Source organism: Vibrio pacinii DSM 19139, from assembly GCF_000711795.1.
GTDB lineage: Bacteria > Pseudomonadota > Gammaproteobacteria > Enterobacterales > Vibrionaceae > Vibrio > Vibrio pacinii.
On the sequence record NZ_JONH01000001.1, the window covers coordinates 230,685 to 288,355 of the forward strand.

Sequence of the window (57,671 nt, forward strand, 5' to 3'; positions counted from 1 at the left end):
CCCAAGCAGTTTGAGACCACGAGGGGTCCGCAGCGCTATAGGTCAATAGAGCAACAGATAACAGTATCGACGCAAGCACCACGACAATCAGGCTACACTCTTGAAGGCGCTGTGGCCCATTAAGACGTGAAGGCTGAGTGTCTTCACCTGTTTTAATGATAGTTTCCACTTTATTTTTGGTCTCTTTGAACATAACCAACTTAATCTTTAGATGACACTAATCTATCCCGAATAGGGTCTGAATAATAAGAAAAAAAATAGCCCGAGCAGTGCTCTGCTCGGACTATCGATTTAACCATATCAAGGGCAAAAACCCAATTGCTTAAAGTCAGAATATGGAAAGCTATTGAGACTTAAAGCCTAAGTTACAAAAACTAGCGGGTTTTGATCACCAACTGGTTAGTTTGCTTCACTTCTTCCATAACAACGTAGGTTCGGGTGTCATTCACACCTGGTAAGCGTAAAAGGGTGTCCCCTAAAAGCTTACGATAGGCACTCATATCTGATACGCGAGTTTTCAAGAGATAGTCGAAGTCACCGGACACAAGATGACACTCTTGGATGTCGTCTAGTTTTTGCACAGCCGTATTGAATTGTTCAAATACATCGGGCGCACCGCGATTTAACGTAATTTCAACAAATACCAACAGCGAAGCGTCAAGATATTGAGGGTTTAGCAATGCTGTATACCCAGTAATATAACCCTGACGTTCAAGTCGACGTACACGCTCCAAACACGGCGTAGGCGAGAGCCCAACACGCTTAGAGAGCTCTACATTCGAAATACGACCATCTTTTTGCAACTCATTAAGTATGTTGCGATCGATACGGTCTAGATCCTTGGACGGCTTTTTATTGTTGTCTGCCATTTTTTATTCCACCTTATTACTTCCTTGCAAAAAAATATACTACAACTTTTTAATATTCAGTATCAAATTTTAATAAAACCTATCTATACTAGATATTAATTCGACAGAATTACCCTACAAACAGTTAAAGCAACTAATATAGTATATACAACCAATATAAAATGAGGATTCAGGATGATTATTGGCGTACCTAAGGAAATCAAAAACCACGAATACCGTGTTGGTATGATCCCAGCAAGCGTTCGCGAGCTAGTGTCTCAAGGTCACCAAGTTTTTGTTGAAACTAATGCCGGTTCAGGCATCGGTTTTTCAGACGATGATTACATCGCTGTAGGCGCATCCATTCTTCCTACTGCTGCTGACGTTTTCACGCAAGCAGATATGATTGTAAAGGTCAAAGAACCTCAAGCTGTCGAGCGCGCTATGCTTCGAGAAGGGCAAATTTTATTTACTTATTTGCACCTAGCACCAGATTTTCCACAAACTGAAGAGCTAATCAAGAGCAAAGCTGTCTGTATAGCGTATGAGACTGTAACAGATAATATGGGTCGCTTGCCACTACTTGCGCCAATGTCTGAGGTTGCAGGTCGCATGTCTATTCAAGCGGGCGCGCAAACTTTGGAGAAATCTCACGGTGGTCGCGGTTTACTTCTGGGTGGTGTACCTGGCGTTGAGCCAGCTAAAGTCGTCGTTGTTGGCGGCGGTGTGGTCGGTGCTAATGCCGCTCGCATGGCTGTTGGTCTGCGTGCTGACGTAACCATTCTGGATCGTAACGTTGATACATTGCGTCGTTTGGACGAAGAGTTCCAAGGCCGCGCAAAAGTGGTTTATTCTACGGAAGATGCTATCGAGAAGCATGTTCTAGAAGCAGACCTAGTGATCGGCGCTGTTCTTATCCCAGGTGCTGCAGCGCCTAAACTCGTCACTAAAGAGCACATCGCGAAGATGAAACCTGGTGCGGCGGTTGTTGACGTTGCAATTGACCAAGGCGGCTGTTTTGAGACTTCACATGCCACAACACATGCTGACCCAACTTACGTCGTTGATGAGGTTGTTCATTACTGTGTGGCTAACATGCCTGGCGCGGTTGCACGCACTTCTACTTTTGCCCTTAATAACGCGACACTGCCTTACATTGTTAAGCTTGCCAACAAAGGCTACCGCGAAGCACTTCTTGAAGACAAAGGTTTCCTAGAAGGCCTAAACGTGATTCATGGTAAAGTGACATGTAAAGAAGTAGCGGAGAGCTTTGAACTAGAATACGTTGCACCGGCTGATGCTATCGCTATGTTCAACTAAGGTTGAATGACTGAAAAGATAAAAAGCGCTCACTTCGGTGGGCGCTTTTTTTATCTGAATACCATCCATTGATCGAGGTGCGATATAAAAAGACACAGCGGCTGTTCTGCTAACGCTGCGTTCTTTGTTCTAGAACCAGCGCTCCAACGCACTCTTGTCTAACTGACGAAAAGCTCGATTCAATATCTGTGCAAGCTCTTTATAACGAGGTCGCGATTTCAAAGGTTCCAATGCAAAACCGCTGTCCGCGATTTTTTGGTGAATTTCGCGATACCAACCCGCAAGTGACGGAGGTAATTCAGTATTGGCACGGTTGCCTAACCACCACATACCTTGGATTGGCATACTGATCGCAAACAAGGCGATAATGACCGATTGCGGCATGGATGGGTAGTTATTGAACGCCATCTGGGTCAGCACGCTGATGGCCGCGATCGCAGGCATCACTTTTACTCCAAACCGAGTTGCTTTGATAATACGCTGCTCAGGGAACAACATAGTCAACTCTTTGCGTATTGGCCAAGTATCCATGTACTTCTGTCCATCACGTAGGCTGTGAACTAAACCGACTTTATTACTCATAGGGCTCTCTCACTTCACTTAGCAATAGGTCAAAACTAAAAATAAGTTGAAAGTTTCAACTATTGGGACAAAAAATTGATAGAAGTTAATATTCTTTCAAATTTTTTTGTTATTATTGCCTATTATCGTTATCCTTCTGCGGACCCACAATCTCATTGTTGCTGTTATTTACAATTTAAGCAACTCTTGAGGCCTTTCTGCAGCGGATGCATGAGTGATGAGAAGTATCATCACTGTCTTTTATACGGAATTCGAAGTTTTTTTGACCAAGATTAGTGCGCAACTTTAATTGCATCGTCTATTATTTTGGTTAATTTTCATCCTAACTGATTATTACAGGTAGTCACACATGTCTAAGCTAGTTTTAGTTTTAAACTGCGGTAGTTCTTCTCTCAAATTTGCTGTTGTTGATGCAGTGAGCGGCAACGAGCACCTATCAGGTCTTGCAGAATGTCTTCATCTTCCGGAAGCACGCATCAAGTGGAAGCTTGATGGTAAACACGAAGCTCAACTAGGTAATGGTGCAGCTCACGAAGAAGCGCTAGCATTCATGGTTGAAACTATTCTTGCTTCTAAACCAGAACTTAAAGCTAACCTAGGCGCAATCGGTCATCGTATCGTTCATGGTGGTGAACAGTTCACTCAATCGGCTTTAATCACTGACGACGTTCTTAAGGGTATTCAAGATGCTGCGACTTTCGCACCGCTTCACAACCCTGCTCACATTATCGGTATTGAAGCGGCGAAACACAACTTCCCTGAACTACAGAATGTTGCTGTATTTGACACGGCGTTCCACCAGACAATGCCAGAAGAGTCATACCTATACGCTCTACCTTACAAACTGTACAAAGAGCACGGCATTCGTCGTTACGGTATGCACGGTACTTCTCACTTATTTATCACTCGTGAAGTAGCTGGCCTACTTAACAAGCCAGTTGAAGAAGTTAACATCATCAACTGTCACCTAGGCAACGGCGCATCTGTATGTGCAATCAAGAACGGTAAATCTGTTGATACATCAATGGGTCTAACTCCTCTTGAAGGTCTTGTGATGGGTACTCGTTCGGGTGATCTAGACCCTGCTATCATCTTCCACCTGCATGACGCTCTTGGCTACTCGGTTGAACAAATCAACACTATGCTAACCAAAGAGTCTGGCCTTGCTGGTCTAACTGAAGTGACCTCTGATTGTCGCTTCGTTGAAGACAACTACGGTGAGAAAGAAGAAGCGACTCGCGCAATGGACGTTTTCTGTCACCGCCTAGCTAAATATGTAGCGGGTTACACAGCAACGCTAGATGGCCGTGTTGACGCTATCACTTTCACTGGCGGTATCGGCGAAAACTCTGGCCCTATCCGTGAGATGGTACTGAACCGTCTGGGTATTTTCGGTATCGAAGTAGATAGCGAAGCAAACCTTAAAGCACGTTTCGGTGGTGAAGGCACAATCACAACCGCAAACAGCCGTATCCCTGCGATGGTCATCTCGACTAACGAAGAGCTTGTGATCGCTGAAGACACTGCGCGTCTCGCTGGTCTTTAATTGACTTAACCGGTTGACGCTCTTTTTATACAAAGCAGTCAACCGGTTTTCATATTTAAGGGGCTTAACTCCTATTCCAATGCAACGGAATACGAAGTTAAGCTTTTATCTCAATAGCTAAAGGTACTCTACGAATGTCTCGTACTATTATGCTTATCCCTACAAGCGCTGGTGTTGGTCTTACTAGCGTAAGCATGGGTGTTCTTCGCGCAATGGAGCGCAAGGGCGTTAAAGTTTCTTTCTACAAGCCTATCTGTCAGCCGCGAAGCGGTGGTGATCAGCCGGATCTTACGTCTACGATCGTCGCTCACAACAGTGACATGAAGATTGGCCAACCAATGGCGATGTCTGTTGCTGAAAACCTTATCGGTAACGACAACATGGACGAACTGCTCGAGACGGTTGTAGAACGTTACAACCAAATCAATAAAGATGCAGACGTGACGCTTATCGAAGGTCTAGTCCCAACTCGTAAACACCCATTTGCTAACCAAGTGAACGCTGAAATTGCAGCCACACTGGGTGCGGAAATTGTCCTTGTTGCGACACCAGGTACTGACAACCCAACGCAACTCAAAGAGCGTATCGAAGTCGCGTGTTCAAACTTTGGTGGCACTAAAAACAAAAACATCTCTGGCGTGATCATCAACAAGCTCAATGCGCCTGTTGACGACGCTGGTCGTACTCGCCCTGATCTATCTGAAATCTTTGATGATGCCGACAGTGCGAAGCAAAACGAGATGAAAGTGATGGAGATCTTTAATACGTCTCCAATTCGTGTTCTCGGTTGTGTGCCATGGAGCATCGATCTTATCGCGACTCGCGCTATCGATATGGCAAAACACCTCAATGCTGACATCATCAACCCTGGTGATATCAACACGCGTCGCATCAAGAGCATCACTTTCTGTGCACGTTCGCTACCCAACATGATTGAGCACTTTAAACCTGGCTCTCTGCTTGTGACTTCAGCTGATCGCCCAGACGTTATTGTTGCGGCTGCACTTGCGGCAATGAACGGCGTCGATATTGGTGCCATATTACTGACGGGTGGATACGACATCCCACAAGAGATTGCCGGTCTATGTAAGCCAGCATTTGATACAGGTCTACCGATCTTCAAGGCACAAGGTAACACTTGGCAAACGTCTCTTAATCTACAGAGCTTTAGCATTGAAGTCCCTGCTGACGATAGAGAGCGTATCGAGTTCATTAACGAACACGTCGCTGGCCATATCGACGGCAACTGGATTGAGTCGATGACTGAAGGTACTCAAAAGTCACGTCGACTAAGCCCACCTGCATTCCGTTACCAACTAACGGAACTTGCACGTAAAGCTGGTAAGCGTATTGTACTTCCTGAAGGTGATGAACCACGCACTGTAAAAGCGGCCGCTATTTGTGCTGAGCGTGGTATTGCTGAGTGTGTGCTTCTAGGTAACCCAGACGAAATCCGTCGTGTTGCGGCTCAACAAGGTGTTGAGTTAGGTGCTGGCGTTCAAATCATTGATGCTGATGCGGTACGTGAGAACTACGTAGCGCGCTTGGTAGAACTTCGCGGTGCCAAAGGCATGACCGAAGTGGTTGCTCGTGAAAAGCTTCAAGATTCTGTTTTCCTCGGCACGATGATGCTTGAAAACAACGAAGTTGATGGTCTGGTTTCTGGTGCGGTTCACACCACGGCGAACACTATCGTTCCTCCGTTCCAAATCATCAAGACTGCACCTAACGCATCTATCGTTTCTTCTGTCTTCTTCATGCTTCTGCCTGATCAAGTCCTAGTATACGGTGACTGTGCAATCAACCCAGATCCAACCGCTGAACAGCTTGCTGAAATCGCTATCCAATCGGCAGACTCTGCAGCCGCATTCGGTATCGAACCGCGCGTTGCCATGATCTCTTACTCTACTGGTGAATCTGGTAAGGGTGCAGACGTTGATAAAGTCCGTGAAGCAACAAAATTAGCTCAAGAGAAACGTCCTGACCTAATCATCGACGGTCCGCTACAGTACGATGCAGCAATCATGGAAAACGTTGCCGCTTCTAAAGCACCAAACTCTCCAGTTGCAGGTAAAGCGACCGTATTTGTATTCCCAGACCTAAACACGGGTAACACAACTTACAAAGCAGTACAGCGCTCGGCAGACCTAGTGTCTATCGGTCCAATGCTGCAAGGCATGCGTAAACCAGTAAATGATTTATCTCGCGGCGCACTTGTCGACGACATCGTTTACACGATTGCCCTAACGGCGATTCAAGCAGACCAAGAAAATAACTAGTTTTCTGTTCTGAATTGAAATCAAAAAAGCCCTCGTTGATCGAGGGCTTTTTATTGGTCATTTTTTCGCGGCTTAGTTTGGTTATTACTTAGCTTAGTTAATGCTTAGCTCATTGCCATCATAACGTATCACGACCATGCGCGGATTCAAGATCAAGCTCAGGCCCTTTTGGCACTACTTGAGTCGGGTTGATTCCAGTATGGCTAAAGTAATAGTGACGTTTAATGTGATAAAAGTCTGTGGTCTCTTTGACACCCGGCACCTGATAGAGCTCTTTCATATAACCATTGAGGTTCGGATAATCGGCAATACGCTGTTTGTTGCATTTAAAATGGCCAACGTAGACAGCATCAAAACGAATCAAGGTAGTAAACAAACGCCAATCGGCTTCGGTTATCTGCTCTCCAGCCAAGTAACGATGAGTGGCTAAGTGCGCTTCCACTTTATCGAGCGCAGAAAACAGTTGATCAAACGCCTCTTGATACGCCTCTTGAGTGGTGGCAAAACCACAGCGATAAACGCCATTGTTGATATTTGGGTAAATAAACTCATTCCACTCATCAATGACATCGGCAAGCGCTTGTGGGTAATAGTCGTCATGATTACCGGTGAGTTCATTAAACTCTGAGTTAAACATACGAATAATTTCAGACGATTCATTGCTCACGATGGTGTTGTGTTTTTTATCCCACAGCACGGGAACCGTGACTCGCCCGGTGTAATTTGGTTTCGCTTGAGTATAGATTTGGTGCATACAGGTATGACCAAACAGAGGTTCCGGCAAGCCCATCTGCCACCCTTCACTCATCATATCCGGGCACACAACAGTGACATCGATGTGCGTTTCTAGTTGTTTTAATTGACGAAAGATAAGAGTTCGATGAGCCCAAGGACAGGCTAACGACACATACAGGTGGTAACGTCCTGACTCGGGTTGGAACTTAGCGTCAGGTTGATTGGTAACCCAGTCACGAAAGCCAGCATCCTCTCGAACAAACTTGCCCTTGTTCGATTTTGTGTCATACCAGACATCATGCCACACACCTTCAACTAACTTACCCATAAAAACCTCCTAAGCAATAAATTCACTTAATCAGTATATTCAAAAAGGGCCTCAGCTTGAGTAGAGAGTATTGGCTTAGTTGTTCGAATAATTTGAACTATTAATAAAAACGACAAAAAAAGCGCGACCCCAAAAGGATGTCGCGCTTAAGCCCGTCACAGGCTGAACTTAGATGCTAACGTGTAAACACGATACCGCATGCACATCGTTACCTTGAATCGTCGGTTTGGTTTGTGCGCAAGCCTCTGTCGCTTGTGGGCAACGAGTACGGAACACACAACCCGATGGCGGATTGATTGGCGAAGGCAAGTCACCTTCAAGCATCTCGATTTTCTTAGCGCGCTCAAGTTTAGGATCTGGGATTGGGACCGCAGACATCAGAGCGCGAGTATAAGGGTGTTTTGGATCAGCAAACAGTGCTTTCGCTTCCCCAAGCTCTACGGCATTACCTAAGTACATCACTAGCACGCGATCTGAAATATGTTTAACCACAGATAAATCATGTGCGATAAAGACCAAAGATAGGCCTAGCTCTTTCTGGATTTCTTGAAGCAGGTTGACTACCTGAGCCTGAATTGACACATCAAGTGCCGATACAGGTTCGTCACAGATGATCATTTTTGGCTTTAAGATAAGGGCACGAGCGATGCCGATACGCTGACACTGACCGCCTGAAAACTCATGCGGGTAACGGTTGATCACGTTCGGTAATAGACCGACTTTAGCCATCATCTCTTTAACGCGGTCTTTTACTTCTTGCTTAGACAGCTCAGGATAGAAAGTTTGTAACGGCTCAGCGATGATATCACCGACCGTCATTCGCGGGTTAAGCGATGCCAGCGGATCTTGGAAAATCATCTGTATTTCTTTGCGCGTTTCACGACGCTGAACGGCTTGCATCTTAGTCAAATCTTGACCAAGCCACATCACATCACCATCTGTGGCTTCAACCAGACCGATGATCGCACGAGCAAAAGTCGATTTACCACAACCAGACTCACCAACCACACCTAAGGTCTCACCCTCGTAAAGACGCACATTGACGCCGTCTACCGCTTTAAGAGTTGATGGTTTGCTCCAAGGCCACGCCGATTTCGCCGCGATGCTGAAATGCACTTTAAGATTTTTTACATCAAGTAGTAATGGTTTATCTATACTCATTTTTTCCATTCCTCCCACTGCGAAAAACATGCACGCTGACGACCGGTATCAAACGGCGTTAAAATTGGTGCTTCTTGCTTACAACGATCCATAACACGGTGGCAACGCTCTTGGTAAGGGCAGCCTGGTGGTAGACGCAGTAAGTTAGGTGGGTTGCCTGGGATAGTCGGCAGAATCTCGCCTTTTGTATCTAAGCGAGGAATCGCTTTCAGTAGCCCTTCCGAATATGGGTGGCTTGGATGGTAGAAAATTTCGTCAACGTTACCGTATTCCATCGTACGGCCAGCGTACATAACCAATACTTTTTCACACGAACCTGCCACTACACCCAGATCATGAGTGATCATGATGATGGCGGTATTGAACTCAGATTTTAACTCGTTCAACAGATCCATGATCTGCGCTTGAACGGTGACATCAAGTGCGGTTGTTGGCTCATCAGCAATCAGAAGTTTTGGACGACATAGCAACGCCATCGCGATCATGACACGCTGACGCATACCGCCTGAGAATTCATGTGGGTACATGGTAATACGCTTACGCGCTTCAGGGATTTTTACCGCTTCTAACATGCGCACAGACTCTTCAAAAGCTTCTGCTTTACCCATGCCTTTGTGCAGCATTAGCACTTCCATCAACTGATCACTCACCTTCATATAAGGGTTAAGCGACGTCATTGGGTCTTGGAAGATCATGGCAATCTGTTCAGCACGAACCTTATTTAGCTCTTTCTCTGGCAGGTTAAGGATCTCTTTACCCTCAAACTTTGCACTGCCTGAAATAATGCCGTTTTTGGCCAAAAGGCCCATGATTGCGAATACCGTTTGTGACTTACCTGAGCCAGATTCACCAACAATACCTAAGGTTTCACCTTGATTCAGGGAAAAGTTTAAATCGTTTACTGCGGTAACAATACCATCTTGAGTGGTAAATTCGACGCGCAGATCTTTGACATCTAATAAGCTCATCATTGCTTCCTTAATCTTATCTTTCAATTATCTGTCTTTTGGATCCAACGCATCGCGTAGACCGTCGCCAACGTAGTTGAAGCAAAATAGAGTCACAACCATGAACGCGGCTGGGAAAGCCAACTGCCAGATTGCCACTTCCATTGTCTGGGCACCTTCTTGTAACAGTGCACCCCAACTTGTCATCGGCTCTTGAACACCAAGACCAAGGAATGAAAGGAAAGATTCAGTCAAAATCATGCTTGGGATTAGAAGCGTAGAGTAAACCGCAACAATACCCAGTACGTTTGGAACGATGTGACGTGTGATGATCTTCCAGTTGCTGACACCACAAACATGCGCCGCTTCGATAAACTCTTTGCTACGTAAGCTCAGCGTTTGACCACGAACAATACGGGCCATATCGAGCCAAGCAATTGCGCCAATCGCAACGAAGATAAGAATGATGTTACGACCGAAGAATGTCACCAGTACGATCACGAGGAACATAAACGGAACTGCGTAAAGGATCTCTAGGATACGCATCATGATTCGGTCGACTTTACCGCCGATAAACCCAGAAGCCGCGCCATAGAGCGTACCAATCAATACCGCAACAAAGGCGCCCATGACACCTACCATCAATGAAATACGACCGCCAATAAGGGTCCGGACATAAATATCACGGCCAAGGCTATCAGTACCAAACCAATGCTCTGCGTTCGGTGCGACGTGCATGGCATACCAGTCCGTATCGTCATAAGCGAACGGCGCCATCATCGGTAAGACAATCACAGATAATGTGATAATAAGGAGAATAAACAAGCTGACCATCGCCGCTTTGTTACGCATAAAGCGGATACGGGCATCTTGCCAAAGACTACGACCTTCAATTTCTAAGTTCTCAGAGAACTTCTCGATCGCGTCCAGATTTTCTTTTTTCGTTAACATAACCAAACTTCCCTGTTAGTAGCGAATTTTCGGGTCGATCATTGCAAGTAGGATATCTACGATCGCGTTGAATAAGATAAATAGGAAACCAATCAAAATGGTCACTCCCATTACAAGCGAGTAGTCACGGTTAAAGGCAGCGTTAACAAACAGCTTACCAATGCCAGGAAGACCGAAAATAGTTTCGATAACAACAGAACCGGTGATGATACCTACGAACGCTGGACCCATGTAAGAAACAACAGGAAGTAGCGCTGGCTTAAGAGCATGTTTAATGACGATATAACGGTAACTTAACCCTTTGGCACGGGCGGTACGGATAAAGTTACTGTTGAGTGTTTCGATCATCGAACCACGTGTAATACGGGCAAACGTTGCAACGTAAAGCAGTGACATACCAATCACAGGCAGAACAAGATACTTCAGACCACCGTCTTGCCAACCACCAGCAGGAAAAAGGTTCCAGTGAAGAGAGAATAGATAAATCAATGCCGGTGCGAGTACGAACGATGGCATAACAACCCCGAGCATCGCCGTTGACATAATGGTGTAGTCCACCCACGTATTTTGCTTCAATGCCGCAATGGTTCCGACACTTACCCCCATAATGATGGTAAAGATGAAAGCGATAAAGCCCACTTTGGCCGAAACTGGTAGTGCACCGTAGATCAGTTCATTTACCGAGTAATCAAGGTACTTAAAGGAAGGACCAAAATCACCTTGAATAACGTTAGTAAGGTACGTCGTGTATTGTTCAAATACAGGCTTATCTAGGCCATATTTCGCCTCGATATTAGCCATAACTTCAGGTGGTAGCGGCTTCTCACTCGAGAATGGGTTACCAGGCGCGAAGCGCATTAGAAAGAAAGATACCGTGATCAATACCAACATGGTTGGGATCGCCTCAAATATCCTTTTCGCGATGAATTTAAGCATAAACTCACTCTTTCAGTCTGTGACAGTTAAATAAATAAAGGAATTCAACCAAATTTCTATGAATTTTGAGTTGAGTAAGGCGCTGCATGTAAGTTCTCACATGCAGGCCTTGTTTTTATAGTTCTATAGGCTCATAGATTATTGAGCTTTGATGTATAGATCTTTTGAGTAGATCTTCTCTTCCGCGTTGTTTGATGGGAAACCACCAACTTGTGGAGAAAGAAGACGAGCACGTACGTACTGGTAGATAGGTGCGATTGGCATTTCTTTCGCAATCAACTCTTCTGCTTGCATGTAAAGCGCAGTACGTTCTGCTTCAGACGTTGAGTTTAGAGCCTTCTCGATGATCGCATCGTACTCTTTATTACCCCAGTGCTGACCAGCAGTCGTGTTCTTACTAACCATAAGTGTTAGGAAAGAAGACGCTTCATTGTAGTCACCACACCAACCAGCGCGTGAGACTTCAAAGTCACCTTGGTCTTTAGTTGATAGGTAAGTTTTCCACTCTTGGTTCTCAAGTGTCACTTTTAGTCCTAGCGACTTCTTCCACATTGAACCTAACGCAACCGCAATCTTTTTGTGGTTTTCGTTGGTGTTGTAAAGTAGAGAAAACTCTAGTGGATTGTCTTTACCAAAACCAGCTTCTTCAAGAAGGCGCGCAGCTTCAGCATTACGCTCTTTCTGTGACATTTTAGCGAATTCAGGAAGCTCTGGGTTGAAGCCCGCTGTGATTTCAGGAGTTAGGAAGTATGCCGGTTTTTGACCTTGCGCTAAGATGGCGTCGGTCACGATGCTACGATCGATAGCGTAAGAGATCGCTTTACGAACACGTACGTCATCAAATGGCTTTTTCTTGGTGTTGAAAGAGTAGTAATAAGTACAAAGACTGCCTTCAACAGACACTGATTCAGGATATTCTGTCTTCAAGCGCTTGAAGTGCTCTACGGGTAGTGCTGAAGATGAAAAATCTAGCTCGCCAGACAAAAAGCGGTTCATTTCCGCTACTTGATTCTCGATAGGTAAGAAAGTGACTTGATTAAGAACGGTGTTTTTGTTGTCCCAGTATTGTTCATTACGCTTAAGAACCATGCGCTCGTTCAGTACCCAACGGTCTACTACGAATGCACCGTTGCCGACAAAGTTTTCTGGCTTGGTCCACTGGTCACCGAACTTTTCAACTGTCGCTTTATGAACAGGTTTCACTGTTGTGTGGCCTGTCATCATAACGAAGTATGGTACAGCTGTATCTAACTCAACCACTAATGTATGGTCGTCAACGGCTTTAACACCTAGCGTGCTCTTATCCTTTTCACCCGCTACGATCTCTTTCGCATTCTTCATCTTGGTGTATTCCATGTACCAAGCGTATGGTGATGCTGTTACAGGGTCTACGGCACGTTGCCAGCTGTATACGAAATCTTCTGCCGTTACAGGGTCGCCATTTGACCACTTAGCATCTTTACGAAGATGGAAAGTGAATGTTTTGTTGTCTGCTGTTTCCCAAGACTCTGCAACACCTGGAATAGTGTTGCCATCTGCATCTTGGTTCACCAAGCCTTCGAGAAGATCACGGATAACGTGAGATTCTGGTACACCTTGCGATTTGTGTGGGTCGATAGTCGCAACTTCTGTGCCGTTACCACGAACAAGTTCTTGTTTTTCTGCAAGTTTAGTTCCTGCTGGAACATCTGCTGCTAGAGTTACGGTAGAGGTTGCAGCCACTGCTAGACCAGCACCCAGAAGAAGGGCTTGTGTGATTTTGTTCTTATACATGTGTAAAACTCCAAGTTTTTTATTTGCATCCATGACTTCTTTGTACAGCACCAGAACGGACAGTGATTTAGATCTGTTTAGCTCAAAAAATAAGCATAAAAACCTAAAAACATACAAAGATTGCGGCACACATTAGCAATCATTGAAGTAATTTGCCATTAAAATGTAGCAAAAAGTCGTATAACACCGTGACTACGTCAATAAATTGGTAAATATCACTACAAACGTCGAATATCTCAGTTTATTAACATGAGAACTCTTTATGCAGTGAATTGAAGTGCCATATTATCTATCAAGATGTTTTTTTACAGCATCTTGTGCTAGATATAGTGCAAGGAAATTAACAAAAGTTATGTAAACTAGCTAACAGTTAGCTACATTTAACTTTGCCAATAAAAAGTTCTGTGAAGCCAATCACCCAGTTGCACAATAAGCGCGCACAACTCCCCAAAACGGATCATTGATTCCAGAAATGATTCACACCTTGTTATATGACACAGTCATTGTTATCGAACAGCACAGGGTTATACCCTCCCCCTTCAAGCTAGCTAAACATCCCCAGTAAATCACAACAACTAAAGACAGTAACGCAATCACTATGTTATTTATTTGATTCCCGAATGATTGTCACCTCTACCATTTGATTTGGTTTTCCATTCATGCTGAGTACGTAACTTCCCCATTCATGTGTATTAATGTGGGTTACCCATTTATCACTTTGCATTGGGCAATGTAAGTTTTCAATTTTTGACCCCACGATATCTGCGTCTTTCATTGTTAAAGCGACTGATTTACTGTGAAAAATAACCAGTTTTTCATTCCACTTAGTCACCGCTAACTGTAAAAAAGCGTTTCCATTGTCATCCAGTTTAAATTTGTACCCGACAGGGCTATTCACCACGATTTCACTTCGCGCTGCTTCATCAGGCGTGGTAGGAGCTTGATTGAGTAAGACGACTGGCTGGTTACAAGCCGCAACATAATCTTGTTTAAAATACTGATTGCGACCAGAAAGCAAATCTGAGTCGTTGTCTTGCGCATTGATAAACTGAATACCAGCCAACACCAGACTGCAGACCAGTATCAAGTTAATGAATTTAGATCGCATACCATTACCTTTAATCTTTGTTTAAATATATAAATGGAGGAATGCACCCTAGGTTATCCGGCCGATGTTTTAATGGTACAAGCGAACAAAAAGGCGACTGTTTATTGGCAGGGACGGAAGCATCAGAGACAGACAGTGCGGATAAAAAAGCGATCAGTGCTTCTTTTTCAATTATTGAAATAGAAAAACCAGCAATCTTGGCATCTTTATTCGGATGCACTCGCCCATCACCAATATCATTTCCGCTACGAATCACTCTACCACCAGCGGCGTAACTATCAATCACAGCATTCAACGATTGAAAACTTCCGTCATGCCCCCACGGCCCTGTTTTAACCACATTAATAAGCGAAGGGATACGAAATCGCCCATTGTCAGAACGATCTCCCGATTGCGATTCAAGACCAACCTCATCAATAGGGTAAGTGATTTGGCCATCACTATTGTTTATTCCATACAGGCCCACATTGACAAATTCCGGCTGCCGCGCCATCGGTTGATTCATTAAATTACCGCCATGACATTGGCTGCATTTCAAACGTTGACTAAAAAATAGTCTCCGGCCTTGCTGCTGCGCAAACGACAGAGAAGTTTCGTCTCCGTTCAAATACCGCTGATAAGCTGTATCCGTAGACACTATTTGTTGCACATATTTCGCTAGCGCATCCAAGGCTCTGTCCACGGTGACATTGGGTGAACCAAACGCTTGTTCAAACAGAGGCGAGTAAAGGTTACTCGCCTCTGATAGTCGTTGAATCAAAAGTTGCTCGGTCATACCCATTTCTACTGGTTGAGTTGCAAATAACGGTTTTCGAATTGACGACTTTAGATCTGTCACTCCCTTTGTGCGTTGAAAGTAAGAGCTGAACCTAGCCGTATTCAATAAGGAAGGCGTGTTCAGAGTGGTGGTTTGGTCATAAATATCTGGGGTTTTACTAAAGGTATTGCTCCAACCATGGTTGGGATCATGGCACAGTGCACAACTTCGGTTACCTAGCTTGGAAAGCCTAACATCATTGAACAAGTAGCGTCCGAGCTCAACTTTATCTTTATCGTCATTCCCAGCGTGTACTGTCCAAGAACACCATAGAGAAATAGTGAAGCAAAAGTATAAGCACAGCCGCTTTATCCTTCTCATGACAACGCGCCACCTACTACTAATAGAACAACCATACTGTTGAAACTGAGGTAGTTATAACTAACTACCTCATTATTCGCTATTTACTTACTTGCTCCCATTGCTGCGTAACCCAGGCAGGGTCAGCGGCTTGACCAGGTGCAAACACTGAGTTAGAGCAGTTTGAATACCAAGGGCCAAAACACTGCCAAATGCCTTCCTTACCAAAGTCCACAACCGTACCTTTGGTATAGTTTGCAAGCCCCTGTGGGTAAACATAGTCAACGTTATTAGGAACTTCACTATTACCTTGCTCAACAGAGAAGTTGTAAGTGTCTAGTTCAGTGTTGTCATAACTATCTGTAACTTCAACGCTCACACTGTAATTATCTTCATCATCGACGAGGAAAAACTTATGCGGTTTTTCTCCTACCACCCCAGTAACAATATCGGGTTGACCGGAATTGTTAGTCATCGAACTCAACGTTGCTTTATAGGTATATTCACCATTGTCACCTTCGTCGATTCGAAGATCGATGGGGATTTCGATAGGTTTCCCTGCTAGTGTATAGCTCGCTTGAAGGCTCGGCCATGAAAACGTAAATTCTTCTTGCTCCCCTCCCACAACTTGAGTCAAGTGAGAGAATTTTTCTGAGACAAAATAGATATTGTTTCTATTTACATCATGGGTCAACTCAATGTCTCCATTACTCTCTTTAACACCCACTTCCATATACTCAGAAGCAGTAGCATTGCGATTAATTTCCTCAGCTAATTCAAGTTTCCACACATCTTCTGACGTATTGTGCGAATCTATTTTGACGGAAGGTTCATAACGCGTGGTTCCCTCATACATAATTCGAGCTATTGCAGTGTCACCGACTTTCAGATCACCTTTATCGCCAGCAAATCGTTCTTGATGAACCCACTGGTCACCGGGTTCTGGGTCGGGCTTATATCCACCACCATCAACAAATACATCCATACAGCTATAAAATGCTTCACCACTATCCCATACGTTTTGCGGTGGCTTACCTAGTACTTCATGAGGCTTATGGCTTGGGTTAGTTCGCTGCCAAACCTGGTATACAAGTCGTTTTCCGCGTTTATTATCAGGCCACTTTACTTTGTACTTGTATGTACCACCTACATGCGGGGGCATTTTCCCGCTTTCGTCCAACACTGCGACACGTTCTAGATCAGCCCAGGTAAGCTCATCAGTATCAGGATTAAATCCATCGCGAGTAACAAATAGGTCAAAATACCAAGTTTTATGCGGCGCCGTCATATGGTACTCAAACTCTACATATCCATCCTGATCCGGTACCAGCTCTGTCACATGACGTTTAGCACTAGGCACATCAAGAACACTATATTGGCCGCCTTTTGATGCGGAACAGAGTTGGTGATCCTTGATAACAGCCTTATGGTCACCGTTAGCTGCACCTTGGTTAATCTCATTTTTTTGCTCAGCGACTTTGCTATTACAAATATGATTATCATTTGGTGTACTACCTTGATCACAGCTGTACGCACGATCTTGTGGTTTGACCATATAGCCATGTGCAGATGCCATGTTAGGCATCATCACCATTGTTGCTGCAAGTGCACTTAAGGCAAATACGGCTGAGCTGGCGGTTCGTTTTCTCTTTAAAGTCATCTTTATTTCCTAATTTAGCTATCTTGTAAAAGGAGTGTTGGGTACAAAGAAAGCCAGTTTGATGCACTGTTGAATTAGTCTGCAGATAAGCTTTTTATTTATTAAAGCGAATCATCATGCTACGTAAAACATTATTTTTTATTATGTAATGATGTTTTAAAGCGGCCAATATATGAACAACAACCAAGATAGCCAACGTCAAACAGGACGCGCGGTGAACAACAAAGAAAAACTCATTCACAGCAACGTTATCAATTAGATTCGGAATTTCAATTACCCAGAAAAACTGATAGCTATGCTTAAGCATTAAATAGCCGCTAATAAAAACGACAAACATCGCAAAATACATAACTCCATGAGCCAGTTTTGCAAAACTTTTCTGTGTGTCAGAAATTGTGTTTGGCAGCTCCGGTTCAACCCGGAAAAATTTCCATACCCAGCGTACAAAAAATAAAATTGTAGCAAGGGTCGCTAGAGATATATTTAGATTAGAGAGTACATGGAATAACACAGGACGATCCATGACTAACAGCATCCCATACCCAGCAAAAGTGGCGTACAGAATGATGACGGCCATACTCCAATGAAGCCATTTTGTTAAAGAGCGATGCTGCTCTGTAAGTTCTGGCGCTTTATCCAAAGAGCTTGGATTAAATAACGCTTTATTGTTTACTTGTAACATTTCATTGTCATCTCATAGGAACGATATTGAACTGCTCAAGATTGTGACGAACAAAGAAAACCATGTGAAGCAAACACTCCATTCAATTGACTTCGCTTGAAATTTATGGTCCTAAATTTTAGTGTTTTTGAAGCCTAACACGCCATTTTAGTTATCTAGCATCTTCTCTAATGCCTCACGCAATGAGTCAGATAAATCTGGATCATTGAGTAACTGTTCCGCAACTTGGTTGTTTTCAAGATGATTTTCTGAACCGGACAACAGATATTCAAACAACATTTCTTTAGCGGGCGTAGGTAGGTTTCTCTCTGTGATACGTTCTCGTAACTGGCGTTGGTAGCCAGACTCGAATGGTTTGACTTCTTCTTTCGCTAGGTGCGCATCGACAATTTCTTTAACTACATTGGGGTTGCTATCTTTGAGGATTAAACTTTTGAGATGACTTTCCATTCTCGGATTTTTAGCCAACACTTTTACCGCAGCCATCCTTTCATCAAAATGTTCACTTTGGGTATAGGCGACCACTTCATCGTCCAATCCAGAGGAATTCAAATTACCTATAGAGACTAGAGTGTCGTACACTGAGTTTCCTGATTTAAGGTTATTCGATAGATAATCAGTGACGTAACTTCGCAAAACCTCCGAATTATTGCCTAAGATACCAATATTGAGCAGTGCAGTTTGTGCAATCATGCTGTTAGTACTTTGGGCAACGGTTTCAAGTGTATGCAGTGCCTGAATTGAACTCACTTCACCCATCTTAGCAATCGACATAATCGCGCGAAGTCGGTTCTGTTCGTCTAATGTATGATCCTCAATCAATTGAGATAGGATGTATTCCCCTTCAGGGCTTTGCGATCGCTCAAGACAAAATATCAATAACGACTGCTGGTCATTGGTTAAGTTTTGGTTAGTCAACAGATCTTTAACGTTATTGAATCCTTGTTTTGCTAAATACCCACCGATGGCAAAGGCATTATCTAAGTCAGGAGATTGAGCAAAAGTTCCAAATCTAGATTTAAAATTCTCTTCATCGACGTTATCTAAATGGCCTGCGATCTCAGAACCTATGCCTTGCCAATGACGATTAACGTCGATAGCATACTGTTGTATATTCCAGTCTAAATGAGACTTTCTCGATACGGGTTTCACCTCAATGTGCTGAACTATCGTCAGAATTTGAGTCTCATAATTAACAGTTTTGCTATGAGTGTGAACTAACGATTGAGGGACCCCATTTTGATCATGAGTCAATTGCCATTGATCATTTTGGTCAACAACATCGTAGGTATCTGCTGTCGAAACAGACCCTAGCCACTCTCGCTCAATTCTCTCGGCACTTTCTCTAGAGTAAATGAACTGATGTTTACCATCAGCCAACATTAAGGTTTTATTTCCTAGATAATAGGAAAACTGAGTGAGCGCAGTCTCAATGAGGGTCAATGGATGCGACGCACTGAGCCCAAGTAAATTAGTGTTCACAAACGCACCCTCTACCATTTGAGTGGTAAAAGTAAGCTTCTTTGGACGATCTTCACCTTGATATTGGCTTGGCCATTGAATGTTGTAGACTTGCCCAAAAAACTGAGCCTTTTGTGATCCCAATGGTTTCAAGGCCATATTAAATCGATACTCTACTTCACCTATTGCTATCGACTGATTACTTATTTTTGTCTCGACCACCACTGAAAACTGATATTCAGAAAATTCGTTCTCTGAATATAATTTAGCGGGAATGTTTTGATAACTTTGTTGACTAACCACATTCTCAAACTGTTCTAAACGGGGAATTTCTTGTTGGTTCGACATTTCATTTTCATCAGACTGTAGAAACCACATCGATATACCAACAACCACAGTGAAGCAGATAGATAATATTAGTATATTCTTTTTCATCATCGTTTTTCCAATCATAAGCAAGTGTTAATAAGGGGTAACTGAACGCTACCCCACTTTTTTGCTTAAATATATTTCGTCTTATCGTAGATAGTACGGTTAGCTTCAAAAATTGGCGACCAACTAATTAGCGAGGTTTCTGCATTGAAAATATCAACCATCCCAAGTAGTTTGACCTTACAGTACAATCCGATATTTCCGCCACCACCGGATGCCATCGCATCCCATTTTAAGCGAGTGTAGTATTGGAAATCAGATGAACTATCTTCTTTATAGGTAACGCCGGCTTCTACGTGAGCTTTTGTGCCTGTTTTGATCAGATTAACGCTACCTTTCACCCCTTTTTCAATTGTTTTCACACCCAAGTTAACCATAGCGTAGCCTTTTGCAGTCGCATAACCAGCAATAAAAGGACGTACTGTTGCGTATACAAAATCCGGACGACGTTTGCCATTTATTTCAATAGGCGTATTGGGCTTATCAAACCCTCCGACTTCTAAACCCGCCGCAAAGTCGACTCCTGTTTTTAAGATCGCACCAACCTTAGCACCTAGCTTAAGTACGCCAATAGGATCAATAGGCACTTCAGGAAGCGGCACCTCGATTGAAGCAACAGTATGTGAAAATGTTCGTTTGAAATCTGATCTTAATAGTGCTTCACAAGTTGGGCTAGCTGAAAAAGGTGTATCACTATTAACTGTTAACGCAAGATGAAGACCTCGGACACAATTAAGCTCTTGTGGGTTAAACGAAAGGTTAGCTTTTCCGATTACAGTCCCAATCGTTGTATTTCGTGGACCTACATTAACCTGGAATTTATTGTTAGTATTCCCCAATATTTTTCCACCTGTATATGTCACGTAGCCCGAGGCATTTCTTTTTTGTAGAAATGATTTCACATGTTTATTTGCTTTCGCAGTATGGGTTTTATTCAGAACCGTCCCTGAATTTATGGTTCCAGAATATGATGGAATCGAATACATTCCTATAAAAAGAATAATGTAAATGTTAAAGAAGTTTTTTAATAAGCTATTCATATTTAATATCCCATCTAAAATCACTAATATTACTCGTACATTAGTATTTTCCATTTTCTATAGAACCACACTAAATCAGCTAAAAGCCTAAGTATTATTTACCCGTTACACTTCCGGCATTATTTATTACACTAGGTTCTATACGCATTTCGCATATTTATATCTAACTCTCGATAACCTAGTCAGTCATTTTTCATTTAGGAATACAATTTAATCTAAGTAATTCCATCTAGACAGGCTGACCAAAACACTCCTCCTCTAGAAAATTTAATTGACGACAAGTAAATCCATAATAAAAACACTGTCTATGAAAGTATTATTTTGATCTGCTCTATTTAAAGTACAAATATAGGTTTGAAACCATAAGATAATTATCATTGCCTTTCCAAATCACTATAAGACAATGTTACTCACACCGCACCTTCTTAAAAATGCATAACAGAATGTTACATTGACTTTTTTGTCAATTGCAATCCTCAACATTACCACCAATAAAATTCTAAGTAACGGTAAAAATTAAGAGGAATAGTCTAACAATAAGCCAAACTAACCTTTTTAACACTTTTGTTAATATTGAGAGCAGAAACAACAAGACAGGTCACTTCTATATAATCAGTGTGTTTAGGAAATAAAATAGAGCTACAAGACCATAATTTAAAAGCGCTAGTGTCACTATTGGCTGAGAAAGCTAACAAGTTTAATTTCTTATATGCTTCATTTGACTACTTGAGAGCATAAGAAATATCAGTCAAATATAAACCTTTATTTCTGTCGAAAAACAACCACTAACAAACTCATCATAATTTACCGAAAAAAATCTTAACTTCGTCCAAGAAATTCCTCAGATATTGACCGCTGTAACTATGGCAAATATTAGTTTCATTGGCTTAGTGCTTTGAGACCTCGAAACTAAATTGTTAATACGAATGATGTGAATTATCGTTTATAAATTTGTTAACTTTTAATTGATTTCATCATCGAGAGTGATAACAACAATGAACATAAACAAACGTCTGATCGCGCTAACCGTTTCTAGTGCAATGACTTTATCGGTATATGCAGGAGAGTCAGTGACTGTGACTCAACCGATTAACTTTACTAACTTTTCTGGGCTTAACGCCCAGCTCGGCGTTAACAATGCGTCTAGTTTTAAGGTGGTTAAAGAAGTACAGCTTAAGAAGCGTGGTATATACAAAGTTAAGGTACAACAAAACCTATGGGGCATACCTGTATGGGGTCACTACCTCAACGCCACACAAAGTGTCAAAGGTGGCGCACTTAAATCGCTACAAGGTAACTACCTAAAAACCACCACTATCGAGCGTGCTTTTGTCAAACCTAGCATTAACCGCTCACAGGCATTAGCACTCGCGAGTAAGGATATCAACGCAGGCTTAACCACAAACGCATCACTAGAAAACGTTCAGGACGACCTGTTTGTGTACCAAGATGGTAACAAAACTCGTCTGATCTACGTGGTGTCTTATCTCATTGATGGCAGCGAGCACCCTACGCGACCATTCACCATGTTAGATGCACACACTGGCGAGATTATTGATCGTTGGGAAGGCATTGCGCACGCACAAATTGGTACCGGGCCTGGCGGCAATCAAAAAACCGGCATGTATGAATATGGTACTGACTACCACTACCTTGATGTGGTTGAAAATGGGACTGAGTGCGTTTTCGACTCAGAAAACGTCGTCACCGTCGATCTTAATGGCGCAACAGAAGGTGCAACGCCACACAGTTACGACTGTCCACGTAACAGTCACAAACAAGTAAATGGGGCTTATTCACCATTAAACGATGCTCATTACTTTGGCAATATTGTTTTCGACATGTACAAAAACTGGTTCGATACCGCGCCACTGTCGTTCAAACTGATGATGCGCGTTCACTATGGTGACGGTTACGAGAACGCCTTTTGGGATGGAAAGGCCATGACCTTCGGGGACGGGAAAGATTTCTTTTATCCGTTGGTCAGTCTCGATGTCTCGGCGCACGAAGTGAGCCACGGATTTACCGAACAAAACTCCGGCTTAGTTTATGCGAATCAATCTGGCGGTATCAACGAAGCCTTCTCAGACATTGCAGGGGAAGCGGCAGAATACTACATGAAAGGCACCAATGACTGGATGGTTGGCCGTGATATTTTCAAACAAGACGGTGCGCTACGTTACATGGATGATCCCTCACGTGACGGCTCTTCTATCAACAACGCAGCGGACTATTATGATGGGTTAAACGTCCATTATAGTTCTGGCGTTTTCAATAAAGCCTTTTATCACCTAGCGACCACTCAGGGTTGGGATACTAAGAAAGCGTTTGAACTGTTTGTGCTCGCCAACCAAATCTATTGGTCACAAAACAGTGATTTTTGGCAAGGTGCCTGTGGGGTAAAAAACTCTGCGACCGATCTAGGTTATCAAGCAAGTGATGTCGTCGCAGCGTTCAACATAGTTGGTGTCGATCCTTGTGCAGAACCACCACTGCCGCCAGAACCAGAATTTCAACGTCTTGAAAACGGCCAAGCAACCACAGTTGCTGGTGGTACAGGCTCTAAGACTTATTTTGATATCGAAGTACCCGATGGCAAAGAGAAACTAACGATTGATCTTGCTGTTACAACGGGCGATCCAGATCTTTATGTTGGTTTCGACTACGCGCCAAGCCCACTGGAGAATATCTGTAAGAGTGAAAGTGTTACCGATGAAGTCTGTGTTATCGAGAATCCAATCGCAGGCCGTTATACGATCAATGTGCTTGGTTATGCTCAATATGCCGATGCCAGCCTAAAAGCAACCTTCGATGAAGGCAACACTAACCTGCCACCTGTGGCTGCATTTGAGCACTCTATAAGTGGTAATAACATTGAACTGCGCAGCACAAGTCATGACAACGACGGGCAAATTGTCTCTTACCAATGGGATCTCGGCGATGGCAATAGTGTGAGTGGCGAAGTGGCCAACCACACCTACGCTGTTGCGGGTGACTACGTGGTGACCTTGACTGTCACGGATGATGCTGGTGCGTCTGTATCAACTAGTCAATCGATCACCATCGAAGATAGCTCTACTGAAGCCTTCCCACTGAAACTGAAGTTTGGTAATAAGCATCCAAACGGCACTGCCCGCGTCAAGCTCGCATGGGAATACAAAGATGGCGACTACTTCATTATTAAACGCAACGGCAAAAACGTCGGTGCCACGGACTTTAACTCATACGTCGATAAGTTCCGCCACAACGGTACGATAGATGTGGAATATCAAGTCTGTACATCAAACGATGTCTGCTCTGAAACCAAACGCTATCGCTTCATTAAAACAAACTAATTCGCAATCAATTTAGTCGAGGGCTCCACTAGGAGCCCTTCTTTGTCAATTATCGACATCACTCTCGTAAGGATTAACAATGTCTATCAAAAAATCATTTTTGGCTTTGGCTCTACTAAGTAGTGCCTCCGTTTATGCTTTACAAGACATCGCTCCATTAACCCAAGGAGAAGTCTGGATCACCACCGATGCCGACGCTCAACATCTTATTACCCAACACGGAGCGACTGTCTACCCTAGTTTTTCAGGCGGTGTTAGTTCTGTTGTAGCAAAAATTAATCAACAGCAACTCGCCGCCCTATCAAGCCACATGCATCAAGAAAAACATCGTTGCGGCGGCTACATGGTGCATCCAGACAAAACCAGTGCATTAAAGGCATCATTGATGCCTTTAACATTGAGCACGTTTGAAAAACCTATTGTTAACCACAAAGAAACCGTTGATGATCTGATTGCCCAAGTTGAGCCCAACAATATAGTCTCGACAATCGAAGATCTTACCCGCTTCACCAATCGTTTTTACACAACCTCTTCGGGTGTGGCGGCATCAGACTGGCTACTCGCACGCTGGCAAACCGAGATTGAAAACGTTCCTTATGCGACAGCTCAACAAATTTCGCATACAGACTACCCACAAAAATCCGTTGAAGTGACATTATGGGGCGCCAAATACCCAGATGAAATTGTGGTTGTCGGTGGGCATTTAGACTCAACCGTCGGTTCATGGACATCAGAGGGTACCCTTTCTCCCGGCGCAGACGATGATGCCTCCGGCATCGCAACGGTGACCGAGTCTTTGCGCCTGATGATTGCGAGCGGAATTCAGCCAGACAGAACCATCAAATTCTATGGCTACGCTGCGGAAGAGGTTGGCCTGAGAGGCTCTCAAGACATTGCACAACAACTCAAAGCTGACAATGCCAATGTCATTTCCGTATTGCAGTTAGATATGACTAACTATAATGGCTCGGCGCATGACATTACCTTTATCACTGATTACACCGACAGTAATTTAAATGTGTTCTTAGCCGAGTTAATTGATACCTATGCTAGTGACATCACATACGATTTCGACCGTTGTGGCTACGCCTGTTCAGACCACGCTTCTTGGCACAATGAGGGATACCCTGCGGCGATGTCATTTGAAAGTATGTTTAATGACTACAACCCCAATATCCACACCCAGCATGACACACTAGAAAACTCCGACCCCTCTGCAACACATGCCACTAAGTTTGCCAAATTGGCCATCGCTTATTTGATAGAAACCAGCTTAGACTCTACCACGTCTGGTACCACCGAACTGCGTGAAGGCGTGCCCGTCGAACAACTCAATTCTGGTTACGCTGACGAGCAATTTTTCATTTTCAATACAACAACAACCGGACAAGTCACGATTACAATCACAGGTCCGCGCTCTGGTGATGCAGATCTATACGTCAAATACAACGGTGAGGTCAGTAAAACAGACTTTGACTGTAGGCCATATCAAAATGGCAGTAATGAGCAATGTGTCTTCGACAAGCCTGCGGGGGAGTTTAATATTATGCTACGTGGCTACCGAAATTTTGAGGACGTTAAGCTTGTGGCGACATTCACAAGTGACATCAATTAGTCGACCACAGCCCTGCAAACGGTTGTAAATATGGTGCGTTTTAGTCAACGAAATGACACAGACTTAAACGTCAAATAACCTTCTATTGTGCGGCGTTGTTGGCGCAGAGATAAAAAATGGCCTAGTAAAAACTAGGCCATTCAAAAAGCTAAACGGGCAAGAGCAGTCAGCGTTCACGGCGTTGTTATTAACGACCACCGCGCGATGAGCGCGCCTTGTGTGCAGACGCTGCTTTTGCCTGTGAATTCAAAATGGAATCCACCGTCAATTTCATCGGTTCTTTCGGTTCCAATCCGTGTGGAAAGGTACGTGCACGTGGCGGTAGATCATACTCTTCAGCAGACGCACGAGGCATACGCTTAAAACGATACAAGTAAAAGTTCTCGACTTTCTCTCTTGCCCACTCGGTTTTCTTTAAATATTTTGCACTGCTCACCACCGAAGGGTTGGTATGAAAACAGTTAAAACGCATTGCCGTATCAAGAATATCCCAACCGTAGAAGTCGACCAGTTCTTGCAGCATCGTTTCTAATTTCAGACCGTGTAGAGGGTTATTCTGCTGTAATTCAATTCTTTCTTCATCAGTCATCATAAGGCGTTCCTAAATATCTAACTTACCGAGGTTGGTTTACCCATGCGCATTAAGGCGCGATTAAAGCAACGCTCAATGTGGGGTAGCGAAAAGAGTGGCCGAGGATTCTAACAGAACTCAATCTCTATCCCTACAATTATCGGTGTTGTAACAATATTCGCCATAGCCTAAGGCGTTAGGCTTTACCTTAAGCTCCCTTACAACTGTCTTGTAAGTAGCGTAAAGAAAGCCCAGCGCCTTTGGTTCGATAACCCTATCAGTAAAATTCAATGACATACCCAAGCTACACGTGGTTCAAAGCCTCTATCAAACGGCGGCGTTACTAACTTGAGTGATGATGTTTTCTAGCTTATCTAACCCTTCGCTTAGTACTTGTGACTCGATAGTCAGCGGCGGTAGTAGACGAATAACGTTGGCTTTTACGCCACAAGACAACAAAATAAGGCCGTTTTCTTGCGCTTTACTGATCACGGCTTTGGTCATATCTTGCATTGGTTGGCCAGATTCTGGGTCGGTAAATTCAATGGCCATCATCGCGCCAATGGTGCGAATTTCACCAATTGCAGGGACAGTTTCTTGTAGCTTGGTCATACGTGCATTTACCACTTCGCCAATGCCCATCGCCTTGGCACACAAATCTTCCTCTTCAATAATTTTCAGTACTTCAAGCCCGGCAACACAGCCTAATGGAGACCCAGCATAAGTGCCGCCTAGACCGCCCGGCAATGCAGAGTCCATCACATTCGCTTTTCCGACCACCGCTGAAATAGGGAAACCACCAGCAATACCTTTTGCCATTGTCATTAGGTCTGGTTCAATACCTAGATATTCGGTGGCAAACATTTTACCAGTACGGGCAAACCCGGTCTGAATTTCATCCGCAATCAACAAGATACCGTGCTTATCACACAGCTGGCGCAAGCCTTGTGCAAACGCTTGTGGTGCTTGGTAGAATCCACCTTCACCTTGCACTGGTTCGAAGATGATTGCCGCAACACGAGACGGTTCAATATCACACGCAAACAGATCATCAATTGCTTGCAAGCTTTGCTCAACGCTGATGCCATGGAACGCATTTGGGTATGGCGCGTGGTAGATCTCGTTCGGGAACGGACCAAAACCTGCTTTGTATGGCGCAACTTTACCAGTGAGACCCATCGTCATGTTCGTACGACCGTGAAAACCACCTTTAAACGCAATCACGCCGCTACGTCCTGTGTGAGCGCGCGCCACTTTCACTGCGTTCTCTACGGCTTCGGCGCCTGTGGTCAGGAATATCGCTTTCTTCTTTGTCTCACCCGGTGCGAGTTCAGTCAGCTTTTCAGCTAACTCTACAAATGAGGCATATGGTGTCACCATCGCACAGGTATGCGAGAAGTTATCCAACTGAGCTTTTACCGCTTCGCTGATACGTTTGTTAGCGTGCCCGGTATTGGTCACCGCAATGCCCGCTGCAAAGTCGATGTATTTATTACCCTCAATATCCCATACGTAAGCATTTTCTGCTTTCTCTACGTATAGTGGATATAGCGCGCCCATGCCTTGTGCAATGACTTGGCTTCTTCTTTGGTGTAGTTGTTGGTTTGTCATTGTGTTGTCCTTAACTTAATTAATTGCCGCCAAAGCAGAGATATTTCACGTTCATGTATTCATCGATACCTTGTTTTGCGCCTTCACGTCCGATGCCAGACTGCTTAACACCACCGAAAGGAGCCACTTCAGTCGAGATCATGCCTTCGTTAATGCCGACCATGCCGTATTCAAGCGCTTCAGCAATTTTCCAAACACGGTGAATGTTTTGACTGTAGAAGTAAGAAGCAAGTCCGTAGATGGTGTCGTTGGCCATTTCGATCAGTTGCTCATCGTTGTCAAAGCGAATCACTGGGGCGACTGGGCCAAAGATTTCTTGCGAAACAATTTTCATGTCATGAGTAACGTCTTTCAACACCACAGGTTGCATGAACAGGCCATCCAGTTCTTTTAGCTCTGATACTGGCTTCGCGCCTTGATCAATCGCCCCTTCGATAAGCGTTTGAATACCTTGCTTAGCAGACTCGCTGATCACAGGACCAATATTCACGCCCTCTTCCAAACCATTGCCAACTTTCAGCTGCTGAACCGCAGCATCGAACTTAACGACAAACTCGTCATACACTTTGCTGTGGACATAGAAACGGTTAGCACACACACACGTTTGGCCAGCATTGCGAAACTTAGAAGCCATTGCACCAGCGACCGCGGCATCGATATCCGCATCATCGAATACAATAAATGGCGCGTTGCCACCTAGCTCCATTGACGTACGTTTGATGTCACCCGCGCTTTGCTGCATCAGCACGCTACCGACCTGCGTTGAACCTGTGAATGAGAGCTTACGAATCAGTGGGTGCGAAGTAAAAATAGCACCAACCTGACGTGAGTTCTCACCCAACACCACTTGCAGCACATCACGTGGAATACCGGCTTGGTAGGCAAGTTCTGCCACAGCAAACGCAGACAGTGGCGTTGATTCAGAGGGTTTAACGATAAAGCTACAGCCTGCGGCCAATGCAGGCCCTGCTTTACGCGTGATCATTGCAATCGGAAAGTTCCAAGGCGTAATGGCACAAGCGACACCAATCGGCTGCTTGATGGTAACTAAGCGCTTATCTGCACTTGGTGCAGGAATGGTTTCGCCGTAAGTACGTTTCGCTTCTTCAGCAAACCATTCGATAAAGCTTGCCCCATAAAGCACTTCACCCTCAGCTTCTGCCAGTGGTTTACCTTGTTCTAAGGTCATCAGTCGACCAAGATCTTGTTTATTTTCTAGCACAAGTTGGTACCAACGATTGAGCATACCAGCACGCGTTTTCGCTGGAAGCGCTGCCCACTCTTTCTGTGCTGTACTAGCGCGTTCAATGCCAGTTAGAATGTCATTTTCGCTAGAGACTGGTGCGTAGCCGAGTAGCTCTCCGGTCGCTGGGTTTGTAACGGCAATGCCCTGTTGTGGATTCGCTACCATAAACGAAACAAGGCGTTGGTTTTGTATCTGTTGCATGGTCATTCCTTTTGATAACTCATCATCGCCACTGCCTGAGCGGCGAGCTTGTGTTTATGCGGGGATCTGCTGCGTAATACAGTGAATGTTCCCTCCGCCGAGCAGAACCTCTCTCGACGGTATCGCGATAATTTGGTGTTCCGGCATCGCATTTTGCAAAATATCAATGGCAAGGGCGTCCGTTTCCTCATCTAACATCGGCACGAACACGTGCTCGTTGACGATAAGAAAATTGGCATAAGAGGCACTAAGACGCTCACCGGCTTGACGACTCATCCCTGAACTCGTGTCGATACCATTGGCTTCTCGCTCGCTGTAATGCAGCGGACCTGGTAATGGTAGACGAACAATTTCAATCTCTCTCCCCATAGCATCTTGATGCAATTTCAGCACTTGTTCTGCTTGGCGAGACAACACGTATTGCGGATCGCTCGGATCATCAGTCCAACTTAGTACCACCTTACCCGGTGCGATCACGTGCATCAGGTTGTCAACATGGCCATCGGTTTCGTCATTGAATAAACCTTTTGGCAACCAAATGACTTTTTCGATACCGAGATACCTTTTTAGCTGCTCTTCAATTTGTGTTTGGCTAAGGTGTGGGTTACGACCCGGGCTTAATAGGCACTCTTCGGTAGTGTAAAGCGTGCCTTCACCATCGGTGTGAATCGATCCACCTTCAAGTACAAACGGAGCGCGGTAATAATCGATCCCGATGATGTCGCACACCGAGCCAGCCACGAGATCGTCGTGCTGCCAGTTGTCATAGAGTCCATTGTACTCGCCACCCCAAGCGTTAAACTGCCAGCTAATTCCACGGCGCTCTCCCGCTTGATTGACGAGAACTGTCGGACCTATATCTCGCATCCACGCATCATTGTATGGGATTTCCACTAAGCGCACGTCCGAGTCAAGCATTTGACGTGCTTGATCAAAGCGATTGGTGCTGACCGCTACGCACACCTTAGTCACTTGTGCAATTAAGTTGGCAATTCTGGCGAAGGTTTCTTGCGCAGGTATTGCCCCATCACGCCAGTTGTCTTTCCTTTCTGGCCACGCTAGCCAGACTTCACTAACCGGCTGAAATTCAGCCGGAAAATAGAAGCCATCTTGTACTGGTGTTGTCGATAACTTCATACTAACGCCCCTTTAAACAGCCAATTTACCAACGCTGGTGTAAAGGTCTGGGCGACGATCGCGGAACAAGCCCCATGCATGACGTGCTTTTTCTGTCGCCGCTAAATCGATTTCGGCGTAAATGATCGTCTCGCTTTCACGAGACGCTTCCGCAATCTTAGCGCCGGTATGGTCGGTAATAAAAGAAGACCCGTAGAATGTGGTTTCGATACCATCATCCACTTCTGTGCCGACTCGATTTGACGCGATGACAGGGACCAGATTTGCCGCCGAGTGACCTTGCATTGTACGTTGCCAATGATCGCGCGAATCCAGCGTGGCATCTTGTGGTTCAGAGCCAATAGCCGTTGGGTAAAAAATCGCTTCAGCACCGTGAAGTGCCAAACAGCGCGCAAGTTCTGGGAACCATTGGTCCCAACAAATACCCGCACCAAACTTACCAAACTTGGTTTGCCACACCTTGAAACCTGTGTCGCCAGGGCTGAAGTAGTACTTCTCGCTGTAACCTGGTCCATCCGGAATGTGTGACTTGCGATAGTTATCTAACACTGTTCCATCGGCATCAATCATCACCAGCGAGTTAAAAAAGGTGTTACCCGCCTTCTCAAAATAGCTAACCGGGATAACGACACCGAGTTCTTTAGCCAATCCACTCATCCGTTTGATAAGAGCGCTATTTGTAGTCTCTTCTGCCAGTTCAAAATATTTCGCTTGTTGTTTTTTGCAAAAATAAGGCGCTGCGAATAACTCTTGAGGAAGAATGACATTTGCACCATTTTGCGCAGCCTCACGAATTGCCTTTTCTGCTTTGGCTAAGTTGTCTTCCAGATCCCAGCTCTTAGTCAGTTGAAGGGCTGCAAATTTAACGACTTTGCTCATTAGATATTCCTTATCTGTTAAATCGCCAGTTTGTCACGTAGGTTGTAGTACGCCGCGCCCATTGCCGTGAACGGAATTTGGAAGTGGCGACCACCCGGGAAGGAGTAATGTTTTAGTGTTGCAAACGCATCAAAACGTTCGGCATGTCCGGTTAAAGCTTCTGCAAGTAGTTTACCCGCTAGGTGTGTGCAAGTAACACCGTGACCGCTGTAACCTTGTAAGTAATATATGTTGTCTGCAAATGCGCCGAACTGAGGCATACGTGAGTAAGTCAGCAAGAAGTTACCTGTCCACGCATAATCAATCTTAATGCCTCTCAACTGAGGGAAAACTTTTTCCAACTTCGGACGAATCAACGCCTCGACATTTTCCGGATCACGTGCACCGTAAACCACGCCGCCGCCGAAGAGCATTCGCTTGTCTGCGGTTAAACGGAAGTAATCTAATAGATAGTTACAATCCTCAACACAGTAGTCACTCGTAAGTACTTGCTTTAGCTGATCGTCTGTCAGCGGCTCAGTCGCAATCACTTGAGTACCACATGGGATGGCTTTATTACTGATGTTTGGTGCGAGGCCACCCAGATAGGCATTACCTGCCAGTACCACATACTTGCTCTTAACACTGCCTTGAGCCGTTTTGACTACAGGGTTTATGCCTTTATCAATCGACACTACCGCAGACTGTTCGAAAATTTGTCCACCGAGTGAGATAAATGCGGCCGCTTCGCCCAATGCCAGTTTAAGCGGATGAATATGGCCGCCGCGCATGTCCAGCAGACCACCGGAATACACTTTAGTCCCGACCGCTTTTTCAACCTCACCTGCATCTAACAAAGTCAGTTGGTCGTTGCCATAACGTTCCCAGTTTTTCTTATGCTCTTCTAGCCCTTTGAGCTGTTTACTATTAAGAGCGGTGAACAAACCACCTTGTTTGTAATCACAGTTGATGTCGTACTTATCGATCAGGCCACGGATGATATCGCCGCCTTCAAAAATCATGTCACACAGTGTTTTGGCTTGGTGTTGGTCGTAACGACTTTCAATCACGTCAACATCGCGGCTGTAACTGTTAACGATCTGACCGCCATTACGCCCCGTGGCACCAAAGCCAACTTTCGCGCTTTCGAGCACCACGACTTTAAACCCTTTTTCCGCTAGGTGTAGCGCAGAAGAAAGACCTGAAAAACCAGCGCCAACCACACACACATCACACTCGATATTGTCTTGCAATTGCGGGTGTTCCGCCATGTTTGGCACAGAGTGCGCGTAGAACGAATCCGTATGCTTGTTCATAGAGCTATTCCTTTGTTTATCATAATCGCCAGCAGGCTTAAGAGTGGATGCGAATCCAAGTGGTTTTTGTTTCAGTAAACTTTTCAATCGCGTGGAGAGATTTGTCTCGACCATTCCCGCTCATTTTGAACCCACCGAATGGGACGGTCATATCCCCTTCGTTGTAGTTATTCACCCAAACTGAACCTGCTTGCAGTAGTTTCGCTACGCGATGAACGCGGTTAATGTTGCTGCTCCAAAGTGCAGCGCCTAGGCCGTATTTTGAATCGTTGGCGATCTCAATCGCATGCGCTTCATCTTTAAATCCAATCACACAAAGAACTGGGCCAAAAATTTCTTCTTGGGCGACACGCATCTTGTTATCAACGTTGTCTAAGATGGTGGGCGAAACAAACGCGCCTTGACCATCAACATCACCGCCGCAACGGACGTTTGCACCTTCAGATTCACCTAATAAGATGTATTCCAGCACGGTGGATTTATGATTTTGGTCGATAAGGGCGCCCATTGATGAACTTGGGTCCATAGGATCTTTTGGTGTGAACGCTTTTGACGCTTCAATCACCTTTTCAATGAATAGATCTTTAATGCTTTCGTGCACAAGCAGGCGAGTTGCCGCGACACACACTTCACCTTGGTTGTAAAAACACCCGGCGGCAGTTTCGGCTGCCGCTCGGTCTAAGTCATCGCAATCTTCAAAGACGATATTTGCGTTCTTACCACCCGCTTCTGCGAAGACACGCTTTAAGTTGCTTTCACCAGAGCGAACCATCAATTGACCCGCAATACGTGTAGAGCCAGTAAACGCAATGCAATCTACGTCTTGGTGTTTAGCGAGCGCGTCACCTGCTTCATGGCCAAAGCCGGTAACGACTTGGAAAACACCCGTTGGCAAACCTGCTTGAGCCGCAAGTTGGCCTAAGAAGATCGCCGTCAGTGACGACTTCTCTGACGGTTTGAGAATCACACTGTTACCAGTCGCTAAAGCAGGACCAAGCTTCCAACACGCAAGCCAAAGTGGAAAGTTCCACGGTACAACCGCTGCAACAACACCAATCGGTTGATGAGAAATAAAGGCGTGTACATCTTTTTCTGTTGGGGCAACTTCGCCATACACTTTATCGATCGATTCTGCGTACCAGCGCAACGTGCTTGCTGCGCCAGGAATATCAGTAGAGAAGCTATGAGAGATAGGTTTTCCAGTATCAAGCGTTTCCAGTAGTGCTAACTCTTCTCGATTTTGGTCAATTAGGTCTGCAAACTGTTTGAGTACTGCTTTGCGATGAGCCGGGCTACTTTCACTCCACTGGCCAGATTGAAATGCCTGACGAGCGTACGATACCGCAAGGTCGACATCTTCAGTTTGACAGCGGGCGATTTCGGTAAATATTTCGTCTGTCGCAGGATTAACGACTGCAATCGTTTGCCCACTTAGTGCAGCACTGTATTCGCCGTTAATGTACGCTCTGTTTTCGATGTTGAGATTGTTTTTTAGCTCAATCCATTGTTCTTGGGTTTTCATACGCTCTCCTTGTGACCACACAAGGCAAGCACCACTTAGAATGTAGTTGGCGTATGCGCACTTATCATTCGACAAGCCTTGTCTGTGTGATTGGTAAATTTGTGTGGCTGCGTCGTATCAATAACGTACGACTCGCCGGCTTTGATGACATGAGACTGTCCGTTGTATTCCAGAGTAATTTCACCCTCTAATACCGTTCCAATCTCTTCGCCTTCGTGTTCAATCCCTGCCGCACCGGTTGTTCCGTGAGGTGCGTACTCTTCAATCAAGAATCCGATAACTTGATCTTTACTACCATTTGTCACCAGTTTCATCGAAACTGATTCACTGCCCATCTCAACGAGCTCGGTTGGTAGCACGACTACTTTCTTTTCATCGCTCAGGGTTTGTTCAAACATGAAAAACTCTGATAGTGATAAAGAAAACACATTGACGATTTTTTGCAGCGAGCTTACAGATGGGCTCACTTTGCCATTTTCAATTGAAGAAATAGCGCTATGAGTGATACCCGCTCGTTCTGCTAATTCCCTTTGTGACAATCCATGTTTTTTTCGTAACTGAACAATATTTTTACCAATTTCTTGATTGTCCATTCATACAGCTCCAGACGTTAACGTGAGGCTGCCATAATAAACTCTTTAAATAATATTTGTGCGAAATGATTGGTTTTTGCTTTCCATTCTGGGTGCCACTGAACACCTACGAAAAATTTTTGCTGTGGCAGGCTAAACGCTTCAATGAGACCATCTGGCGCCTTGGCTTCAACTTGTAATTGTGGCGCCAACTGATCGACGCCTTGGTTGTGCAGCGAATTCACTTCAAAAAAGGCAGTGCTTTCCCAGTGATTCTGTACCAACCATTGCTCAAACAAGCTCTGTTTTTGAACCAGTACAAGATGCGCAGGGGCGTATTTTTGTTCGAAATCTTCAATCGGCAATTCGCGGTGGTCATTGAAACCAGATTCATGAACGACAGGATTAAGCGTGCCGCCAAGTGCAACGTTCATTTCTTGAAAGCCACGACAAATTCCAAGGCAAGGAATGTTTCTGTCAATCGCATGACGAATTAAGGTCAACGACAGCTCGTCACGAGCTTCGTCTTTCTTATTCTCTGTATGAGTCGCGTTGTAACGATGCGGTGCAACGTTTGAATGACTACCTGGGAATAAGAAGCCATCGCACATCTCTAAAATTGCCTCGACCTCATCACTCGACATATCCGGAGCCAGCATAATCGGTAGGCCGTCAAAGTCTTTAATGGCGCGAAGATAAAAGTCATTGACCGCTTGTATTTGATAGCCACCCAACTCTTTAGTGCAGCTAACAACGCCAATGATGGGTTTGCGTATTCCTGTCATGACATTTCCGTGTTCGATTTATTTAACACTTAAACTACAAACCATGTACAAAATTATCAACGCGGATATTTAAAAATGTAACAAAAACGTGACGCCTGCTACTTTTTTGGTCATTAAAAGCGATATTTATGCTCATTATATTGAACAAAACAAAATCGACTGTTACAAAATAGTTAACAGAAAAACACAAAACAAACCCACTAAAACCAAAAAACACAATATAAGCTTTTGTTTAAACTAAATATAAATAAACAAACCACGCCCACACCAATAGCGTGTAAATCTATTGTTAATTTATTTATCTCTAGTTTTAACTCGTCAGGCTAATTGGAGAAGTAAATGGAATCGTATCTACAGGAAGTACAAAATTTTAAACAGAAATGGCCTGATATCGAGTTTATCGACCTTGTCTTTACCGACATCAACGCAACCCCTAGAGGAAAAAGAATCCCCATAAATGCGTTGGATAAGCTCAGTAAGGGTGTTGCGTTACCTCTCTCTACTATTACCCTCGATACTAAAGGCAACGTGGTCGAGTCAGCAGGACTTGGAGAAGACCTAGGGGAGCCAGATAACCTATGCTTTCCCGTCAGTGGCACCTTAATGCCAACTGCAAAAGAGCAAGTAGGCCAAGTGTTATTGAGTATGATGGACGACAGTGGTGAGAAACCAAACCCATTGTTCATTCGTAATATACTCGCCGAAATGCTGCAAACCCTGCACGCGAAAGACCAATATCCATGTGTTGCCCTTGAGCTAGAGTTTTACTTAGTTGATAAAAAGCGTGGCAACAGTGGAGAACCATTAACCGCGATTAATCCAATCAAGAAAACACGCGAAAAAGATACTGAAGTCTATGATTTAGATGGCTTAGATGACTATGAAGATTTCTTAACCTCTCTGAATCGAGTCGCACTAGAACAAGGATTAAACACATCTGGTGCCCTGTCGGAATCGGCACCGGGCCAATTCGAGATCAATTTTAATCATTCACAGGATGTGCTCAGAGCATGTGATGAGATCATCATCGCCAAGCGCTTGATTCGACAAATTGCGCATCAACATGGTTTTGACGCCACATTCATGGCAAAACCGTTTGGCGAACAATCTGGCAATGGCATGCACATTCACCTTAGCTTGGTAGATAAAGAGGGTAACAACCACTTTAGTCAACAAGACGGCCAAGCAAGCCCCCTCTTCTATCAAACTATGGCAGCGATGCTTGAACAAACATCGGATGCCATGGCGTTGATTTGTCCTAACGTCAACTCTTATCGTCGCTTTGTTCCTGGTGCTTACGTTCCGACCAAAGCCGATTGGGGCGAGAACCATCGTGGTGTTGCATTACGTGTGCCTATCAGCGACAGCAAAAATCGTCGTATAGAACACCGTATTGCAGGCGCTGACGTTAACCCTTACATTCTCGCTGCAGTAGTACTTTCCGCAGTATTAGCGAGTGAAAACTATACCAAAGATCAATGTCCACCAACTCTCAGCGATAATGCAATTGACTTGCCACTGCGTATGTCAGAAGCTCTCGAGCGACTGGAGCACAGTGAATTAGCTCAATACATCTCAAGGGACTTTATCGATTTGTATCTAGCTTGCAAGCACAGCGAACTCGCAGAATTTGAGCGAGCGATTACTCCTCTGGAAATCGACTGGATGTTGTACTCAGCATAAACAAAGGAAATGTACTTTATGACTACGCAAACAAAGGCGATGGATGCGCCGCTTAAGATCAACACTAAACACATTATTATCTCTCTTATCTCGGTCGCAACGTTCGTATTTTTTACGACTATCGGGCTGAACCACCAAGAGGGGCAAGCTTATGGCTGGATCGGCCTTCTACCTACTGCGCTGGTGCTCATTTTTGCTCTAACGACACACCGCACGGTAGAAGCACTGTTTAGCGGCGCCATTGCGGGGGTTCTACTTCTCAATCCAACCGAGGCAGTAGAGCAAATCGTTGATATTTCAATGAGCGTAATGATGGACGAAACTATCGCTTGGATCATCCTAGTGTGCGGTTTGATGGGTGGCTTGATTGCCGTGTTGGAGAAAGGCGGCAGTATCTTAAGCTTCTCCGACATGCTGGTGACTAAAGTAAAAAGCCGTAAGCAATCCATGTTGATGACGTTTGCTTTGGGTATTCTGATCTTTATTGATGATTACCTTAACGCCATCGCTATTTCATCTTCAATGAAGAAAGTGACAGACGGCTACCAAATCTCTCGTGAAAAACTCTCTTACTTAGTCGACTCAACGGCTGCGCCTATCTGTATCCTTGTACCAATCTCTACTTGGGCAATTTTCTTTAGCTCATTGCTAGAGTCAAATGGCGTGGCAGAAGCAGGGGAAGGTATCAAAACCTACATTGAAGCGATTCCGTACATGGCCTATGGTTGGGTGACTTTGGTGATTGTACTGTTGGTTGCGATGGAAAAGATTCCAGACTTGGGGGCGATGAAACAGGCTGAACAGCGCGCGAAGAATGGTCAAGTACGTCCAGACGGTGCAACTGATGTCGATTTCAGCGCTGATATATCAACCCACACCAATCCAATGATGGGCCTTATCAACTTCCTATTACCAATGATTGTGCTTGTTGCCGCCAGTTGGTACTTCGGTATCGACCTACTTGCTGGTGTTTTTGTTGCACTGATCTTTACCATCTGCTTCTACGGCGCGCAAAAACTGATTTCAATGAACGATATGTTCGAAGCGGTTTACGATGGCATTAAAGTCATGCTGCTACCTTTGGCAACAGTTATCGGTGGCTTTATGTTGAAATCCGTCAATGACTCATTGGGTGTGACTCAGTACGTGATTGAAACCGTTAGCCCTTACCTATCGGTATCTTACTTCCCTGCAATTATCTTTATGATTACTGGAGCACTGGTATTTGCTACGGCATCTTCTTGGGGAACATTTGCGGTTGCGATGCCAATTGTTTTACCACTAGGCGAACAACTTGGTGTGCCGCTGCATCTAACGATAGCCGCTCTACTATCGGCATCTGCTGCAGGCAGCCACTCTTGCTTCTTTAGTGACTCGACCGTTCTGTCCGCACAAGGTTCTGGTTGTACTTCAATGCAACACGCAACAACCCAGTTCCCTTATGCTCTTATTGGTATTGTGGCGACTGTTATTTTCTTCCTAGCAGTAGCTTAGGCGAAAAACGGTAACGACTAAATAAGTTTAAATGCATAAAGCCACAAGTAACTATTGTGGCTTTATGCACTTCACCTCTACTTGCAATAAACCACTTTTTAGTTCCCTTTTATTCTTATCCCGAGTTCAGGTCAACCAGCAAACTAGGCAGTAATGCTCTACTCCCTTTTCTTCTCTTAATAAAAATCTAGGACGCTAAACCGTTTCCACCACAAAGCAAAATACAAGACCTGAGCCTTTTTGTGCCGCCTTTTGAGATTAAACTTATTTTTTTGAGGCAGTCGGAGTAGCTTCGACATACAGGTAAAGTACTAATTTTCCCCTATACTTTTTGGGTAGATGGTTTTCCAGTGACTTATGAATGTATAAAACAATCCGCTCCAAAATATCTCTTATTGTGCTGAACGTTGTTGTTGTGGTGTTATTGTTTGCAGCAAGTGTTTCTAAAGATGTCTTACAATCGATTCGCAATGCAGAAACGGTTGCTTCTCTGGTTGAGTTGACCGCATCCAGCAGTGATCTTATACACGAAATTCAAAAAGAGCGTGGGCTTTCGGCAGGCTTTTTAGGCTCCAGTACGGGCGAGTTTCAAGATCGCCTTGCGTCCCAGTATCGTCTGACTGATGAGAAATTAGCAGTACTAAAACGCTTTGTGAGCGATCGCGACAGCGAGTTTAGTCAGTTTCCAGAAATTGGCGTGGCGTTGAGATCGTTTGAGGTCGCCTCTTTAGCCATTGTCAATGTGCGCAAACAGTTGCTAAATCGCGAGCTATCTTTAACGCAAACCTTAGACTTTTATACCGAACTTAATAGTCTGCTACTGACGGTACCTACGATTACCGCGAAACAATCAAGTGATGCCCAGGTAAACCGAATGTTGGCAGCCCTACTGTATTTTATGCAAGGTAAAGAGCATGCAGGGATCGAGCGAGCAGTGTTAAGTAATACCTTCGCTCAAGGCGCGTTTTCTTTGGGCAGATACGAACATTTCCTCAGCTTATTGAGCCAGCAAGCTACCCACTTCGCGACATTTCAGAACTACGCAAGCCCTGATGCCAATCGCCGCTTCGACATTATTCTGCTATCGCAGGCATCGCAGATGGTCGAGCAGTATCGACAAAGCGCGTTGTCAGGGCGCTTGGAAAAAAATTCCAGAGACTGGTTTGACGCCGCGACGGTCAGGATTGATCTTCTCCACGAGGAGGAGTTGCTAAACATCAATAAGTTGCTCAGCCTGTCACAAAGTATGATAACAGATGCCCAGCGTAGTTTATGGCTGCTGGTTTTGGTGGTGGTGGTGGTGGTCTCAGTCACCTTCTTTGTGAGTGTTCGTCTACTTAATACTATCAACAGACAAGTGGCATCTGTCCATGACACCATCACCAAAGCCGCAAGCAATGACCTATCGGCGCGTTGTGAGGTAGTGAGCTCAGATGAGCTAGGCAGCATTGCGAAACAACTTAATGATCTGTTGGAAGAGTTGCAAACTTCACAGCAGCAACTGTTAGGAAAGGAAACCGAAAACCGACTGCTTGCACAAGTTGCCAAACACATCCGAGATTCTGTGCTGTTCACTGACGAGCGCCTCAATATTACCTGGGTCAACCGAGCATTTGAGCAGCGTGTGAACCGCACACACAAGGAACTGGTTAGCCAGAACTACATTGATACCATTGGGCCGCAACAACAACAAACCATCGAACAATTACACGCTGCCATCAACACGAAGCAATACCAACGTATTAAACTACTCAGAGACGAGCAGTCCGACCCTCCTACCTGGAGCGAAATCTCTATCGTACCAATTTACGATCATGCTCGAAGCCTGGAGGAGTTTATTGTCGTAGAACATGATATTTCGGAGAGTGTCGAATTAGCAAATCGATTGACGCAAAATGTAGAAAAAGCCGAAGCCGCCGTGCGCGCCAAAGCCAATTTCCTTTCTACAATGAGTCATGAAATACGAACGCCGATGAATGGGGTGCTTGGATTGGCGAAAATCATTCAGCAAGAAACCTTAGAGCCTAAAATTCAAGAGCACGCCAACATCATATTAGAATCTGGTCAGCACCTACTCTCTTTGCTAAATGATGTACTCGACTACTCGAAGATAGAAGAGAATAAACTCGGTATCTCGCCCGAATGGTTTAATGTCGAGCAGATGTTACAGCCTGTGATCGTGCCGTTATCGCAACTTACCACGGACAAGAAAATCGACTTAGAAACCATCAATAATGTCCCGTCAGATGTCAGGGTTTGGGCAGATAAATCAAGACTGACCCAAATCCTGTATAACTTGACTGGCAACGCGGTCAAGTTTACCTCACAAGGCAGCGTAAAGGTTTATGTTCAGTTGAATTTCGCGATGAACCATCTGGTGCTCTCCGTGATCGATACCGGGCTCGGTATTCCCGAAGATAAACAAGCATTTATTTTTAACTCATTTGAGCAAGCAGACTCCTCTACCACTAGGCGATTTGGAGGAACAGGCTTGGGCTTGGCCATTGTGAGTAGACTGGTTGGCTTAATGCATGGCCAAGTCTTTCTTAAGAGTAGCGAAGAGAATGGTTCAACATTCACTGTGACCGTGCCCGTTAAGTGGGAGTCCGTCAAGGGCAACTCTGACGTCGACTCTGTCAAACACGACAGTGTCGAGTGTTTAACCGACCTGGATGTGTTGATCGTCGACGACAACCGGGTAAACGGTATTGTGGCCAAGAGCTTCTGTGAGAAGTTTGGTTTTCATGTAGAGCTTGCTGAAAACGGCACAATCGCGATCGATATGTTGGAGAAAAAAACCTTCGATCTGGTATTAATGGACAACCATATGCCAGAGATCAGCGGTATCGAAGCCACGCGCTTGATTCGAGAAAAGTTACACAGCGATGTGGTCATTTTCGCGTATACCGCAGATGTATTTGACGAGCCGCACCGAGACTTTTTGCAGGCAGGGGCCAATGCAGTGTTAACTAAGCCACTGCAAGAACAAAGTTTCAAAGATGCGTTAATGGATAACTTTGACAACTTTTGTCGTGCAATTGACGATTCGGTGCAATTTGAAGAGTCTCAGGTATCCAATGCAAACGATAGATAGTTCAAACTGACTCAAAAGAGTTAAGTCGCTCTGCAATGCTAAAGGCCTTTGGCGATGACCCTCAAGGTATACTTGTGTTTGTGCAAACCATCAGCGACGAGTTGAGCAAGGCGTAGCTGCGCTGTTTGATAGCCACAACAACAATTGGTGAATTTAATCGAGCTGAGTATCGTAACTGATTTGCTTGTCTACGTTCTTAAATTGGACCCCAACCTTATTAAACGCCTTTTGGATAGTTGTTGAGACATGCTGCGGCCCTTCTCCCACTAAAAAGTTTGCTCTATCTTGATTCGTGTCGAATACACAGACAATTTTCAAGCTCTGTGGAAAAGAAGAGTATTTGACCGTATGAGTCACCCAAAGGAAACCATCGTAGCCTTTTAACGTATCTTCACAAACTTCGGTTAACACTTCTCTAATTTGATTTTCGGTCTTCTTATCTGATTTACGCATCAAGCAAACTCCCTATTTAACACCTTTAATAAAGATTTTCGGTCAACATTGTTAACAATATTGGCCATTATGACTGTTTCAAATGCAAAGTAACTATATTAAGGGTCACTCGCGGGGTCAGGTCTTGCCTTTTGACACTATCCGGCTGATTCTTGAATAGTGCAAGCCAAAATACTGACCCAATTGCTTTTGGGTGTACCCACCACTACTAAAGGCAGCTTCTATAGCTTCATTGCGTGTCTCATAGCGCATTAAGTATTGATCTAGGGGGAGTGGTTTTGGTCTTCTTTGATTGGCTGGAATTTCTTTTATATCACCTTCATCTATGTTCGATTTATTCAGACGCTCACTAATAAAATCGTCATTGCCCAAAAATACTTGTTGGCGCAAGTTATCCCATAACGGTTTATCAATCCCAGACAGAACAAACTCTTGGTACTTTAGCCTAGCGGACTTCTTTTGCTTACCAAATAACAACAGTGTTTGCTCAACTGAAAGCCAAGTTGGTGCCTCTTTAGAGCCCATTAAAAAAGGCCAACTGCTCCATTCATATTCCGAGGGGCAATCCACCATATGAGCGCGAACGGGGTTTAACACTATATATCTCCCCACTTCAAGCAAGTAAGAGTTTTTGTCGACCAAGATGGCTTTGTATCTCCCTTGATACAAGTGCCCGACACGCTGGTGTTTGCGATTAAATTTTTGGGTATATACGCCATTCAGTTGCCTCATCCCTTTGCTTAAGTTGCCATCGGGCGTTTCTACCAACAAGTGATAGTGATTAGTCATCAAACAATAGCTGTGTATGACCCAGTTGAATCGTTCGCACACCTGATCTAAGACTTCAATAAACAACGCAAAGTCTTGCTCATCTAAATAAATCGGCTGTCTGGCATTACCTCGTGAGGTGACATGATACAAAGCACCTGCATATTCTATCCGTAGTGGTCTACTCACTTTTCTTCCCTAAACAAAAATAGCCTAGCTAAAAGCTAGACCATTCTCTTCAAAAAGCAAAAGGCAAGACCTGACCCCATTAGTTCACTCGTTTTCTTCTTTTTATACAATCGTACAATAATAATAGACTGCTAAAGACGAAACACAGATGAGAAATCTAATGAACTGTGAACCATGGCTATCTGTATCATAATCATGTGTAGCGACACCTATTGGTAATGTTTTATTAAATAAAAAGCAAAATGTTATCAATATACAATATAAAGACACAAAGTGCTTAAGCGTTACATAGCCAACAGTCTCTATTTTCCAATATATAAAAGAAAACCATACTACCACTAAAGCTAATATAATCATCAACTTGGAAATTTCACTAAAAACTTTATCAGGCCATAATATTTTTAAAATCAATTTATTCATCTTTAAACACCTTTATTTTGCTGTCCTCAGGAATACTCCTGTTAACATCATCAAGTATTCCAGATGCAGATATGTACGATTGCAACTTATCGGCTTTGAGAGGTACTAAATTGTCTCGAAGCATAATATTGACTAACTTTGTCGTACTAAAATCTAATGCTTCTTTTGCTACTTGTTCTTTTAAAACAGCACTTCCAACTGATGTTGCCATTCCCACGTAATCAATGGTTTTAAACACGACCGTTCCTGCTCTAGCTGGCAAAGCTGCATAAGTAGCCATTGTTGCCGCATCATCTAGCGCCTTAGCACTTGTCGCATCTATAAACGCATCGCTGGCAGCATTTTTCACCATATTACTATTGGTAGCTACGCACCCAGCAGTAGCACATGGATAATAACTTACGGCGAATGTTTTGCCATCTACCGTTTGTGGTCGTATGTAAGCTCCCGACGCTGGATCAATTGGTCTACCGGTAAGATAATCAATGACAATTTTATTCGTTTCTGGAATTTTAAAGAAGCTATAACCTAAGTCCTTATCCAATAGGTATTGTTTCGCCGAGTCGTTCAATGGGATAGCTCTCATATCCTGAACGATGTAATGACCTTTTCCTGTTCCGTCTTGCCCTACGATCAACTTACCATCACTATTATCAACGAAACTCTTATCGTTTACTTTGGATGCATCTACAACGTAAGGTGATACGCCTGCATCATACTTTTCATTTTCCTGAGCTTTGGTGTGGCGCATTACATTACGAATTTCTTCCGCTGTATATTTTCCATTGCTCTCGGAGGCTAGAGTATTAGCCAATTCGTATTCACGCTTACTCAAGAACCGATTGTCAACAGTCACCCCTAGAGTATTGTGCTCTATCGCCGAGTTGATATTGTTTAACCAGACCAATGGTGAACTGTCATTACCAATATGTTGGTTTACATCACCAGACTTATATTCACCAAGCCCATAGTTGTCCAAAACAAACTTAAAGGTATCCTCAGCATAGTTACCAACTAGACCCGTATACTGCTCTTCAAACTTGCCTTTATCTCCAATTCGCCCTTGATTAATAGCAGCGTGGGTTCCTTCATGTACTATGGTGTTCGCAGCATCTGCACCATTGGCGGTCTCAGCATCATTCAACTCGACTGTGGTCTTTCCATTTTGAACCAGATGACTACCTTTAGAGCCACTTTTAATCGCCACAACCCGTGCTTCATCAATAGTAATGCCCATCACAGCCGCATAGGCCTGTATGTAAACCTTTGTGGCATATTGTTTAGCTTCAGCATTCGCTAAATCAAGGTTATTCAATATCTGCGCAGCTTCAGGGCTTTCTAGCGCTATCTTCTTTTGGATGTCTAACTCTTTTTGCAGTACATCCATATGTTCGAAGGTGTCTGATACTTCAACCGATTCATCAGTGACGACATCAGCAATTGCGTTCCCAGCCAAATGTGTCCGCTTAACATCTTCTTTTATCTGCGCCCTCCCACCTTCGGTCAGCAGACGGTGATCAACAGTAACATCTATATCCCCCTGCTTACGGTCAACAGTAAACAGGTCCTTTTCTGTATGCTCGGTGTCGCGATTTAAGCGTGAGGTGTCGTCGGAGTTTTCTGAGTCCGCGATGGTTAACTGACCTTGTCCTATGGTCGCTAGGGTCTTGGATTTGCTATAACCAGATGTATTTTTGTATTGAACAGACGTTGAATTATTGGTTGAATCCAGTTCACCGTCATTTACTCCGACACTCGTGTTTAACCCCATGCTTCTATTTTGGTTGTAACTGGTGTTCGAAAGGTCTGCGAAAGTGAGCGATCCCGTAGTCAGGTTCAGCTTTCCGTTATCTTGCCCATTCTCGTCTGTGGTCGCTATCAGCGCCCCTTTCATATCGGTATTGTTTGCAACCGTAATGTCTGCAGAACCACCGGAGTTTAGGCTTGTCAGTACCGTTTGTTTGGTACGTGTTCGTCCATTGGAAGCATTGATACCCGAGCTGCCTCCTGTTAGCTGTACAGCGTCACTCCCCCCTGAAAGAGATAAGCCCCCACTGATACCCGAGCCTTTTTGACTCGAACTATGGCGGTCTTGAACAGACGCAACATTCAAATCACCACCAACATCAACAGTCAAACTTTCATTCGCCGCCACGGTCGCCCCTTTAATATTGGTTTCTTGGTTTGACGTAATGGTTATGTTGTCTGCGTTTAACTGGCTGTTGTTATGGGTAACAGAAGATGAGGTACTTTGATTGCGATCAAAACTGGCATTTAGGTTAATGCCTGAAGACGCGCCATAAACCGTCATTGAAGCGCCGATTTTGCCCGACTGCGTCTCTGATTTACTGTTTTGAGTATCTTGTGAGGAAGTAATGTTGACCTCATTAGCGGCGATTTTTAGGCTGTCGTTCGCCGCTACAACCGAACCGCTAATGTTGGCTTGGTCGCCTTCTTGTTCCCCTGCACGAACAATGACGTTCTGACCACTCAATTGCGAGCCGACCGACTTTGTTTCTTGAGAGTTTGACTTGGTCTTACTCGCTTCAATATCTAAGTGTAAGCCTGCATTAAAACCATACGTTCCAGAACTCTGAGCGGCTGCCGCTGTTCGCTGAACCAAGAGTGTGGTTTTTGAAGCCACATCTTCAGCCGCTAGCGTCACACCTGCCACGTACCAAGCTTCGTCGCTTTTTACTTCGCTGATTAAGTCATTGAGCTCTTCAATATCTTCAAAAGTGACACCTGGCTTTTTGTCTGCGTACTCTTGCTCTAGCGTGCCGAGTGTTGACTCTAAAGAGTCCAAGCCTTTCTTGTATTGTTTGTAGTCTTGTTCTGCTTGTTTAAGCTTTTTGGTTGACTGTTTAAGCGCCATAGCTGCTTTAGCAACTTCTACAGCCTGATGCTGAACAATTAAGCTCGCTTCCGCTTTACCATGAATTTCTTCGCGCTGCTCGCTAAGCGTATCGACAGCCTCTTTGATGGTGACATTGTCTTTGGCCGCTAGGGTTAAATCCCCCATTTGGTCTTGATTGTTGTCTGCGACAAGATTGGACCCTTCAACCAAGATGGACGATTCCGCTTCCATCGTAAGATGATCACCCGCGACAACCTGACTGCCTTGGTGGTTGAGTGCATCACTTTTGTCTTTCACCTTGTCGTAAGAGGCGTCACCCAACGAGATCTTAAGCTGGCCATCTTCAACACTCACTCCCTGAAAACCATCGCCCAATCGGATCGACAGCTTCTCTTCACTGCTCGTGGTCTGGGTAGTTTCTTTCGCGGCAAGAATTTCAACGTCACTGGTATCTGCAACCAAATCAACGTTATTGTTGGCATTAAGCGCCGAGCCAATCACTTGAATTGAACCCGCCTCTACAGTAAGGTTTCCACCAGATTGAACTTGGCTTGCTTGTGCCGTAGACGTCTGTTCTCCCTGGCGTTTTTTCTCCATCTCAAATAGATTACCGCCACTAAGGAAAGAGGTTTTTTCGTCCCACTGCTGGGCTTGCTTGAGGACATCTCCCGCTGCGATAAGCACGTCATTAACAGCATTGAGGTTGACATCGCCGCCACTGCTAACTTCGCTAGCAATCACTCCGATATCACGGCCGGCTGTGACTGTTGTGTTTCCAGAGTTGATGACATAACTGCTGTTGAGCAAGGTTGCATCTTCGAGAGAGCCTTTATTACGACCACTTAAACCACCAAAGCCTTTCTTGATGGTTTCGTGGCGTTCGAACTCTTTGAAGGTTTGGGCGGCGAAATTAACGTCGCCATCAGCCGACAGCTCGACTTCACCACCCGCATTCAGCTCAGAGCCGATGATGTTGATATCACTCTCACCACCAGCAGTAATCGCTGCATCTAAGTTTTGAGCTTTAATAGTAAGGCGATCGCCCGCTTGAATTGAACTGCCTTTGACCGTTTCTTTATAAGTTTCATTGATGGTGGTTTTACTGCGGCCAAAAGACTTTTTAGAGACGGTTTTATCATAATGATATTGGCTGTCGTTAACCGCGAGGATGTTGACATCGCCTTTGGCTGAAAGACTAGCCGTTTGGTCTGCTGCGACCTTGCTGCCTGAAAGAGTAATGTTGTTGTCTGCGTTAATCGAAACACTCTTGCCCTCAATCAGTGAAGCTTGATGTTGAGTACTCCGATTGATTTCGGTGTAGTTTGAGCGGTAGGAATGATCTGATTGTTTATTGAGCGCCGTGTTGACGTTAACGTCGTTTCCCGCAGTAAGGCTTAGAACATCACTCGATTCAATTTGGCTAGACGTGATATTAATATCTCGGCCTGCGATCATTGTTAGGTTTCCGCCTGATGTCATCCTGTTTCCAGTGTTGCTATTGCTTTGTGTTGTATTGCGCCCAAATCTAGTTTTGTATATTTGATACTGCTTTTCTTCCACCGTATCAAAAACAATACTGTCTTTAGCGAAAAGAGTTAAATCGTTTTCAGAACGAACATCTCCACCGTAGCTTCTCACGCTATCTCCTGCTGACAGGTTCAATCCCTCTGTCGCCGAAATCGTCGCTTTGGGCCCTACATCTGTTGTGTGGTAAATAACATTCTGAGCATTCTCGCTTACGATGCTCCCGTGCTTGTCTACAGAGAAGGAGTCAGTCAATGTATTGTTTATTACGTCCCCACTACTACTGACCAAAGATACCTCCCCACCTTTGATCACCCCACTTAAGTTGGTAATGTTCTTATCTGTGACAACCGATACGACATTCCCACCCGTTAAACTCCCCTTATCATTACGTAGTTCATTTGCCGTAATTGTAAGATTGTCTGCGCCAATGGATGCGATTGAACTAAATCGCTCGTTTGTTGCTTGAGCGAGATAAAGCTTAGGCGCTAACACCTTTTTCCCATCAACAAAAATCGGTTCATACCAAACAATGTCATTGGTCAACTTAGCGATCTGCTCTTGCGAAAGGGCAACGCCTACCTGTAAGTTAAGCGATGATTTTTGCACGGCTGCGGCATCAATTAACTGCTGCATTTGGCTAAGATCACTGCCTATTTGATTGTTTAGATAACGTTGCCCTGTGTGCTCAAATATGGCTTGAGTAATAATGCGTGTATCGTAGAAAGCATCACCTAAAAAGGTAATGCCACTTTCAGGATTAAAGCCGACCGACTGCTGAAAATAGTCAGAGCCTAGGTATTGATCCATATTGGTAAGAAGTGGGTTGGTCTCTATGACATACTTAGAATTAGGCTTAGCACTAAAAACGAACAAACCATTGGGATTGCTCGGCAAGAAGTAATCGGAAAAGTTAACCCCGTTGGGGGAATAGGTTTGAAAGCCAACGACCCCAGTACTTTCACCAACACTGATAAGAAGCGGCGTTTTTGTTTTGTTCTGTAGTGATTGTGACGTTTGTTTACCGATTACTGAGTTATCAAACTTACTAATTACGTTTATATCAAGATCATTACTGGCCGAAATAGTCGAATTTAAAACATCACCACTGCCGTTGTTTTCTTTTCGTGCTCTAACTAGTGAATATTCGAATTCGGGGTTGTTTACGTCCCAGTACCAAGGGGATGAATATCGACTTAACTCATAATCAAAATACGTAGTCTCATTGGTTGAACTGTAGCCTTTGTTAGTCAATTTATTTGCGGTAATGACTGTGTTTTGTCCATGCATCAAGCTAGCTCTATTCAACACATCATTTGCGTTAATGAGCACAGATTTACCAGCAAGTATTTGGCTAGCTCTTCCATCATAATTAAGGCTACTTATTGTTTGGTATGCTTTAAACGTAAGTTCACGTTCACCAGTAATTCTGATATGTTTTCTTGATTTCTTATCGCGACCTCCTCCCCCGCCGCCATACTCTTGTTCATAGTATTCATACTCTGGCGCAAATGGAGAAAGGTAGTCGATGACGAACTTCTCAGAGCCATCTGATGGAATGGATGAGCGATAGTCTTTGGTCTCTTGTTTGCTCTCTGCGATGTACTTCATTTCATTTCGAAGTATTCCAGTTGATATCTCGATGTTTCCTTCGCGCGATTGAATAACTCCAGAAGAATTAAGCAAGCTACTACTTTTGGTACCAGCCATGTCTTTCGCCACATGAATGGAGCCTTTTGCAAATATTTCGTTTGAGTTAATGACGGAGTCTGAGAGCAAAGTCAGACTACCTTCTGAATAGAGCGCCCCTGAGTTGGCAATATTCCCATTTACCTCTGCAACCATATCGCCAAACGAATATATACCGCCGAGATTGGTCAAGTAGTTCGCATTCAAACCCATATTATTTAAAGACTGAAACACACCTGAGTTAGACGTATGAGTGGCATCAATCTGCACGCTATCACCCACAACCATACCATCAACATAATTATCAAAAGAGCCCAAGAGATTGAGAGCAATAGAACCATCAGATGAGAAGTTACCTGAGTTTGTTAGATGATTCGCACTAATCTGCAACCGATCGTTGGAATGGATATTTTTGGTCAAGCTAAGGTCGCTGTTAACACTGATGTCTAACGGCCCATCAACCGTGATATCATTTTCTATCGACAGCTCATTGGTGTTAATGCTAACAGCTGCTTCGCCACGAATGTTGCCATCGTGCACATAGTTATCTGTGCGGATGGTGATAGCCTCATTTGCTGCAACACTTCCTTGATTTCGCAACAAGCTAGTCTCGACCTGGATATTGTTAACCGCTTTTATCTTTGCGCCGTTGCCAACATTGACGGCTTGTTGACTCGTGATAATCGCATCATGTTGCGCTTCTATTGTTCCCGATACATGGGTATCTATGCTGTCAATATCTACAGAGTTATTGGCAAATACCTTTCCGTCAATTTCTACTCGTTGCGAATCAATCTGAACATTTCCATCTGCTAACATTTGCCCGTTTTGAACCAGCAACGTCGCCGTTAGCTGTACACTTTGTGCCTCAGTAGTTCCTCCAAGCTCGACTGTTTCAGCGTTTACTTCAACAATGCCATTTGAAAGCATATTCCCAGTTTGGTGGTAAGACTGGCTATCACTTTTAAAACCATCACTCGCCTTAACCACAGCATTGGTATCCAAGTTAACGGCGTTATCTACGTTTGCGACGAACGTGTTTGTGCGAACTTCAGAGTCTAGGTGTAAATTTGTCGCGTCAAAATCAGTACTCTTTGCGAACAACAGCCCCTCACCCTGAATAGAAATGTCGTCACCTTTAACAATCAAATCATTGGAAGATGCGACTTCACCGGATACGGATACCGTCTCGATCCCCTCAAGGTTAATATTAAGTGCGCCAAACGAACTATTGCTATCTACAGATAAGTTTGAAACCTGTGTAGCTAAGTTTCCCTGAGCTACAACGTCGCTGCCTTGCACCGATAAAATTTTAGCATCTGCAACAAAGCGAGCACTCGCGTCACCAGTACCCCCTGCTTTAACGGTTGCATTTGACACGTGTATCGCTTCTTGTGAACTAACATTAATATCTTTTTTGGCAATAACATTCTGTTCTAACCAGATGCTTTCACCACTAGTGAGTGACATTGACTTCTGGCTAACCGCATTCGACAATTGAATTGTTCCATCAGCCGTCAGAACAATATCACCTTGCGAAGCCGAGAGGTTACCAACATTAACCCCAACGCCTTCTTCGGTGGCGACCAATGAAATGCGACCTGCGTACATGCCGCCGAGCGACGATGAATCAATCGCTAGTGCAGGAGCGGTGCCGGAGCTTGGCTGTTTAGACGTCGTTTTGTTGGTTTGGTATTCGACTTGATTGACACCCGTGATAATCGCTAAGTCATTGGCATGAATGTCTGCGTTAATTTGCGCGGTACGACTGATGATATCGAAATAGGTTTGATTGGTCGCATCTAATCCTAGCCCTTCAATGGTCACGCTCCCTTCAGCAACATCAAACCCACTCACTAAGCCATTATCAAGCTCTGGTGTCCCCGTCGATAATGTCACGCGTGGGGTATTGATAAAGCCACACCCATCACAAGTAATACCGTAAGGGTTGGCCAGAATAACGTTGGCTTGTTGTCCAAAGACTTCGGTATACCCTTCGAGCTGGCTTCGGTTGGCTCCGGTGACTTCGTTTAGGATCACGCCGGCCGCTTTGCCATTGAGGTTGCTATTGCCCTGTAAAATGCCTCCCAACTGAGAGCGCGCCAACGCTTCAGTCGAGTTGTTCAAAATCAACCCTGAAGGGTCAACGTCGAACTGTTGATATTTGTTGTGAGACAAACCTTTGCTATTGGGCGTTGCAATATTCACGACTTCAACGTCATTACCTGCGGAAGTGACATTAGTATTGCCTGAACTACCGTCAACCTTGACGTTTGCCAATACAGGTTGCAAGCTGATAACACCACATAAAGTATAGGTGAGGCAGATTTTGCCTAGAGTAAGGGATTTATTCATATAGCCAACTGATTATTTTTATATTTTGATATCAACGCGGTAATAAACAACAAAGTCGTCGCTATTTAGTCGAGACGGCGCCGTGATGGGCGCGCCTAGCATTAGAGAGCTCGATAGATGTTTTTGTGAGGTTGTTAAGGCGAGGCTGGTGCCCATTAACGAGCCGCCTTCGTATTGATCTGACGAGTCTTTAGCAATACTTCCGGTATCAAGCCCTAGTTGTGCCGAAACCAACCCGATATAGGGCCACTGTCCTAGCCTGTACGTCACATCATTGCGCCAGTAATAACCCTCATCACCAGAGAGCGACGTGCCTTTAAAGCCACGCACTGAATACTGACCGCCAATACTGACTCTCTCACTGCCATATAAGGTGTTATTCGTCCACTGACCAAACAGCGTTGAAGTCAGAGTCATGTTAGGTGTCACTGGATAGGTATAGCTCCCTGTCAGGGTGCTCTTTCTAAACTGGGCTTTCGCCATATTTGAATCGCTAGACAGGTTCTCTTCACCACCAAACCAATCTGTTCCTAGCGATAGCATTGGAGACACCGTCAGGAAGCCGCCGCCTAGTCGCATACTGTGTTCCCAAGCAAGAGTCAGTGCAGACAGATTTCGTGAGCTCGCATCGACTAAAGTGCCGAGGATATAATTTTTTTCGCGGCGATGGCTTGCGGTGAGTTTTAACGCCGATTTACTGGTTCCGTCTCGGAAAACCAACCACTTTGCGTCCAAATAGTGGCTATTGGTTCTGCCGGTAAAATCAAAGCTAAAACCAGAGTTGGAAAAGGTGGTTTTGTAGGTGCTATAAGATGTTCTGTAACCTAGGTTCCAATAACCGACTGGAACATCGACGCCAAGATATAGACTATCTGATTGTTTCGAATCGATAAAAGCCGCGTTTTGAGTGGCAGAGAGCGTCCATTTATCCAGCCATTTGAATAGATTTTCTACAGAGGCGTTGATGGTTATTTGATCCTCGCCTGTCGACTTTTGACCGCTGTTACTTAAGCCAAAATTTAAAGAGCCTAAACGACCTTCTTGGGTTTGAAGATCCACCACAGAGTAACCTTGCTTTTTGGAGGGCAAGAGTTTGATCTTTGCGTCATAGCGAGATAATCGGTTGATCTGATCCAACCCCTGCTCGATGGCTCTTAGGTTTAATACCGAGTCTTCAATGTTCGGGAACGCCATCACTAACCATGGAAGCGACTCACCATTCCAAAGCACCTTCTCCACTTTTCCCTCTAAAATCACAATGTTTAGCACTCCACTGGAGAGATCTTGAGGGGTCATGAAGGCTCGAGAGGTCACGTAGCCGGCCTCCATATAATGATTCGAAACCAGACGCAGGTATTCATTGATATCGGAGAGCGACAGGCATCCAGGTTTAAACCCAGCGACTTTCTGTAGTTCCATGCCGTCAAACAAGGTATTCCCAGAAAACGTTATTGCTTCAACCTGAGCGCAACCTTCCTCAGGTTCAGGTTCGGAGCCAGGTATAGGCTGCAAAGGGGTAAGGTTTTTTAGTGATTGATTGCTACTCTCCAAAGACTCGAGCAGTTTTTGCTGCTTATTTTCAATATCTTGGGTCGCGAGTGGACCTGTAGGGAGAGTATTGGCCAGCGAATCACTAACCCGACCGAAACATAAAAAAATACCAATGAACACAAACCACTTGGTGGGCACAAACCACTGCATCTCAACAACCACTGACAATTAATAAGACATTCATCCCATAAATGGATGAAATTTGGCAAATAATTACCACAAATGGGACAAATAATCACCAAGGTATAATTCAAGAAAAACATTTCCTGAACAAATATCACAACGCAGAAGTATTATAGTTACAAATCAATCAGATATATTGTTTGACTTTGGTTTTTTATCGTATTTATCACTATAAAAAGAGATAGATATATTCTCAGGAATGGAGCTTGGGTGAAAAGCAGTGGTAAAAATAGAATACGAAAAAGCCCGCTAAAAAGCGGGCTTTCAAATGGGTGGAAGCCCCAGCCACATCCCGGCACACAAGTCACTCGCTGCGGCTGCTTCCTTCCGGACCTGACCGAGTTCACGAGTTATTGTTGCGGGAGGACCAGGGCCTCCATAGATTCTGTTTTCTTAGCATGGCTAAGAAGTGTGGGGATTATCAGCCATACTCGGCTCTATTTCAAGCCCTCAAAGCAATAAAGTCTACCTTTTCTATTCAACTGCTTAGTCAATAACCGTTATCGTAGGTAATGGACGATTTTCTCATCACCTGACATCGCGAGCGGCTCCCCTCTTGAGTCTTGTTTATGTCGATACATCGCTTCATCCGCTTCATTCAAAACTTCTTGCAAGCTCATAAAACTGGCCCTCGGCATAGAAACACCTATCGCAATCGAGATATTGAAACAAAGCTGACCATCGTCTGAAGCAAAAGGAATTAACTGTAGCTTGCTGGATAAGTCATTGGCTCGAGTTTGGTTGACTTTGCCAATTAAAATAAATTCATCGCCACCGATCCTAAAGCTATGTCCGTGCCACACACGCTCAATGTAAGTCGCAACACTTTTAAGCACTTGGTCACCAATCTCATGGCCATAGGTATCGTTGATATGCTTGAAACGATTCACATCAAGATAGATCACCGTGTCATCAGCGTTCACGCCACTACGGTATTTTTGATGCATTGAGCGACGATTTTTCATTCGCGTCAGCGGATCAGTATTGGACTGACTATGTAAATACATCGCGACCACAATCAAAAACCCGAGCACTAACATAAATAGAATTTGGCGTTGGCGTGAGAAGGCCTGCTCCGCTTGTAAGGTTGCTTTCCAATTGGGATGATAATCGTACCTATCAATAATTTGCTCGATATCGATAATTTTTATCGCGCGACTAAACAGGGGTGCCAAAGCTTCTCCAACACGGTTTTTAGCAAAGCCAATCGCAATATTTGACTGGTAAAAGTGACCAATCGACACATCTTCTTCAAGTGGAATGATGTCGCCTGATTCACGCATCATTTTATTGAAGTTGGCGCGACTGATCGCCATATAACTGATTTCACCGCTAAGTAGCGCATTGTACATTTGCGCAGTACTGGAATAAGACTTAAGTTGTTTATTAGGTAATAGCTGCGACAATAGTGCTTCAAAAAAGTCATCTTTCATCACCCCAATCTGTTCAACGATCAATTCTGACACATTACTGTACACGCCATTCTTATAGCCTTCGCGCTTAATCATGATCGCTTTGGGGAAGTAGTAAGGGTTACTAAACTCGATTAATGCTTTTCGCTGCTCAGAAATAACGATTGGGCCAAGAATGTCGATACGCTTTTCAATTAGATCACTGTACATACTTTCCCAAGTTTCGTCGGCAGTACTTACAATGTCACAGTTGAGAAGTAGAATGTCACAGGCTTGCAGAACCACATCGGCGCTAATGCCTTTAATCTCACCATTACTTTGATACTCGGCATATTGACCAACATTATGCAGTTTGACTCGATACTGACGGTTAATATTAAGCTCACTGTCGATGACCGACTGTCTCAACGCTTGTTGCCGGATCTCAAACTGATACGCTTTAACAGATTCACGCAACATTTTTTGCATTTCGGCACTGTGCACGTATTCAACAATATTCGTCAGTAACGCTTGATGTTGGTGCTTTGGCACAATGATAGAAACTGGCTTTATCGACAGTTGATGATTGAGTAACTGAGCATCAAACCCTGCCATCAACATCGGCTTAAGCTGGTTTATGGCATCAATGACACCGTCTACCATTCTTGATTCAATCAAGTCTCTGGCTTGTTGATGACCGCTATATTCTATTTGCTTAATATGGGGGAAATTAGCTTTAACCAAATCGGCGTAAATAGTCCCTTTCGGCACACCAATAACATGCGCTGTGTCAAGCGTTGCTTCGGTCACACTATATAGGTAGGTATATTCAATGTTAGTGGGGCTAGAAAAATCAAAGCGCGTAGCACGTTGGTCTGTATAAGTGACGTTAGCGGCAAAATCACTTTCTCCACGTTCAACTGCATTTAAGATCGCATCAAAACTTGGATAGTAGATGTACTCAACATTCAGATCAAAATGTTCAGCCACCTCATCAAACAGAATCCGCGTGACGATATCGTCAGCCTCTATCCCTACTTTGTAAGTCATGCTTGCGTAAGAGCAAGGAAGCAGGATAAAGGAGAGAAGAAACCCAATCGTCCGCCAAAAAAGAGCCATCGTACTGTCGTCCTGTTTGAATGATTATTTAGCCCTGTTTCTGCGTATTATTACTGCCAGTGTTCCTTTACTCAATAACGCGCAAAATTCGGCCAATTCTGACACAACAGTACTCATATGCCAAGCCAATATGATAGGCATTGTTATTGATAAGTTAAATGTCCTGCTGCTCTTCAACACTGCGTATGATGTAATCGGTCATCCACGCGGTCGCGAGCAAACATAACCAGACCACGAATACCGGATTAGGCACTTCAATACCCGGCGTCACAACCAAAGCTGCAAACCCCACCGTAGGCAAGGTCCAACACAATAACTTACTCCAGCGGAATGTTTTCAGGCGTGACAAGCTTTCCATTGAGGCAATCATACCCGTTACACATAATGCAATTAACGCCGCATAGGGTAAATCAGCCATCCAAAGTGGCAGTACTAAACCTAACGCCCACCAACTGTGTTTTCGTGAAGGTTGCCAGCGAGAGGCAGACCACCATACAACGGCAATGGCTAAGGTTTGAATAATGGTGACTATCGGCTCACCACTTAACTTGCCCGCTGACTGTGTCACCATGATCCCGACCAAGAGCGTGCTAACAATCAGCAGGCTGGTTAAAATTACAGTGATACTACTGCGTTTTGAGAATGCCACCATCAGTAAAGGAAATAAAATCCATAAGCTAACCGATAACGTGAAGGGTTGATGAGGTAAAGTTAAACCATAGCTAGTCATGGCGGCGAGAAGCGTCAGGCCGATGACGCCGCCTTGTGGTAAAATCCATAACGCAGGGATAATCAGAGCCAAGACAGGAATATCACCTGCACTTATACTGATAGCGCGTGCACATACGATGGCAAGCAGTGTAGTAATAACGAATTGAAATGTTGAAAATATCATGCCCTCTCCTTATCCATTCCTTGGAAACTTGAACTAGGACACTTTCATTATGGATCAGTTTTTAATCCAAATCTTTGCTGTAATTCACCAAATTCCGTTTGGTAAAGTAACAACCTACGGTGAAGTGGCGAAAATGGCGGGTTACCCTGGTTACGCCCGTCATGTTGGTAAAGCATTAAGTCACTTACCCAATGACAGCAAACTGCCTTGGTTTCGGGTCATAAACAGCCAAGGACGTATTTCTTTGCAAGGACAAGATCTTGATCGGCAGCGGCAAGCCTTGATGGCAGAGGGAGTAGCCGTGTCACCGGATGGAAAAATCGCGCTGCGG

At 44.4% G+C, this 57,671-nt stretch carries 39 protein-coding genes and 1 other RNA gene (2 of these 40 cut by a window edge); 9 read left to right on the forward strand and 31 right to left on the reverse strand.

Annotation, left to right across the window (positions count from 1 at the left end):
- Positions 1-193, reverse strand: partial view of a DNA translocase FtsK gene (locus BS19_RS01000; protein WP_038172762.1) — the start only. Its footprint begins 2,663 nt before the window's first position; 193 of the gene's 2,856 nt are visible here — the first part of the coding sequence; it begins with the start codon at positions 191-193; its stop codon lies off the left edge, out of view.
- 181 nt (positions 194-374) lie between these two features.
- Positions 375-869, reverse strand: coding sequence for a leucine-responsive transcriptional regulator Lrp (lrp, locus tag BS19_RS01005; RefSeq protein ID WP_004414493.1), 495 nt, complete (start codon positions 867-869; stop codon positions 375-377).
- A 174-nt stretch (positions 870-1,043) separates the two neighbouring features.
- Here lrp and ald point away from each other — a divergent pair, with 174 nt between their 5' ends.
- A complete protein-coding gene (gene ald / locus BS19_RS01010; RefSeq protein ID WP_038172764.1) occupies positions 1,044-2,168 on the forward strand; it encodes an alanine dehydrogenase in 1,125 nt (374 codons plus the stop codon).
- 129 nt (positions 2,169-2,297) lie between these two features.
- Here the strand turns inward: ald and yfbV are convergent, their stop codons facing one another.
- Positions 2,298-2,750, reverse strand: a complete 453-nt coding sequence (yfbV, locus tag BS19_RS01015; protein WP_038172766.1) for a terminus macrodomain insulation protein YfbV — start codon at positions 2,748-2,750, stop codon at positions 2,298-2,300.
- Between the two features lie 349 nt (positions 2,751-3,099).
- Here yfbV and BS19_RS01020 point away from each other — a divergent pair, with 349 nt between their 5' ends.
- Entirely contained in the window at positions 3,100-4,296 is a 1,197-nt protein-coding gene (locus BS19_RS01020; RefSeq protein WP_038172767.1) for an acetate kinase, read from the forward strand.
- Between the two features lie 134 nt (positions 4,297-4,430).
- The gene (gene pta, locus BS19_RS01025) at positions 4,431-6,575 is read left to right on the forward strand and encodes a phosphate acetyltransferase (RefSeq protein ID WP_038172769.1); all 2,145 of its coding nucleotides are present in this window, start codon (positions 4,431-4,433) and stop codon (positions 6,573-6,575) included.
- 118 nt (positions 6,576-6,693) lie between these two features.
- Here pta and BS19_RS01030 read toward each other — a convergent pair whose 3' ends face one another.
- The 12 genes from BS19_RS01030 to BS19_RS01085 all read right to left on the reverse strand — a co-directional run bounded on the left by BS19_RS01030 (position 6,694) and on the right by BS19_RS01085 (position 20,852).
- Entirely contained in the window at positions 6,694-7,638 is a 945-nt protein-coding gene (locus BS19_RS01030) for a glutathione S-transferase family protein (RefSeq protein WP_038172771.1), read from the reverse strand.
- A 168-nt stretch (positions 7,639-7,806) separates the two neighbouring features.
- Positions 7,807-8,799, reverse strand: coding sequence for a murein tripeptide/oligopeptide ABC transporter ATP binding protein OppF (oppF, locus tag BS19_RS01035; protein ID WP_038172773.1), 993 nt, complete (start codon positions 8,797-8,799; stop codon positions 7,807-7,809).
- On the reverse strand, positions 8,796-9,767 hold the full coding sequence (gene oppD / locus BS19_RS01040) for an ABC transporter ATP-binding protein (RefSeq protein ID WP_038172776.1): 972 nt from the start codon (positions 9,765-9,767) through the stop codon (positions 8,796-8,798). The genes oppF and oppD overlap by 4 nt, the downstream gene beginning before the upstream one ends.
- Before the next feature lie 27 nt (positions 9,768-9,794).
- Positions 9,795-10,697: an oligopeptide ABC transporter permease OppC gene (gene oppC, locus BS19_RS01045; RefSeq protein ID WP_038172778.1), complete on the reverse strand. Its 903-nt coding sequence runs from the start codon at positions 10,695-10,697 to the stop codon at positions 9,795-9,797.
- A gap of 15 nt (positions 10,698-10,712) precedes the next feature.
- Positions 10,713-11,633, reverse strand: coding sequence for an oligopeptide ABC transporter permease OppB (gene oppB / locus BS19_RS01050; RefSeq protein ID WP_038172780.1), 921 nt, complete (start codon positions 11,631-11,633; stop codon positions 10,713-10,715).
- 138 nt (positions 11,634-11,771) lie between these two features.
- Positions 11,772-13,406, reverse strand: coding sequence for an ABC transporter substrate-binding protein (locus tag BS19_RS01055; protein WP_038172782.1), 1,635 nt, complete (start codon positions 13,404-13,406; stop codon positions 11,772-11,774).
- Positions 13,407-14,007: 601 nt separating this feature from the next.
- Entirely contained in the window at positions 14,008-14,514 is a 507-nt protein-coding gene (locus BS19_RS01060; RefSeq protein WP_038172784.1) for a hypothetical protein, read from the reverse strand.
- 10 nt (positions 14,515-14,524) lie between these two features.
- On the reverse strand, positions 14,525-15,652 hold the full coding sequence (locus tag BS19_RS01065; protein ID WP_051686465.1) for a cytochrome-c peroxidase: 1,128 nt from the start codon (positions 15,650-15,652) through the stop codon (positions 14,525-14,527).
- 79 nt (positions 15,653-15,731) lie between these two features.
- The gene (locus BS19_RS01070) at positions 15,732-17,291 is read right to left on the reverse strand and encodes a lytic polysaccharide monooxygenase (RefSeq protein ID WP_038172786.1); all 1,560 of its coding nucleotides are present in this window, start codon (positions 17,289-17,291) and stop codon (positions 15,732-15,734) included.
- A 94-nt stretch (positions 17,292-17,385) separates the two neighbouring features.
- The gene (locus BS19_RS01075; RefSeq protein WP_084185917.1) at positions 17,386-17,973 is read right to left on the reverse strand and encodes a cytochrome b; all 588 of its coding nucleotides are present in this window, start codon (positions 17,971-17,973) and stop codon (positions 17,386-17,388) included.
- Positions 17,974-18,120: 147 nt separating this feature from the next.
- The gene (locus BS19_RS01080) at positions 18,121-19,812 is read right to left on the reverse strand and encodes a HEAT repeat domain-containing protein (RefSeq protein WP_038172788.1); all 1,692 of its coding nucleotides are present in this window, start codon (positions 19,810-19,812) and stop codon (positions 18,121-18,123) included.
- Positions 19,813-19,934: 122 nt separating this feature from the next.
- On the reverse strand, positions 19,935-20,852 hold the full coding sequence (locus BS19_RS01085) for a hypothetical protein (RefSeq protein ID WP_245609246.1): 918 nt from the start codon (positions 20,850-20,852) through the stop codon (positions 19,935-19,937).
- Positions 20,853-21,901: 1,049 nt separating this feature from the next.
- Between BS19_RS01085 and BS19_RS01090 the strand changes: the two genes are divergently transcribed.
- Positions 21,902-24,241, forward strand: a complete 2,340-nt coding sequence (locus BS19_RS01090; protein WP_038172792.1) for a M4 family metallopeptidase — start codon at positions 21,902-21,904, stop codon at positions 24,239-24,241.
- A 79-nt stretch (positions 24,242-24,320) separates the two neighbouring features.
- On the forward strand, positions 24,321-25,856 hold the full coding sequence (locus BS19_RS01095) for a M28 family metallopeptidase (RefSeq protein ID WP_038172794.1): 1,536 nt from the start codon (positions 24,321-24,323) through the stop codon (positions 25,854-25,856).
- 187 nt (positions 25,857-26,043) lie between these two features.
- Here the strand turns inward: BS19_RS01095 and BS19_RS01100 are convergent, their stop codons facing one another.
- The 9 genes from BS19_RS01100 to BS19_RS01140 all read right to left on the reverse strand — a co-directional run bounded on the left by BS19_RS01100 (position 26,044) and on the right by BS19_RS01140 (position 35,675).
- On the reverse strand, positions 26,044-26,448 hold the full coding sequence (locus BS19_RS01100) for a VF530 family protein (RefSeq protein ID WP_038172796.1): 405 nt from the start codon (positions 26,446-26,448) through the stop codon (positions 26,044-26,046).
- Positions 26,449-26,754: 306 nt separating this feature from the next.
- A complete protein-coding gene (gene gabT, locus BS19_RS01105; protein WP_038172798.1) occupies positions 26,755-28,038 on the reverse strand; it encodes a 4-aminobutyrate--2-oxoglutarate transaminase in 1,284 nt (427 codons plus the stop codon).
- 19 nt (positions 28,039-28,057) lie between these two features.
- On the reverse strand, positions 28,058-29,485 hold the full coding sequence (locus BS19_RS01110) for an NAD-dependent succinate-semialdehyde dehydrogenase (protein WP_038172800.1): 1,428 nt from the start codon (positions 29,483-29,485) through the stop codon (positions 28,058-28,060).
- A gap of 54 nt (positions 29,486-29,539) precedes the next feature.
- Positions 29,540-30,622: an agmatine deiminase gene (aguA, locus tag BS19_RS01115; RefSeq protein WP_038172802.1), complete on the reverse strand. Its 1,083-nt coding sequence runs from the start codon at positions 30,620-30,622 to the stop codon at positions 29,540-29,542.
- A 12-nt stretch (positions 30,623-30,634) separates the two neighbouring features.
- Positions 30,635-31,501: an N-carbamoylputrescine amidase gene (gene aguB / locus BS19_RS01120; RefSeq protein ID WP_038172804.1), complete on the reverse strand. Its 867-nt coding sequence runs from the start codon at positions 31,499-31,501 to the stop codon at positions 30,635-30,637.
- Positions 31,502-31,518: 17 nt separating this feature from the next.
- Positions 31,519-32,796, reverse strand: a complete 1,278-nt coding sequence (locus tag BS19_RS01125; RefSeq protein ID WP_038172806.1) for an NAD(P)/FAD-dependent oxidoreductase — start codon at positions 32,794-32,796, stop codon at positions 31,519-31,521.
- Positions 32,797-32,833: 37 nt separating this feature from the next.
- The gene (locus BS19_RS01130) at positions 32,834-34,318 is read right to left on the reverse strand and encodes an aldehyde dehydrogenase (protein ID WP_038172807.1); all 1,485 of its coding nucleotides are present in this window, start codon (positions 34,316-34,318) and stop codon (positions 32,834-32,836) included.
- 35 nt (positions 34,319-34,353) lie between these two features.
- A complete protein-coding gene (gene puuR, locus BS19_RS01135; protein WP_038172809.1) occupies positions 34,354-34,911 on the reverse strand; it encodes an HTH-type transcriptional regulator PuuR in 558 nt (185 codons plus the stop codon).
- 17 nt (positions 34,912-34,928) lie between these two features.
- Positions 34,929-35,675, reverse strand: coding sequence for a gamma-glutamyl-gamma-aminobutyrate hydrolase family protein (locus BS19_RS01140; RefSeq protein ID WP_038172811.1), 747 nt, complete (start codon positions 35,673-35,675; stop codon positions 34,929-34,931).
- Positions 35,676-36,014: 339 nt separating this feature from the next.
- On the opposite strand from BS19_RS01140, the gene BS19_RS01145 reads away from it, so the two are divergent.
- The 3 genes from BS19_RS01145 (at position 36,015) to BS19_RS19585 (ending at position 41,946) form a co-directional block, all read left to right on the forward strand.
- Positions 36,015-37,358, forward strand: a complete 1,344-nt coding sequence (locus BS19_RS01145) for a glutamine synthetase family protein (RefSeq protein WP_038172813.1) — start codon at positions 36,015-36,017, stop codon at positions 37,356-37,358.
- An 18-nt stretch (positions 37,359-37,376) separates the two neighbouring features.
- On the forward strand, positions 37,377-38,852 hold the full coding sequence (locus BS19_RS01150) for a Na+/H+ antiporter NhaC family protein (protein WP_038172815.1): 1,476 nt from the start codon (positions 37,377-37,379) through the stop codon (positions 38,850-38,852).
- Positions 38,853-39,213: 361 nt separating this feature from the next.
- Positions 39,214-41,946 carry a nitrate- and nitrite sensing domain-containing protein gene (locus tag BS19_RS19585; protein WP_051686466.1) on the forward strand — a complete coding sequence of 911 codons (2,733 nt, stop codon included), beginning with the start codon at positions 39,214-39,216 and terminating at the stop codon, positions 41,944-41,946.
- A 153-nt stretch (positions 41,947-42,099) separates the two neighbouring features.
- On the opposite strand, the gene BS19_RS01160 is transcribed toward BS19_RS19585, so the two are convergent.
- The 7 genes from BS19_RS01160 to BS19_RS01190 form a co-directional block, all read right to left on the reverse strand.
- A complete protein-coding gene (locus tag BS19_RS01160; protein ID WP_038172817.1) occupies positions 42,100-42,399 on the reverse strand; it encodes a hypothetical protein in 300 nt (99 codons plus the stop codon).
- 117 nt (positions 42,400-42,516) lie between these two features.
- A complete protein-coding gene (locus BS19_RS01165) occupies positions 42,517-43,356 on the reverse strand; it encodes an REP-associated tyrosine transposase (protein WP_038172819.1) in 840 nt (279 codons plus the stop codon).
- Positions 43,357-43,768: 412 nt separating this feature from the next.
- Positions 43,769-52,201: a two-partner secretion domain-containing protein gene (locus tag BS19_RS01175; protein WP_051686467.1), complete on the reverse strand. Its 8,433-nt coding sequence runs from the start codon at positions 52,199-52,201 to the stop codon at positions 43,769-43,771.
- Between the two features lie 18 nt (positions 52,202-52,219).
- Positions 52,220-53,902, reverse strand: a complete 1,683-nt coding sequence (locus tag BS19_RS01180) for a ShlB/FhaC/HecB family hemolysin secretion/activation protein (protein WP_051686468.1) — start codon at positions 53,900-53,902, stop codon at positions 52,220-52,222.
- A 309-nt stretch (positions 53,903-54,211) separates the two neighbouring features.
- Positions 54,212-54,308, reverse strand: an RNA gene (ffs, locus tag BS19_RS19685) — signal recognition particle sRNA small type.
- A 127-nt stretch (positions 54,309-54,435) separates the two neighbouring features.
- Entirely contained in the window at positions 54,436-56,445 is a 2,010-nt protein-coding gene (locus tag BS19_RS01185) for a GGDEF domain-containing protein (protein ID WP_038172823.1), read from the reverse strand.
- Positions 56,446-56,599: 154 nt separating this feature from the next.
- Positions 56,600-57,340, reverse strand: coding sequence for a VP0952 family biofilm-associated protein (locus tag BS19_RS01190; RefSeq protein ID WP_038172825.1), 741 nt, complete (start codon positions 57,338-57,340; stop codon positions 56,600-56,602).
- Positions 57,341-57,389: 49 nt separating this feature from the next.
- Between BS19_RS01190 and BS19_RS01195 the strand changes: the two genes are divergently transcribed.
- Positions 57,390-57,671: the 5' portion of a DNA base-flipping protein gene (locus BS19_RS01195; RefSeq protein WP_038172827.1), read on the forward strand. It continues 21 nt past the right edge of the window; only the first 282 of its 303 coding nucleotides appear in the window; the start codon lies at positions 57,390-57,392; the stop codon falls past the right edge of the window.

What these genes read in the sequence shown, in the direction of transcription:
- lrp (WP_004414493.1), bottom strand. Translation starts at nt 869, where the DNA reads ATGGCAGACAACAATAAAAAGCCGTCCAAGGATCTAGACCGTATCGAT.
- ald (WP_038172764.1), top strand. Translation starts at nt 1,044, where the DNA reads ATGATTATTGGCGTACCTAAGGAAATCAAAAACCACGAATACCGTGTT.
- yfbV (WP_038172766.1), bottom strand. Translation starts at nt 2,750, where the DNA reads ATGAGTAATAAAGTCGGTTTAGTTCACAGCCTACGTGATGGACAGAAG.
- BS19_RS01020 (WP_038172767.1), top strand. Translation starts at nt 3,100, where the DNA reads ATGTCTAAGCTAGTTTTAGTTTTAAACTGCGGTAGTTCTTCTCTCAAA.
- pta (WP_038172769.1), top strand. Translation starts at nt 4,431, where the DNA reads ATGTCTCGTACTATTATGCTTATCCCTACAAGCGCTGGTGTTGGTCTT.
- BS19_RS01030 (WP_038172771.1), bottom strand. Translation starts at nt 7,638, where the DNA reads ATGGGTAAGTTAGTTGAAGGTGTGTGGCATGATGTCTGGTATGACACA.
- oppF (WP_038172773.1), bottom strand. Translation starts at nt 8,799, where the DNA reads ATGAGTATAGATAAACCATTACTACTTGATGTAAAAAATCTTAAAGTG.
- oppD (WP_038172776.1), bottom strand. Translation starts at nt 9,767, where the DNA reads ATGAGCTTATTAGATGTCAAAGATCTGCGCGTCGAATTTACCACTCAA.
- oppC (WP_038172778.1), bottom strand. Translation starts at nt 10,697, where the DNA reads ATGTTAACGAAAAAAGAAAATCTGGACGCGATCGAGAAGTTCTCTGAG.
- oppB (WP_038172780.1), bottom strand. Translation starts at nt 11,633, where the DNA reads ATGCTTAAATTCATCGCGAAAAGGATATTTGAGGCGATCCCAACCATG.
- BS19_RS01055 (WP_038172782.1), bottom strand. Translation starts at nt 13,406, where the DNA reads ATGTATAAGAACAAAATCACACAAGCCCTTCTTCTGGGTGCTGGTCTA.
- BS19_RS01060 (WP_038172784.1), bottom strand. Translation starts at nt 14,514, where the DNA reads ATGCGATCTAAATTCATTAACTTGATACTGGTCTGCAGTCTGGTGTTG.
- BS19_RS01065 (WP_051686465.1), bottom strand. Translation starts at nt 15,652, where the DNA reads ATGAGAAGGATAAAGCGGCTGTGCTTATACTTTTGCTTCACTATTTCT.
- BS19_RS01070 (WP_038172786.1), bottom strand. Translation starts at nt 17,291, where the DNA reads ATGACTTTAAAGAGAAAACGAACCGCCAGCTCAGCCGTATTTGCCTTA.
- BS19_RS01075 (WP_084185917.1), bottom strand. Translation starts at nt 17,973, where the DNA reads ATGTTACAAGTAAACAATAAAGCGTTATTTAATCCAAGCTCTTTGGAT.
- BS19_RS01080 (WP_038172788.1), bottom strand. Translation starts at nt 19,812, where the DNA reads ATGTGGTTTCTACAGTCTGATGAAAATGAAATGTCGAACCAACAAGAA.
- BS19_RS01085 (WP_245609246.1), bottom strand. Translation starts at nt 20,852, where the DNA reads ATGTATTCGATTCCATCATATTCTGGAACCATAAATTCAGGGACGGTT.
- BS19_RS01090 (WP_038172792.1), top strand. Translation starts at nt 21,902, where the DNA reads ATGAACATAAACAAACGTCTGATCGCGCTAACCGTTTCTAGTGCAATG.
- BS19_RS01095 (WP_038172794.1), top strand. Translation starts at nt 24,321, where the DNA reads ATGTCTATCAAAAAATCATTTTTGGCTTTGGCTCTACTAAGTAGTGCC.
- BS19_RS01100 (WP_038172796.1), bottom strand. Translation starts at nt 26,448, where the DNA reads ATGATGACTGATGAAGAAAGAATTGAATTACAGCAGAATAACCCTCTA.
- gabT (WP_038172798.1), bottom strand. Translation starts at nt 28,038, where the DNA reads ATGACAAACCAACAACTACACCAAAGAAGAAGCCAAGTCATTGCACAA.
- BS19_RS01110 (WP_038172800.1), bottom strand. Translation starts at nt 29,485, where the DNA reads ATGCAACAGATACAAAACCAACGCCTTGTTTCGTTTATGGTAGCGAAT.
- aguA (WP_038172802.1), bottom strand. Translation starts at nt 30,622, where the DNA reads ATGAAGTTATCGACAACACCAGTACAAGATGGCTTCTATTTTCCGGCT.
- aguB (WP_038172804.1), bottom strand. Translation starts at nt 31,501, where the DNA reads ATGAGCAAAGTCGTTAAATTTGCAGCCCTTCAACTGACTAAGAGCTGG.
- BS19_RS01125 (WP_038172806.1), bottom strand. Translation starts at nt 32,796, where the DNA reads ATGAACAAGCATACGGATTCGTTCTACGCGCACTCTGTGCCAAACATG.
- BS19_RS01130 (WP_038172807.1), bottom strand. Translation starts at nt 34,318, where the DNA reads ATGAAAACCCAAGAACAATGGATTGAGCTAAAAAACAATCTCAACATC.
- puuR (WP_038172809.1), bottom strand. Translation starts at nt 34,911, where the DNA reads ATGGACAATCAAGAAATTGGTAAAAATATTGTTCAGTTACGAAAAAAA.
- BS19_RS01140 (WP_038172811.1), bottom strand. Translation starts at nt 35,675, where the DNA reads ATGACAGGAATACGCAAACCCATCATTGGCGTTGTTAGCTGCACTAAA.
- BS19_RS01145 (WP_038172813.1), top strand. Translation starts at nt 36,015, where the DNA reads ATGGAATCGTATCTACAGGAAGTACAAAATTTTAAACAGAAATGGCCT.
- BS19_RS01150 (WP_038172815.1), top strand. Translation starts at nt 37,377, where the DNA reads ATGACTACGCAAACAAAGGCGATGGATGCGCCGCTTAAGATCAACACT.
- BS19_RS19585 (WP_051686466.1), top strand. Translation starts at nt 39,214, where the DNA reads ATGTATAAAACAATCCGCTCCAAAATATCTCTTATTGTGCTGAACGTT.
- BS19_RS01160 (WP_038172817.1), bottom strand. Translation starts at nt 42,399, where the DNA reads ATGCGTAAATCAGATAAGAAGACCGAAAATCAAATTAGAGAAGTGTTA.
- BS19_RS01175 (WP_051686467.1), bottom strand. Translation starts at nt 52,201, where the DNA reads ATGAATAAATCCCTTACTCTAGGCAAAATCTGCCTCACCTATACTTTA.
- BS19_RS01180 (WP_051686468.1), bottom strand. Translation starts at nt 53,902, where the DNA reads ATGCAGTGGTTTGTGCCCACCAAGTGGTTTGTGTTCATTGGTATTTTT.
- BS19_RS01185 (WP_038172823.1), bottom strand. Translation starts at nt 56,445, where the DNA reads ATGGCTCTTTTTTGGCGGACGATTGGGTTTCTTCTCTCCTTTATCCTG.
- BS19_RS01190 (WP_038172825.1), bottom strand. Translation starts at nt 57,340, where the DNA reads ATGATATTTTCAACATTTCAATTCGTTATTACTACACTGCTTGCCATC.